Source organism: Streptomyces sp. NPDC057877 (genome assembly GCF_042796855.1).
In the GTDB taxonomy this organism is placed as follows: Bacteria; Actinomycetota; Actinomycetes; order Streptomycetales; family Streptomycetaceae; genus Streptomyces.
In genome coordinates this window covers 57,672-109,954 of record NZ_JBHVMS010000017.1, presented here as the reverse complement: position 1 = coordinate 109,954, position 52,283 = coordinate 57,672, and the positions used below count along the sequence as shown (strand labels likewise).

At 68.3% G+C, this 52,283-nt stretch carries 29 protein-coding genes and 3 pseudogenes; 18 read left to right on the top strand and 14 right to left on the bottom strand.

The genetic code is table 11. The features are described 5' to 3' along the window. Positions 1 to 565 precede the first annotated feature (565 nt). Positions 566 to 2,947, top strand: a complete 2,382-nt coding sequence (locus ACFVQG_RS37350; RefSeq protein WP_383392751.1) for a Helicase associated domain protein — start codon at positions 566 to 568, stop codon at positions 2,945 to 2,947. Between the two features lie 52 nt (positions 2,948 to 2,999). On the opposite strand, the gene ACFVQG_RS37345 is transcribed toward ACFVQG_RS37350, so the two are convergent. The 8 genes from ACFVQG_RS37345 to ACFVQG_RS37310 all read right to left on the bottom strand — a co-directional run bounded on the left by ACFVQG_RS37345 (position 3,000) and on the right by ACFVQG_RS37310 (position 12,513). Next, the gene (locus ACFVQG_RS37345) at positions 3,000 to 3,587 is read right to left on the bottom strand and encodes a DUF6262 family protein (RefSeq protein ID WP_383392748.1); all 588 of its coding nucleotides are present in this window, start codon (positions 3,585 to 3,587) and stop codon (positions 3,000 to 3,002) included. Further along, complete coding sequence (locus ACFVQG_RS37340; protein WP_383392746.1) at positions 3,584 to 6,184, bottom strand: tyrosine-type recombinase/integrase; 2,601 nt, start codon at positions 6,182 to 6,184, stop codon at positions 3,584 to 3,586. Before ACFVQG_RS37340 ends, ACFVQG_RS37345 begins: the two co-directional genes overlap by 4 nt. Beyond that, complete coding sequence (locus ACFVQG_RS37335; protein WP_383392743.1) at positions 6,181 to 7,359, bottom strand: tyrosine-type recombinase/integrase; 1,179 nt, start codon at positions 7,357 to 7,359, stop codon at positions 6,181 to 6,183. Before ACFVQG_RS37335 ends, ACFVQG_RS37340 begins: the two co-directional genes overlap by 4 nt. A 183-nt stretch (positions 7,360 to 7,542) precedes the next feature. Beyond that, positions 7,543 to 8,148 carry a DUF6308 family protein gene (locus tag ACFVQG_RS37330; protein WP_383392741.1) on the bottom strand — a complete coding sequence of 202 codons (606 nt, stop codon included), beginning with the start codon at positions 8,146 to 8,148 and terminating at the stop codon, positions 7,543 to 7,545. Positions 8,149 to 8,348: 200 nt separating this feature from the next. Continuing rightward, entirely contained in the window at positions 8,349 to 10,355 is a 2,007-nt protein-coding gene (locus ACFVQG_RS37325) for a hypothetical protein (protein ID WP_383392738.1), read from the bottom strand. A 36-nt stretch (positions 10,356 to 10,391) separates the two neighbouring features. Next, entirely contained in the window at positions 10,392 to 11,885 is a 1,494-nt protein-coding gene (locus ACFVQG_RS37320; RefSeq protein WP_383392735.1) for a ThiF family adenylyltransferase, read from the bottom strand. Then, on the bottom strand, positions 11,882 to 12,253 hold the full coding sequence (locus ACFVQG_RS37315) for a hypothetical protein (protein ID WP_383392732.1): 372 nt from the start codon (positions 12,251 to 12,253) through the stop codon (positions 11,882 to 11,884). Before ACFVQG_RS37315 ends, ACFVQG_RS37320 begins: the two co-directional genes overlap by 4 nt. After that, positions 12,250 to 12,513: a hypothetical protein gene (locus ACFVQG_RS37310; RefSeq protein ID WP_383392729.1), complete on the bottom strand. Its 264-nt coding sequence runs from the start codon at positions 12,511 to 12,513 to the stop codon at positions 12,250 to 12,252. Before ACFVQG_RS37310 ends, ACFVQG_RS37315 begins: the two co-directional genes overlap by 4 nt. Before the next feature lie 334 nt (positions 12,514 to 12,847). Here ACFVQG_RS37310 and ACFVQG_RS37305 point away from each other — a divergent pair, with 334 nt between their 5' ends. The 8 genes from ACFVQG_RS37305 (at position 12,848) to ACFVQG_RS37270 (ending at position 26,574) form a co-directional block, all read left to right on the top strand. Beyond that, complete coding sequence (locus ACFVQG_RS37305) at positions 12,848 to 13,225, top strand: hypothetical protein (protein WP_383392727.1); 378 nt, start codon at positions 12,848 to 12,850, stop codon at positions 13,223 to 13,225. Between the two features lie 46 nt (positions 13,226 to 13,271). After that, entirely contained in the window at positions 13,272 to 14,417 is a 1,146-nt protein-coding gene (locus ACFVQG_RS37300) for a helix-turn-helix domain-containing protein (protein WP_383392724.1), read from the top strand. Positions 14,418 to 14,526: 109 nt separating this feature from the next. Then, positions 14,527 to 16,746: a hypothetical protein gene (locus tag ACFVQG_RS37295; protein ID WP_383392721.1), complete on the top strand. Its 2,220-nt coding sequence runs from the start codon at positions 14,527 to 14,529 to the stop codon at positions 16,744 to 16,746. A gap of 119 nt (positions 16,747 to 16,865) precedes the next feature. After that, complete coding sequence (locus tag ACFVQG_RS37290; protein WP_383392719.1) at positions 16,866 to 18,755, top strand: Helicase associated domain protein; 1,890 nt, start codon at positions 16,866 to 16,868, stop codon at positions 18,753 to 18,755. A gap of 56 nt (positions 18,756 to 18,811) precedes the next feature. Further along, positions 18,812 to 20,926: a telomere-associated protein Tap gene (tap, locus tag ACFVQG_RS37285; RefSeq protein WP_383392716.1), complete on the top strand. Its 2,115-nt coding sequence runs from the start codon at positions 18,812 to 18,814 to the stop codon at positions 20,924 to 20,926. Positions 20,927 to 20,931: 5 nt separating this feature from the next. Beyond that, complete coding sequence (tpg, locus tag ACFVQG_RS37280) at positions 20,932 to 21,486, top strand: telomere-protecting terminal protein Tpg (RefSeq protein WP_383392713.1); 555 nt, start codon at positions 20,932 to 20,934, stop codon at positions 21,484 to 21,486. Positions 21,487 to 21,561: 75 nt separating this feature from the next. Beyond that, the gene (locus ACFVQG_RS37275; protein WP_383392710.1) at positions 21,562 to 23,889 is read left to right on the top strand and encodes a Helicase associated domain protein; all 2,328 of its coding nucleotides are present in this window, start codon (positions 21,562 to 21,564) and stop codon (positions 23,887 to 23,889) included. 819 nt (positions 23,890 to 24,708) lie between these two features. Further along, positions 24,709 to 26,574, top strand: coding sequence for an ATP-dependent endonuclease (locus ACFVQG_RS37270; protein WP_383392707.1), 1,866 nt, complete (start codon positions 24,709 to 24,711; stop codon positions 26,572 to 26,574). Positions 26,575 to 27,582: 1,008 nt separating this feature from the next. Here the strand turns inward: ACFVQG_RS37270 and ACFVQG_RS37265 are convergent. Continuing rightward, positions 27,583 to 29,007, bottom strand: a complete 1,425-nt coding sequence (locus ACFVQG_RS37265; protein WP_383392704.1) for a hypothetical protein — start codon at positions 29,005 to 29,007, stop codon at positions 27,583 to 27,585. After that, positions 29,001 to 29,609 carry a hypothetical protein gene (locus ACFVQG_RS37260; RefSeq protein WP_383392701.1) on the bottom strand — a complete coding sequence of 203 codons (609 nt, stop codon included), beginning with the start codon at positions 29,607 to 29,609 and terminating at the stop codon, positions 29,001 to 29,003. The genes ACFVQG_RS37265 and ACFVQG_RS37260 overlap by 7 nt, the downstream gene beginning before the upstream one ends. Before the next feature lie 269 nt (positions 29,610 to 29,878). Between ACFVQG_RS37260 and ACFVQG_RS37255 the strand changes: the two genes are divergently transcribed. The 4 genes from ACFVQG_RS37255 (at position 29,879) to ACFVQG_RS37240 (ending at position 35,263) form a co-directional block, all read left to right on the top strand. Continuing rightward, positions 29,879 to 31,183: a DNA-binding protein gene (locus ACFVQG_RS37255; RefSeq protein ID WP_383392699.1), complete on the top strand. Its 1,305-nt coding sequence runs from the start codon at positions 29,879 to 29,881 to the stop codon at positions 31,181 to 31,183. 152 nt (positions 31,184 to 31,335) lie between these two features. Then, a complete protein-coding gene (locus tag ACFVQG_RS37250; protein ID WP_383392696.1) occupies positions 31,336 to 32,094 on the top strand; it encodes a TnsA-like heteromeric transposase endonuclease subunit in 759 nt (252 codons plus the stop codon). Continuing rightward, positions 32,091 to 34,211, top strand: a complete 2,121-nt coding sequence (locus ACFVQG_RS37245; protein WP_383392693.1) for a Mu transposase C-terminal domain-containing protein — start codon at positions 32,091 to 32,093, stop codon at positions 34,209 to 34,211. The genes ACFVQG_RS37250 and ACFVQG_RS37245 overlap by 4 nt, the downstream gene beginning before the upstream one ends. Before the next feature lie 86 nt (positions 34,212 to 34,297). After that, positions 34,298 to 35,263 carry a TniB family NTP-binding protein gene (locus tag ACFVQG_RS37240; protein WP_383392756.1) on the top strand — a complete coding sequence of 322 codons (966 nt, stop codon included), beginning with the start codon at positions 34,298 to 34,300 and terminating at the stop codon, positions 35,261 to 35,263. 839 nt (positions 35,264 to 36,102) lie between these two features. Here the strand turns inward: ACFVQG_RS37240 and ACFVQG_RS37235 are convergent. The 3 genes from ACFVQG_RS37235 to ACFVQG_RS37225 form a co-directional block, all read right to left on the bottom strand. Further along, on the bottom strand, positions 36,103 to 46,755 hold the full coding sequence (locus ACFVQG_RS37235) for a LamG-like jellyroll fold domain-containing protein (protein WP_383392691.1): 10,653 nt from the start codon (positions 46,753 to 46,755) through the stop codon (positions 36,103 to 36,105). A gap of 101 nt (positions 46,756 to 46,856) precedes the next feature. Then, on the bottom strand, positions 46,857 to 47,195 hold the full coding sequence (locus ACFVQG_RS37230; RefSeq protein WP_383392688.1) for a hypothetical protein: 339 nt from the start codon (positions 47,193 to 47,195) through the stop codon (positions 46,857 to 46,859). Then, the gene (locus tag ACFVQG_RS37225) at positions 47,183 to 47,371 is read right to left on the bottom strand and encodes a hypothetical protein (RefSeq protein ID WP_383392686.1); all 189 of its coding nucleotides are present in this window, start codon (positions 47,369 to 47,371) and stop codon (positions 47,183 to 47,185) included. Before ACFVQG_RS37225 ends, ACFVQG_RS37230 begins: the two co-directional genes overlap by 13 nt. A 356-nt stretch (positions 47,372 to 47,727) precedes the next feature. Here ACFVQG_RS37225 and ACFVQG_RS37220 point away from each other — a divergent pair. After that, positions 47,728 to 47,913 (top strand): annotated as a pseudogene (locus ACFVQG_RS37220) (ATP-grasp ribosomal peptide maturase); the annotation flags it as partial. Between the two features lie 90 nt (positions 47,914 to 48,003). On the opposite strand, the gene ACFVQG_RS37215 reads toward ACFVQG_RS37220, so the two are convergent. After that, positions 48,004 to 48,687, bottom strand: coding sequence for a hypothetical protein (locus tag ACFVQG_RS37215; protein ID WP_383392758.1), 684 nt, complete (start codon positions 48,685 to 48,687; stop codon positions 48,004 to 48,006). 42 nt (positions 48,688 to 48,729) lie between these two features. Between ACFVQG_RS37215 and ACFVQG_RS37210 the strand changes: the two genes are divergently transcribed. The 4 genes and pseudogenes from ACFVQG_RS37210 to ACFVQG_RS37195 all read left to right on the top strand — a co-directional run bounded on the left by ACFVQG_RS37210 (position 48,730) and on the right by ACFVQG_RS37195 (position 52,104). Continuing rightward, a complete protein-coding gene (locus ACFVQG_RS37210) occupies positions 48,730 to 49,821 on the top strand; it encodes a hypothetical protein (protein WP_383392683.1) in 1,092 nt (363 codons plus the stop codon). Between the two features lie 11 nt (positions 49,822 to 49,832). Then, positions 49,833 to 50,186 (top strand): annotated as a pseudogene (locus tag ACFVQG_RS37205) (asparagine synthase-related protein); the annotation flags it as partial. Between the two features lie 238 nt (positions 50,187 to 50,424). Continuing rightward, positions 50,425 to 50,682, top strand: a pseudogene (gene tpg / locus ACFVQG_RS37200) (telomere-protecting terminal protein Tpg); the annotation flags it as partial. 390 nt (positions 50,683 to 51,072) lie between these two features. Next, positions 51,073 to 52,104, top strand: a complete 1,032-nt coding sequence (locus ACFVQG_RS37195; RefSeq protein ID WP_383392680.1) for a hypothetical protein — start codon at positions 51,073 to 51,075, stop codon at positions 52,102 to 52,104. The last annotated feature ends 179 nt before the right edge of the window (positions 52,105 to 52,283 follow it).

Genomic DNA, 52,283 nt, shown 5'->3' with positions numbered 1-52,283 from the left:
GGGTTATGCAGCGCTGACGCGCTGCATAAGAAGCAGCTTCGCTGACGCTCCGCCAGGTTCCCCCCGCAAGCGGGGGGAACCGAATTCCGCAAGCGGAATTCTGAGTGCGTGTCAATTCGCGCAGGCGCGAATTGAGGGAATCCCGCAAGCGGGATTCCTGGGGCTGACAGTAAGGGGTGGGTGCATCACGCGCGGGTCTGTGTAGGGCTTGGAGTTCCCAGCTACCACCCCTGAACGGATGTGACGAACCGTCGGCCTGACGGGGTGCCGGCCTCGTTGTAGTGACGGGGGTTCCGCTGCGCTCCACCCTGAACCACTCCCCCACCATCTACCTGTCCCGACATGTTCACCAATGGCCTGTCAGCATACAGGACAACCGACCGTTCGTGGGTGGGATTGAGTCATGCGCCACTCTCGGGAACGAAGTTTCTGTGTGGGTGATGCATCACCAGTTGTGGCTGTGTAGAGTCTGGGATCAGATGCTACACCCCTACCGTCGCGCACCTTGCGCCTGGATTCCATTTGTTATTACGCGCTGCATTCCGCGAAAAGGAGAACACCGGGCATGGCCGTGAAGCTGCGTGATCACCAGACCGAGGCCGTTGCCGCCATTGTGCGCGGTCTTGATGTTCCGCCGGGTGGTATTCCCTGGAATGGTCTTCGTGGGCAGGTGCACGCGGCGTGTGGGACGGGGAAGACCATCATGGCGGCGGCGTCGGCGAGGCGGCTTGTGCCCCGGGGGCGTGTGCTCGTGTTGGTGCCGACGCTGGATCTGCTGGCACAGACGGTGAGGGCGTGGCACGAGGCCGGGCACAAAGGGCCGGCGGTGGCGGTGTGTTCGCTCCAGGACGATCCGGAGCTGTGGTCGTTGAAGGTGCGCTCCACGACGAACCCGATCCAGTTGGCGCTGTGGCACGGGCGGGGGCCGGTGACCATCTACGCCACCTACGCGTCCCTGGGGGTTCTGGCGGAGGCTTTCGAGGGCGCCTACGGTCAGAAGCTTGATCGAGTAGACCTCGCGGTGGTTGATGAGGCCCACAGGACAAGTGGCTCGATGGGTAAGGCCTGGGCGGCCATCCACGATCAGAGCGTCATCCCGGCAGCACGCCGACTGTACCTGACGGCCACACCGAGGATCTGGGAAGAGCGGCTCAACCGGGAGATCGCCGAAGGAGTCCGTGACCCGCTGCCGCGAGAGATGGCAGCGTCCATGGACGACGAGACCGTCTTCGGGCCCGTCCTCTACAAGCTCTCGCTCGCCGCTGCCGTCTCCCGGGGCTTGCTGGCGCGGTATCAGATCATCGTCCTGGAGCTGAAGGACCCGGTCGTCACTCCGGACCGGCTGATGGGTGAGGAGCGGCACACGGAACAAGTGCGCGGTCAGCGACTCGGAGCCTTGCAGGCCGCGCTCCTGCACACGATGGCGCAGCACAACCTGTCGACGTGCATCACCTTCCACCACCGCACCATCGAGGCACAGGCCTACGCGGAAGGACTGGAGCGGGTGGCTGCGAAGCTGCACGCGGATCAGCCCGAGACCTACCCGAAGCGGATCTGGGCCGACTGGCTGTGCGGCGAACACGTCCCTGAGCACCGGCAGGAGGTTCTCGGCTCGTTCGGGACCACGGCGCAGCGCGCCGTGCTCTCCAACTGCCGGGTACTGGGCGAGGGCGTCGACATCCGCGCGGTGGACTCCGTCGCCCTACTGGACCCCAAGGGCGCGCCGCACGACATCGTCCAGGCCATCGGCCGGGCACTTCGCCAAAAGCCCGGACAGGGCAAACTCGCCTCCCTGATCGTGCCGGTCTTCCTCCAGCCCGGAGAAATGCCCGAGGATATGTTCACCTCGGGGTCGTATCGCCCGTTGGTGAAAGTGCTTGAGGGTCTGCGGGCTCATGATGAAGAAGCCGTCGAGCTGCTCGCCATTCCCCAGGAGCCTCAGAAGGATGTCGCCCAACCGTCCGTGAACATCGGCACGCCGCCCGAGGAAGGCGAAGCCGAATCACGGTTGTTGCTCCGTTTCGCCGCCCCCAGGGATCCCGTGATGGTCGCGGACTGGGTCTCCTTCAACGTCATCGACACCGAACGCCAGGACTGGGCCCGCAGCTGGGCGAAACTGAAGACGTACGTCGAGCGGGTCGGGAACGCCCGCGTGCCCTACGGACACCGCGAGGGCGCGACACCACTCGGCCAATGGGTCGCAGAACAACGACGCGCCTACACAGCCGGACAGATGACCGGCCAACGCGCGAGGCGGCTCGAACAGCTCGGCATGGTCTGGTCCCTGGCCGATGAACGCTTCCAGGAAAACCTCGAAGCCGCCAAGGCGTACTACGAGCAGCACTGGACACTCTGCGCACCCCGCTCCGCGAGCATGCTGGACAGGCCGTTGGGGATGTGGCTCGCGAATTTGAGGCGGCCGGGTGCGCTGGACGGACGCCCCGAATGGGAGAGGGCACTGCGCGAGGTCGATGAGGACTGGAACCCGGCGTGGCCGGCCGAATGGCAACGCCACTACGCGGCGCTGCGGGAGCTGGTCGCCGACGAAGAGGGCCAGGCAGACGTCCTTCCTGGCCTCACGGTCCACGGCATGGACATCGGGAAGTGGCTGGCCCGCCAGCGGACGCCGGAGGTCTGGCAGGCCCTTCACGACGGGCAGCGCGAGCGCCTGGAGCAGCTCGGCATCACGCCGCCCGCCCCGGAGCCGGACACGCCCGCGAAACCGTCCACCACGCCCGTGGGGGCCTTCGAGCGGGGCGTGACGGCCCTGGCGCAGTACAAGGCTCGGGAGGGCTCCGTGAGGGTCCCTAGAGGTCATACAGAACGGCTTGAGGATGGCACCGAGGTCCGGCTTGGGGTATGGATCATGAACCAGAAGACCCGCAGGGCGAAGCTCGCTCCCGACAGACTCGCAGTGCTCGCCCACCTCGGCATTGACTGGGTGTGACGGCGAACGAGGAAGTTGCGCCGTTTTCAGCTGGCGTTGCACTGCGGCTGGGTCACGGCGGCGGAGGTGGGGCGGTGAGGTAGGGCGCGAGTTGGGCTTCAAGATCTGCGACGCGTTTGTCCAGGAAGCGGTTGTTCTGACGGGCGCTGGCCAGACGGGCTTGGAGGCGTTGGTTGTCCTGGGTGAGCTGTCGTGCTTGCTGCTTCAGGCTGGTGTTCTCGGTGACGATCCGCTGAAGTGAGCCTTCGGGGAGATCGTGTTCGAGGTCGCGGATCTTGCCGAGGAGTTCTGCGATGTGGGTGCGCTGAGTGAGGATTTCGCGCTGTGTCTGGGCGAGTGCCTCTTCGACATTGAGGGCGCGTTCTCTCCAGGCAGGCTGTGTCGGCTGCGTGTGGTTGCGGCTGTTGGAGAGTTCGGGGTGAGAGCTGTTTGTGCGGGTGGCCTGCTCCACAAGGGCTCTGGCTTGCTGGTTTTGGTAGAGGAAGGTGCGTGAGACGCGGGCGGTACGGGCAAGGGCTGCGACGGTGACAGGGGTATGGTCGCGCGCCATGGTCTCCAGGGCGGTCTGGAGGCGTTGAAGCATTTCGTGGGTGGTTTGGCGGCGGGCCTGTACGGCCGCGTCGGTGCGGGAAGTCTTCATAGCTGCCCTGTGGTGTCGTCGGGGGCTGGCAGTGCTGCGAGGTCTCGGGCGCGGAAAGCGGTGCTCCAGGTGCGGTGGAAGTAGTCCTGTGGGCGTCGCAGGTCGAGGGTGAGGGCTTCGTCGAGGATGCCGAGGGCGGCCAGGGCCTGCTCGAGTCCTTTGATCGCCTGGGCGGTGGGTTCGAAGACGGTGTGGAGGTAGTCGGCGGTGGCGTCGTCGGGGGCGTTCTCGGCGATGGAGCGCCATTGTTCGGCTTTGCGTCGCCAGTAGAGGAGGTCTGCGCCGGAGAGGACGAAGTTGTCGCAGTTCTCGCAGTCGAGTTTCCAGGGGCAGGCTCCGCCGTCGACGACGGGTTGGTAGGTGCAGAACCCTCCGTCGGTGGGAGTGCTGTGGCGGGAGAGGTCCAGGGCCAGGGCGAGGGCTGTGTCGCGGTCCATGGGGGTGGTGTCGCCGGAGAGGAGTTCGCCTGGGTGGGGTGCGCCGGGCCCGGCTACCCAGACGGTGTTCAGGACGTCTTCGAGGTCGCTGTTGGTGATCTTCACGTAGTGCTCGGCCATGCGTTCGGAGAGCTGGCCGAGGTAGCGGCGGATGTGGGTGAGCGTGGCGCCGGCGCGCAGCAGGTTGGTGGCCAGTGTGTGGCGGGCCTGGTGGGCGACGTAGGCGCCGCCGAGGTCGAGGCCGGCGATCCAGGTCTTGAAGCGCTGGTTGAAGTGTCCGTAGGAGATCGGCTGTCGGCCGTTGGGGTTGCGGATGCGGGAGGGGAACAACGCTAAGCCGGGGCGTTCGGCGGCTGTTGGGACGCGGCCGTAGCGTTTTTCGAAGAGCTGGAGTGTCTTGGTGCGGCGGGCATCGAGGCACTGGTAGACGGGCTCGGGGATGCGGATGCCCTCGTTGTAGTTGCCGACCTTGGTCTGGTCGTGCCACAGCATGGCCAGGCCGCGGTAGCGGCCGATGCAGTCCAGCCGCAGTTGGACGACCTCGCTGCAGCGGCGCCCGGTGGCGACGATGGTCTCCCAGATGTCCCGCAGGCCCCGGTCGTTGAGGTCGAGTTCCTCCAGGCGGCGCAGGTTGGTCTTGTCGGTCAGCGCGCGGGCGACGTCGTCGCTGAAGGGGTTGCGGGAGCGCTGTTTGATGCCGGTGCCGCCGTAGGGGATGGCGGTCAGGAAGCCGGTGTCGATGCCGAGGCGTTCGGCGTGGCCGGCGGTGATGGCGCTGTAGAGCAGCTTGCGTCCCCCGTTGAAGACGAACTGGCAGCTCAGGTCGGTGACGGTGGGGGGTCGTCCGTCGACAAGGACCATGCCCAGGGACGGCAGGCCGTGGCGGGCGCGGTGGCGCTGGTCGGCGACGAACCGTTCGGCGTGCTCACGGCGCAGCACGGTGGGGTCGTGGCCGGCGTTGGGGGCATCGGTTTCGAGGAAGACGCCCAGTTCGACAGCGGCGCGGCGCATCTGGTCGAAGGGGCCTCGGGTGCGGGGGCACTGCGGGGTTCGGAGCCACTCGGCGAGATGGTCCCAGAGCAGGTCGCGCAACCACCTCTGCGGTACGGCGGTGATGTCGAAGTGGCTCTGGGCGTTCTTGAAGCGCCGTCCGAAATGATCGGTCTCCAGGAAGCCAGCGTCCTTGGTGTCCGAGGGGCTGTAGTAGACGCAGCGCAGAGCGTTGACGGTCTCCCAGCAGATCTGGCGCACCATGGAGTGGAACTGTTTGCGGGTCAGGCCCTGGTAGCCCTCGCCGTCCAGGTCGGTCAGAGACGTGAATCGTCCGCGCCAGCAGTGGTTGATCAGGTTCTTGATGCCGTTGAGGTCCCAGGTCGAGCGTTGTTCGACTTGCGCGTGGGCGTTCAGGCCCCACTGGATCTCTGCGGCGAGCAGTGGAGGCAGGCCGTACAGGTTGATCAGTCCGGGTTGGGTGACGGGGAGCGCATGTGCGCACCAGGTGCGGAAGACGGCTTCGTCCTTGTAGGTCACCGGCAGGCGTCTGCCGTGCCGTCCCCTGCCGTGGGCTGAGGTATCGACTTCGGCTCCCCCGGGCCGGCCTTGTCCCTGATAGCGGTTCTCGTGCTGACGGCACAGCCCCAGCGAGGAGGAGGCCAGCAGAGGGCACACCGCCTGACAGTTGCCGTATCCCGCCAGCGGGGCTTGTGTGCCCAGCCACTGCTGGAATGCCTTTTCTTCGGCCCGTGCGGTGCCGGCATGGTGTTGCCAGCGTGCGTAGTGCTGGCTGCACAGCCGGAGCGCGGCCGTGGTGGCCGGCCGTTGCGGGCAGATCCGGCAGGGACCGTGATCGATACCCCGGGCAGCAGGGAGCGGCTCGGCGGTGCGCAGGAAGTCAGCTCTGGTCATGCCGGATGCCTGAACCTGAGCCCACAGCTGGTGATGGGATTCGCAGATGACCTGGCTTACCTGACGAGAGCGCCCGCAGCCGTCGATGGAGCATTGCCAGCCATAGACCGGGTGCTGTGGCGGGATCCTGATCAGCGTGTCGCGATAGAGCGGATCGAAAGCGGGGGCATCGATCAGGGCCGTGAGCAGTTCGAGCCGGTCGCGGCCGATGCGGGTGGTATCGGTGCGGCCGGGCAACAGCGTCAGCGGGATCACGGCTGTGTCCCCCACACCTGCTCCAGCGCCGCAGTGAAGACCGGGTCGTGGACGTCGACATGGCCGTAGACCTGCTCGACAGTCGCGGCCGAGGCCCAGCCGCCGGCCTCCCGTGCGATCACCGCGTTGCCCCGTGCGGCGTCCAGCACCGCGGTGGCGAAGCTGTGCCGGAAGGCGTGCGGGACCACCCGGCCGATCTCCACACGGGCGGCGGCCCGGCGCAGCATGCCGCGGGCCGCTGCGGTGGTCCACGGCTGGCTTCGGGAGGGGCCGTGCAGGCTGACCAGGAGCATGCCGTGAACAGGCTGGGCGGGGTACTGGGTGGTGATGTACTCAAAGTAGGTGTGGATCATCGCCGGGCTCACCCGGCGCACCGTCCCGCCGCACACCGTGCCGTCCTGCGAGGTCCAGGGTGTTTTGGTCTTGGCCCGGGCCCGGTTGTGGTTGTCCTCGCGGTGGCAGATGTGCACGTGCGGCCCCCGGCACTGACCGCACGCGGCCTCCTCGCGCAGGTGCAGGTCGACCAGACGCAGCCCGCACAGCTCCCCGATCCGGAAACCGCCGTCGGCCAGCCACGTGACCACCATCCGGTCCCGCGCACACGACACCGCCCCCAGCAGCAGATCCCGGGCGCCTTCCGGCAGCATCTTCGGATGCCGGCGAACCTGCTCCGCCGGAGCCAGAGGGTTCGCGGGCATGCTGTGTAGGACGTGTCCGAGCATCGCCCGGCGCCGGTCCGCCCGCGTGGGCAGCCGTGTTGTCCGCAGCGCCTCGGCCAGCGACAGGTTCACTCCCCGGATGCCCAGGTGGAGGTAGAAGCCCTTCAGGCAGGCTGCTGCGGTCTTCAGTGCGCTGTGTCCGTAGGGGTGCTTGCCTTCCCGCCACGGCAGACCGAACGGCCCCGGGTAATGCGCTCCCAGAGCTGCCATGTAGTGCCGCAGATCCTCAAGCGACACCGACTCCACCGTCAGGCCCGCGAACCGCAGCCACCGGAGATGATCCACCAGCACATACGCGTACGTACGGTCCGTGCCCGCCCGGCAGGTACGCAGGAAGCCGTCCGCCTCCGCCACCAGCGTGCAGTCGGTATCCACGATCGTGTAGCAGACCCGGCCGTCCCCACGGACGATCTCCTGGACCCGTAACTGGCCCACCACCAGCCGACCACCACCCACCCCGCACCAGCCCCTTACAGACCCAGGACCGCCCCGCTGGCAGCACTCCCGACCCCGAGTCCACCCCCCTCCCCCACACCAGCAGACCACTCCACGCGAACGTCACACACACCAGAGCGACGGTTGGTAAAGTCCGTCACCCTCACACGCCAGAACGCCAGAAGGGCACCTTCGCTGCCAATGTCAGCGAGGACAGGCGTGCCCCTCCGCCCGGTGTCCCATCCACACCGCCACGTCGCATACCCGCAGCGCACTCACCGTCTCCGGCACCCCCGCGACCTGGCGCAGCGCGAGCAACTGGCGGTGCAAAGCAGCGTCGTCTTCACGCAGCGCGGTGTGGAGGGCGAGCCAGAATGACGGCGGCCGACCGACGGCGCAGCGGACGACGCGGTCGTAGACAGGGAGCAGCTGCGGGCGCTTCCTGCCTAGGAGCTTGCCCGCGATCACCCATCCGACATCGGGCTGGTCGCAGAGGAGATGCCAGGCCTGGTCCGCCGGCGAGCCGTCGGCCACGACGTCCGCGTCGGCGTCGACCATGTTGATGTCCCTGGGTATGGCGGGCAGCAGACCGGACAGCCGCACGCCGAGAGGGCCCTCCAAAATGTTCAGCGCGACAGGCGCCGGAACGGTCACCGACAAGGTCTGCACCGCGACCAGGTCCTCCGCCGTGATCCGGTCGGCGACCTCCGGCCGGTCTCCCCCACCCGCCAAATGCTCGAACCGACTGCCAGTGAACGCCACCGCGCCGGGCGACAGATCGATACCGAAGTAGCGCCGCAGATCATCCACAACACGCTCTGCACCCAGCAGTACGCGCAGCCGCTTCCCCAACGGGGACAACGCCCCATCAGATACGCCGGACGCTGCGGTAGGAAAGGCCATGAGAACTTTCTCCTGTGTCAAGATCGTGAGCGGGTGAGCGGCGCCAGAAGGTCCTGCCCGAGAAGCATGCGGCAAGCAGGTCGGTGGGCACGCCGGAATACCGACCATCAGCTGGTGGAGGAACTCCGGTGCGGCTGCGGCAGGGCGTTGACGAGTGGCTTGAGGGCACTGTCCAGCAACCCACCATGTCGGGCTGGTGCGTCGGGCTGTGCTCGCAAGACGTGCAGGATGTGGTCACGTACGGCGGTGTTGCGCAAGCTGCCGGACTGCTTGCTGCGCAGGATGTCGAGGAGGCTGGGGCCGGAGGCTTCCTGCAAGGCCTCGATCATCTCCAGTTCTTCGACGTCGACGATCTCCACCGGGTCCGTGTCCGGCCTCGTGAACAGCCCCTTCCTCCGGGCGCGTTCACGGATCACGGTCAGGGTGATGGGGTTGACGGGAAAGCCCTCCGGTAGCACGAGCAGCGGCAGGAAGCGACGGTCGCCGACAGCAGGAGCGCCGGTGAGAGCAGCCTCGTCGCCGCGCAGCGCGGTAATGGTCGCGTCGATCTGGTCGAGTTCCTCGACGAGCTTGTCGATGTCCTCGATCTGTGATTCACCGGGGACGGCAGTGGCGGCTTCGCGGCGCAACTGGGTGGTGGTGACCTCGATGACTATCCAGGTGCCTGGATAGTCGATCGCGGCGTCGGCGATGCGCTGGCCCCGGGCGGTGTAGGCGGCCTTGAGGTCGGCGTCGTCGTAGACACGGCGGGTGGTGCCTTCGTCGTGGGTGATCGTGTGCAGGATCTCGCTGACGTAGACCTCACTGCAGTGGCGCAGGGTCTGTTTGGCCCGGGCGGCCATCTTGCGGTGGCCGGCGGGCTTGGTGCGCCCCGGCGGTGGGAACTCGATGTCGAAGATCGGCAGCCATCCAAAAGCCCGGCTGATCAGGTGGCGGGGATCGAGGATCAGCAGCCGGTCTTCGGGCAGGCGGATCACGGGCCATTGCTGGAAGGGGTCGAAGGACCATTCGGTGCGCTGTTCGGGGCGTTCGCCGTGTACGGCCTCCCGCATGCCGGGCAGGTCGTTGGTGATCAGCGCCAGGACCGCCTCGACGCGCTGCGCGGGCATGGTCAGGCCAGCCAGTTCGCCCGGCTCGATGACGAACCGTCCCATCGTGGTGCGCAGCCACAGGTAGCCGGCTACGGCCGCCAGGTCCTCCAGGCGGGCGCCGGTGCAGTCCTGGTAGGTCTTGCTGAGGTCGACCATTCCCGGCTCGCCGTGGTGTTCGGCGGGCAGTTGCAGCCAGCGCCGCGCGTAGCGGGCGAGGACGCCGGGGACGGACCAGCTGCGGTGGAAGTGCTGGTTGGCAATGAGTTCGCGGCCCAGGGTGCCGGGCCGGTCCGCGATGACGCTCGGGCCGGGATCAGGGTGGCGGCCCATGGTCTGGGTGAGACTGAACAGAGCGCCAACGATGTCGCCGTCGGGGAGGTCGTCCGGCACGGTGTCCGGGGAGACTTCCATGGCCCTGCGTGCCAGCAGCATGAGGGCCTGGGGCACGAGCAGCCTGCGGGTCTCGTCCCGGAGCAGGTTCCGGACACGGCTGCGGACCGGCTCATCCAGCCACTCGCCGGTGAAGTGCACCTCGACGGCCTGCACGGACACGCCGGGCAGCTCCAGGGCGTTGAGCACCTGGGCGCAGAACCGTATGACGCCTTCAAGAGGGATGCGCTCCAGCTGGCGCACGGCGTAGTCGGCGGGCAGCTCGAACCCGAAGATCTCATCGGGAGTGAGATACGCCGCTCCCAGGTCGATCGGCGCGGGAGGCTGGACGGTAGCGGGCACCAGCAGGCCGCTGGGATGCTCGTTCCAGCGAGGCACGAGAGCCGTCGCGGTGGAGCCCTGCAGTACTGGGCGCCCGGCCAAAGGATCGGCCAGGTAGCCGGTACGCAAGGGCGCGGGCTCGGCATCCGTGAACGTCTTGCTCAGCGTTTCGATTTCCTGGGCGAGGCGCTCTGCGGCATTCATCGGTGCTCCCGTCGTGCGTGTAACCGCTGGCCGTGAACTACCGGCTGCCGGTGTCGCGTTGTTGCGGATTTCAGTGTTGGTCTCGCGGGCGGGGCGGGCCAAGCGCATATGCGGGGTTCTCCCGATGCTTCTGGCCGGGTGCTTTCATCGGAGTCGGTGCAGGAGGTCGTCGACGGCGCGCCGGGCGCGGAGCGGCCAGTGGCGTACCGCGCGGGCACGTGCAGCGCGCGCCTGTTCAGCAGCTGGGTGGCGTCCCGTGACGGTGACGGGAGCATCGTCGCCGAGCGTCCGCAGCATGCCGTCGTAGGGGCAGCCCGTCTCGCAGCCGTCCTCGCGGTGGTCGAGGGTGGCGGTGGTCAGGTGGTACAGGTGGGCGCCGGTGTCGGCGATCCCGCCCGGCGCGGTCGTCATCGTGACGAATTGATTCAGCTGCGCCGCCGCGGCGCTGGTGGAGAAGACGAAGACGTTCTCCTTGCGGCGCAGCGGATGGTCGGCGGGCAGGCCGGTGATGTAGGCCGGGTCGTCGAGAGAGCCGTCACGTTCGGCTTGGACGTGGGCAGGGTCGTACTGGCCCAGGCATTCCATGCAGGCTCGGCCGGGGGCGGCGATGTGGGCGCGCCATTCGGCGCCGCGCAGGCGTCCGCCGCGCGCGTCGACCGCGATGCCGCCGTCGACGACGGGGATGAGGTGGGCGTAGGCGAGGAGGTTGAGGACGGCGCGGGGCCAGGGCCGGTCGACGCAGGAGAAGATCACGTCGCAGTCGGCCGCGGCGGCGAACCCTGCCGGCTCGACCACGCTCAGCTCGTACGGCCTCGCCCGGAAGTTGACGGCGGTGGCCGCGCGGCGAGAGGTGCGGGCGGCGAGGCGGGCCTTGGCCCGGTGCAGGCGCACATCGCGGATGGTGGCGTGCAGGAGCCGGTCGAGGTTGAGCTCCTCGACGGTGTCGAAGTCGAACAGGCTCAGGTTCTGGATGCCGGTGCGGGCCAGGGCTTCGACGACGAGCATGCCGACCGAGCCGCATCCGACGACACCGACGTGCAGACGGGCCAGGTCGTCCTGGGTTGTCTGTCCCCAGGCGGAGACGGTGCGCAGTTGCCGGTTCGTGGCCGGCGTCGCGGGGAGGAGGCGGTTGTTGAAGGTGGCCGTCAGGCGGCCGCCGACCACGCGGACGCTCTCCGCCTCGGTGGGGGCGTAGCCGTGGGGGGCCTGCTGCTGCCAGACGCGGGCACCGAATCCGGTATCCGCGCCCGCGAAGGTCAGGCCAACCAGCGGATGGCCGGTGATCACCTGGGTCTGCGCGGCGAAGGACTCCTCGGCCGTGTGGTCGATGGCGTTCAGTCGCTGCCAACCCCGGCCCTTGGGGTGGGCGTGGATGAAGCCGAGCCCGCAGCCCCGCTCGGCCGCGAGGGCGGCGGCGCGCAGGAAGTAGGCGCTGGTGAAGTCCACCGTGCCGTGCACGATCCGCTCACCGTCCTGCGGCAGGACCACCTCGGTGAGCAGGGCGGTGGTGCGGCTGGCGCCGGTGCTCGGACGCCACAGTACGAAAGTGCAGTCCTCCTGCCCGTCCGCACGGCGCAGGTGATCGGTCAGGTGCTGGGCGGTGTCGCTGGTCATGGCGACCGAGAAGCGGGTGATCACGCGGAGGGTCCGTTCGCCAGCTGCGCGAACAGGGTGCGCAGGTGCCGCAGATAGCCGCGGACCGTACGGTCATGTGCCCAGTCGGCGGGCGGCCGGCTCCAGTGTTCCCACTCCTGCCCCAGCGGAGACGTGTGCACCGCGCCGTACGGGTGTCCCAGGCGGGGGGTGATGTGCGGGCCGTGCGGGGCCGACAGCGGCCAGTCCGGCACCAGTTCCAGGCCGATGCGTACCGTCGTCCCGGCCTGCGGGCCGACCTCGACGAGGTAGTCGAAGACGGCGAAGTTGCCGCTCTGCTCCACCGTGTAGCCGGCGCGGCGCAGGCCCGCGAGCATGCCCGCGGGCCCTGCCTCCGGCATCACCGCGGTCATGCGGTCGGGGTTGGGCCGGTGGAGACCGACACGAACGTCTCCCGCTCGTGCACGGTGATCTCTTCCTCCCCGCGGCCGGCGAACGAGTGCTGGTGACGCCCTGTGATCCGGACCAGGTAGTGCGTGCCCGCGTCGATACCGGCCAGGCCCAGGACCGCGTTCGGCGTCGTGCGCTTCGGCACCTCCACCGGCTCGCCGTCCACCGTGACGGTCACCGTCTTGCCGCTGGTCTCCTCGTGCTGGATGTCTGCCGTCGTCATGACGACCACCTCCCCTTCCTCCGGCCCGCCGCAGCGGGCCGGGATATGCGAAAGGCGGGCTCGAAGCCCGCCTACTTGCTCTTCTTCGCGCTGCGCGACGCGCGCTCGTTCACCGTCGTCGACGGGTGCCTACGCACCGTCGACTGCTTCACGAACCGACCCGTGACCGCACTCCGACCACGCTTCCCACCAGACCCACTCGCCTTACTGGCCTTCCCGGGCACGACGCACCTCCTTCAAGAGGGATCCATCTGACCTGCAAAGGCGCTCCACCGTGCGCGGAGTTTCATGCACCTAGCAAGCCAATGAAACTTTTCTTGATCGAGAGAGTAACATGGAAGCGACAGGTGCACGCAAGAGGTTTCTGGGGCTGCCGGTGGACATCGCCTTCGACGACGCGGAGCTCGCCCGCGTCTGCAACAGCGACGCGGCCCGCCGGGCCCGCTTCGGGCCGGAGGCCGCCGCCGCGCTCCACAGACGCCTCGGCCAGATGGCCGCCGCCGATCACCTGGCCGACCTGCATCGCCTCGCGGCCGCCCGGCTACGGCCTGATCCGGCCGACAGCGGCATCAGCCGGGTCGTCTCGCTCGGGGACCACGGCCACCTCGTCGTACGCCCGCGCGACGACCCGCCCGCCGCCCACCGTGACGGCACCCTTGATGAACACTCCGTACGCGCACTGATAGTCACCGCGATCGCCATCACGCGATGACCGCCCCCGCCACCCCCGCCTCCCCGACCTCAGAGAGGCACCACCCGTGACCCCGCCTCCCGCCCCGCCCTTCGCCTACGCGCCCGACTCCGCCCAGCCGCCCGGTGAGACCCTCAAGGAACAACTGGAAGAGCTCGGCATCCCGCAGGCCGACCTCGCCCGGCGTACCGGCCTGTCCACCAAGCACATCAACCAGATCGTCCAGGGCACCGCAGTCCTCACCCCCGAGACCGCGCTTCTCCTCGAGCGCGCCACCGGCATCCCGGCCTCGATGTGGAACCAACTGGAAGCCGCCTGGCGCACCCACGTCACCCGCCAGCAGGAACTCCAGCAGCTCAGCAAGCGCATCGACTGGCTCGACAACTTCTCACTGACCGAGCTCGTCAAGCGCAGCATCCTGCCGAACAAGGACAGGAGCGCGGACAACCTCCAGCGTCTGCTGGCGTTCTTCGGCGTCGCCGACCCAGGCGTCGCCGAAGACCTCTGGCGCAGCTACCGCACCGCTTTCCGCCGCTCCACCATCTTGAAGACCGACGACTACGCCACCGCGGTATGGCTGCGCCAGGCAGAACTCAAGGCCCGCGCCCTGCGCTGCCAGCCGTTCGACCGCGCCGCCCTCACCGCCCTCCTGCCCAGCCTGCGCGCCCTCACCCTTGAAGACCCGGCAACCTGGCCCGGCCGGATCACCCAGTTGTGCGCCCAGGCCGGCGTAGCCGTCGTCTTCCTCCCTGCCCCTCCACTGACCAGCGTCTCCGGCGTAACCCGCTGGCTCACCCCCGACAAAGTGGGAATCGCCCTCAGTGACAGGTTCAAAAAGGACGACCACTTCTGGTTCACCGTCTTCCACGAGATCGGCCACACCCTCCTGCACGGCAAGAGACTGACCTTCCTCGACAACACCGACCGCGCCGACGAACGCACACCCGAAGGCGACCGCAGCGAAGAAGAAGCCGACGCCTTCGCAGCCCAGACCCTCATCCCGCCCGAGCACAACGCCGCCTACCGGCGCCTCGTCCGCAGGCCCATGCCCTTCGACAACATCAAAGCCTTCGCCCGCCAGGCCGGCATCGCCCCCGGCATCGTCGTCGGCCGCCTCCAGCACGACGGCGCCCTGCCCTGGACCCACGGCAACAACCTCAAACGCCCCGTCCGCTTCCCCCACAACGGCCCCGCCGAGGACCAGCCACAGTGACCGACCACCCCCGCAAAGGCACCGTCGCAGCACCGGGCTCCCCCGGCTTCGCCCTTCACACCCTGGGCTGCGCGCATTCCAGGACCTGTGCGCAGCCGTACTCCGCGAAGTGTGGGCACAGTCCGTACACACCTTCGCCGACTCCAACGACGGCGGACGCGACGGCGCCTTCTACGGCACCTGGCAACAGCCACCGGACCCGATCGGCGTCCAGGACGTCCCCGACGGCCCCTTCGTCCTGCAGTGCAAACACACCAAGAAAGCCGACACCACCCTCGCGCCCTCGGATCTCGACGACGAGTTCGCCAAAGTCCAGGCTCTGGTGGAACGGGGCCTGTGCAGCAGCTACGTCCTGCTCACCAACGCACGCGTCAGCGGCAACTCGGAAGCCACCATCCGCCAGCGGCTGCTCGATGCCGGCGTCGCGTACCCGCTGGTCCTCGACGGCCAATGGATCTGCGACACCATCGCCACCCGCCAGCGCCTGCGGACCTTCGTCCCCCGCGTCTACGGACTCGGTGACCTCTCCCAAATCCTCGATGAACGCGCCTACACCCAAGCACAGGCCCTGCTCGGCCACCTGCGAGAAAAACTGGCCACATTCGTTGTCACGGACGCTTACCGCCGTGCTGTCCAGGCCGTAGAGGAGCACGGCTTCGTCCTCCTCCTCGGCGAGCCGGGCGTCGGCAAATCCGTCATCGCAGAGACCCTCGCCATGACAGCCCTCGACCGCTGGGGCTGCCTGCCCGTCCAGGCCCACAAAGCCGACGGTTTTGAGCGCCATTGGAACCCTCTCGAACCGGACCAGTTCTTCTGGATCGACGACGCCTTCGGCAATGTCCGCCACGAGCGACACCTCACCGACGACTGGGCCCGGCACATGCAGAAAGTCATGGCCGCTGTCCATGGCGGAGCAAAAGTCGTCCTCACGTCGCGCGACTACATCTACCGTGACGCCCGCCGCTACTTGAAGGAGTACGCCTACCCCCTCCTGAACGAACAGAGGGTCGTCGTGGACGCCACGCAGTTTTCGCCAGAAGAACGTCGGCAGATCGTCTACAACCACGTCAAGCTCGGTGATCAGCCCCACGAGGTGCGCTCCAGTCTGAAGCCACACCTGCACGACGCTGCTGATACGGACCCCTTCTACCCAGAGGCCGCCCGACGCCTGGGCCTACGAGCCTTCACCAGCCGCCTCCATCTGAACGGCCGCGGAATCGCCGACTTCATGACACGTCCCAGCGATTACCTCCGCGCGACCTACAACGGACTCGGACCCGACGAAAAGACCGCGCTCGCCCTGATTTACCAGGCCGGTGAGTGCCTGCCTTCCCCCTTGGACCTGAACGCGGTCCAGCATGATGTCGTCAACCGCCTGGGGGGAACCATCGCTGGCGTCAGTCAAGCACTCCAAACGCTCACCGACACCTTCCTGACGATCGGCTCCCCGCCCAGCAACGACACCATCACTGGATGGTCCTTCAAACACCCCACGCTCCAAGAGGGCTTCGCCGCGTTCCTGGCTACCGACCCCAACCTCATCGGAATCTTCTTGGCCAGCCAGAACTGGCGCACGATCCTCCCACGAATCGACTGCAGCACCGGCAACCAGACCGGAACTCTACTCAGAGTTCCCCCCTCCCTGTATCCCAACGTGATCGACACTCTTCGGGCCGCTGATCAGGAAACCCGAGAAGATTGGGCCGGGCAAATGGTCTGGCACGAGTTCCTCGCCAGCAGATGCTCCGACGGGTTCCTCACCCTCTACGCACAGGCACAACCCGACGCCGTGATCCGCATGACCCGGTTCACATCGTTCCTGAACGTCGTTGATGAACCCCGAGTCCTCGCCAGACTGCAGCACGCCAACCTCATCGAACCCGCACACCATCAACTCATCGTGGAACGCGTTAAGAAGCTCGCCGTAGAGTCACCAGATGCCGGCTGGACATGGCTCCCGGAATGGAAAGTGCTCCTCTCAGACACTGAACGAAAACAGTTGCTCACCCATGTCAAACAGCAACTCCCCTCCAGGTTCGACGAGATACTTCAAAACTGGAACAGAAACTACAATCCTGACGAGACGGATCCACACACGTATTTCGAGGAACTGGAAATAGAGCTCAAAAGGTACCAAGACGCCTTGCAGATGATGCAGATGCGGCCTCCGCCCTCGAACAGGCCTTTGGAACAGGTGAACGAGGCAATCTTGACCCTCGACGACGAAATAGTCACTCAAGGCCCTCACGTCGGTGCACCTCACGGACACTCCCCGCTCCTGGACGCGCCATACGAGCGAAGCATCTTCGACGACATCGACGACGACTGACGACCGCTCCGCCGTCACCGACACCACGTACATGTTCATCACGAAAAACCCAGGTCAGCCTCGACCCGTACACCTCACCGACCGGTAAAACGGACGAGGCCCACAGGACAAGTGGCTCGATGGGTAAGGCATGGGCGGACATCCACGACCAGACCGTCATCCCGGCGCACCGCCGTCTGTACCTGACGGCGACGCCGCGGATCTGGCAGGAGCGGCCCAACTGGGAGGTCGCCGAAGGGGTGCGGGATCCGCTGCCGGAGGAGATGGCGGCCTCCATGGATGACGAGGCCGTGTTCGGCCCCGTCCTCTACAAGCTCAGCCTTGCGTCGGCCGTGTCCCGCGGCTTGCTGGCGCGGTACCAGATCATCGTGCTGGAGCTCCAGGACCCGGTCGTCACCCCGGAGAAGCTGATGGGTGAGGAGCGGCGCAGCGAGGAAGTGCGGGGGCAGCGGCTGGGAGCCTTGCAGGCCGCGCTGTTGCACACGATGGCGCAGCACAGCCTTCAGACCTGCATCACCTTCCACCATCGGACGATGGAGGCACAGGCGTATGCGGAGGGCCTGGAGCGTGTGGCGGCGAAGCTGCACGCCGATCAGCCGGAGAAGTACCCGGCGAAGATCTGGGCGGACTGGCTGTGCGGGGAGCACGTCCCGGAGCGCCGGCGCGGCGTGTTGGGTGAGTTCGGCTCCACCGCCTGGCGCGCGGTGCTGTCGAATTGTCGTGTCCTGGGTGAGGGTGTCGATATCAGGGCCGTGGACAGTGTGGCCCTGTTGGACCCGAAGGGGGCGCCTCACGACATCGTGCAGGCCATCGGACGTGCTTTGCGGCAGAAGCCGGGGCAGGGGAAATTGGCTTCTTTGATCGTGCCGGTTTTTCTCCAGCCGGGAGAGAAGCCGGAAGACATGTTCACCTCGGCATCGTATCGGCCTTTGGTGAAGGTACTCGAAGGTCTTCGGGCTCATGATGAAGAGGCCGTGGAATTGCTAGCGATTCCGCAGGAGCCGCAGAAGGACGTGGCGCAGCCGTCCGTGAACATCGGCTCTGCGCCCGAGGAAGGCGAGGAAGAATCTCGTCTGTTGCTCCGTTTCGCGGCTCCGCGTGACCCGGTGATGGTCGCGGACTGGGTCAGCTTCAATGTGATCGACACGGAGAAGCAAGACTGGGCGAGGGGCTGGGCGGCGCTGAAGAAGTTCACGGAGCGTGAGCAGCATGCCAGAGTCCCATATGGTCATAAAGAGGGCGCATACCCTCTTGGGTCATGGGTGGCGGAACAGCGACGGGCCTACGGCGCGGGGCAGATGAGCGGCCTGCGCGCCCGGCGGCTGGAGAAGCTGGGCATGGTCTGGTCCCTGGCCGATGAGCGGTTCCAGGAGAACCTGGAGGCCGCGAAGGCGTACTACGACCAGCACTGGACTCTCTGCGCTCCGAGGTCCGCAGTGGCCCTGTCCAGACCGGTAGGACAGTGGTTGAGCAATTTGCGCCGCGCGGGTGCGTTGGACGGCCACCCCGCGTGGGCGACAGCGCTCAAGGAGGTCGACGAGGACTGGAACCCGCCGTGGCCGGCCGACTGGCAGCGGCACTACGCCGCACTGCGCGAGCTGGTGGCCGAGGAAGAGGGCCAGGCGGAAGTCCTGCCTGGCGTCACGGTCCACGGCATGGACATCGGCAAGTGGCTGGCCCGGCAGCGGACGCCGAAGGTCTGGCAGGCCCTGACCGACGGACAGCGCGAACGCCTGGAGCAACTCGGCATCACACCGCTCGCCCCGGCGCCGGAGGAGCCCACAAGGGCTTCCACGACGTTCGAGCGGGGCCTGGCGGCCCTCGCGCAATACAGAGCCCGCACAGGCTCTGTGAAGGTCCCCAGGACCCATGTAGAGCGACTGGGGGACGGGGCCGAGGTCCGGCTTGGAGTGTGGATCATGAACCAGAAAAGCCGCCGCGCGAAGCTCACCACCGACGAGCTCTCTGCACTCGCCGCGCAAGGGCTGGAATGGGCCCTTGAAGGCTAAGGAACGGGATAAGTTTGTGGTTAAGCAATGCCTGCCTGGAGTGAGGGTACAGGGTCATGGCCTCTGAGGAAGAGCTGTTCGCGTCCGTCGACGCACTGCTGAACGAGGAGCCGCAACTGCCGCCTCCGGCGGAGCGCGCCCGGCTGCGTGAAGCCGCCGGCATCACGCAGGCCCGCCTGGCCACCGCGCTGAAGACGACAACCCAGTCGGTGAAAAACTGGGAGAACGGCCGCAGCGAGCCGAAGTCGCCGCGCCTGGACGCATACCAGCGGCTGCTGAACGGGTGGGCGGCGAAGTACCCTGCCCCCGGCGCGGCTCCGGCAGCCTCGGTTGCCGCGACGGCGCCCGCGGCGTCTGCCGAGCCGGCCGCGGCCAGGGTGGAGACGCCAGACGCCCCGCAGGCTCCCGCCGTTCCGGCTGCGGTGCTGGCGCGCCCCGCCGGCACCTCTCGGCTCGCTTCGGCATCGCGGCGTCCGGCCGCGAAGAAGACGGCGCAGCCCGCAGCCGATCCCCGGTTTCCGCACGGTCCGCTCGCGGTGCTGGACGGTGACGGCTGCGCGTACGGCGTGGACGGGATCGTGCTGGACTGCCCGGCGACCACGGTGGTGGAGCTGGTGGAGTGGACGCTGCGCGAGTCCGGCCTCGGAGCGCCGCGCCTGAACCGCTACGGCAAGGACAGCGACCCGCTGATCGTCCTTACCGCCGCGGCTGCCGTGAAGCTCGGACTGCCGGAGCGCCTGGAGGGCCATGAGCAGCGCCGGTCCCTGCGTCTCCCCGAGGATCATGCGGTGGTTAAGCAGGTGGTGAAGGCAAAGTGGCGGCTCACCCAGCGCGGGTTCGGGCCCTGGGCAAGGATCTACCGCAAGGCCCAAGGCCGCGAGCGGCAGTGCGTGCAGCTCGCGATCCTGTCCTGGGACGCCCTCGACGAGCGGTCCTGGCCCGGCGTGAGCCAGATGGAGCCGGCCGACATCGCCCGCGTCCTCGGCGTCTACGCCACCCGCGTCATCACCCCGCGCGGATCCACCGCCGTCTCCGGGCTGGAGCTGATGACCGCGCTGCGCCCGCCCACCCGCGCGATGCGCGACGAAGCGACCGGGAACTGGGTGCCCGGCCACAACCCGGGCTCGCTGGGCACAGAGCCGATGGACCCGGCTCCGCCGGAGGCCACCGCTGAGCACCCCGTCGTCGTAAACAGCGGCTGGACCGGTGGCTTCCTGAACGAGGAGGCGTACCAGTGGGTGCGGCCGGTGGACCTGCTCACCGATGAGGAGTGCACCCTGCCGTACGCGGTCGGACTGGACCTCAACACCGCCTTCCTCGCCGCCGCGGCCCGCCTGGTCGTCGGCCTGTCCGCCCCCGACCACTTCCACGCCCCGGCCTTCAACCCAAAGATCCCCGGGAGCTGGCTGGTCGACCTCTCGCACATCGAGGTGGACCCGCGCCTGCCCTCACCGTTCACACCGGACGGCACCCGGCCCACGGGCCCGGCCTGGTACCAGACACACACCGTCGCCTACGCCCAGGAACTCGGCTACAACGTCACCCCGCTCGAGGCGTACCTGCGGCGCGAGACCGGCGCGTACCTGGACCCGTGGCACGACCGGCTCAAGAACGCCTACGTCGACACCCTCGCCGACCTCGGCGTCACCAAGGACCTGGACGACCGCGCCTTTCTTGCTGCGATGGAGCGGTACAAGGACGCCGACCCGGCGATGGTGGCCGTCCTCGCCGCCATCAAGGCCACCGTCAAGGGCGGCATCGGCAAACTGCGTGAACGCCCCCAGGGCAAGAAGTACCGGGAGGGCGAGCGGTGGCCGGCCCTGCAGCGCCCCACCTGGCGCCCCGACATCCGCGCCGCCGTCATCTCCAAGGCCCGGGTCAACATGCACCGCAAGATGCGCAACATGGCCACGATGACGGGTCTGTACCCGCTCGCCGTGCTGTCCGACTGCGTCGTCTACCCCTCACCGGGCGACAGCCCGCTCGACTTCCTGCCCTACGCCGCCTCCGGCAAGCCCCAGCCCGGTGCCTTCCGCCTCGGGCCCACACCTGGCCTGGCGAAGCTGGAGGGCGTTCAGTCGATGCTGTGGGCGGTCGACCTCATGGAACAGGGCCTCAACCCGGCCCGTCACATCAAGGGCGGCGACGCTGTCCTGGACGAAGGCGAGTAGGCGCTGTGGGAGAGATCGACGACGCCATCGAACGCGCCGACCGGGAAGCCTTCACCCGCCAGCCACCCAAGACCCTCCAGGCCCGCATCAACTTCCTGATCAAGCAACTCAAGACCACCAAAGCCGTCGCGGCGGAGATCGGGGTCAGCCAGCGGTCGGTGGAGCGCTACCGCAAGGGCGAACGTAAGCACCCGCCGAAGGGCATCGCCGCGAGGATCGACGATGCCGTGCGGCGGCGCTGGCAGCCCCAGGTCCGCAAACGCCGGCGCAAGCAGGCCGCCACGACCGGGATCACGGTCGAGACCCGCGCCCGGTTCGGCTACACCGCGCCGATCGGCACGACAGACGACGGACGCTTCCGCCGCCTCACCGTCCGCCTCCCCGCGCACTACGCGCAACGCCTGTTCGACGCCCGCGACGCCGGAGCCAGCGACCAGCAGATGCGCCAGATCATCGCCGAAGGCTTCAAGGACATCTACTTCCAAGACAGCGGAAACCGCGCCATGGGACTCTCCGACGTCACCCTCAACGACATCGACTACCTCGACCTCGACTACTGACCTGGCCCCGGCTCGCAGGCCCAGCACCTGCTCGGGTGAGCCGAAGCACGATAGCTGTCACACGCGACGGGATGGGTGGGGAAGCGGTTGCTGGCCTCGGGTGCCTTTCGGGTGGCTCCCCTACAGGGTGAGATGACGCTGTCGTTCCTGGGGCGGATCGCGGACAGGTACGGGCTGACGGTGCGGAGTCTGCTGTCGTCGGTCACCGAAGTGGCCGGCCAGCAGAGCGTCGTCGGGGCTCTGCAGGGCGACAGCGAGGTGTTCTTGAACGCCGCGGCCCGGGACCGGGTCGCGGCGCTGTGCCGTGTGCCGCAGGTGGACATACGCCGTGCGCTGCCGGCCTGGACGCGGGAGGAGCCGCTGGGCCCCTCGACGGAGAGGCCGGCGGCGCGGCTCCACAACGGGGTGGAGACGGTTGCTGCCTGGGGTCCGGCGTGCCCGGGCTGTGTGGCTGCGCGAACCGGTCGCGTTGCACCAGCCCGCGTGTACCTGGCGGCGCACCAGCGAGTCTGCCCTCGCCACCGGTGCTGGCTGATGAGCGTGCCCGGCAGCGGGGGCCGTGTTGTGGGGCTGGCCGGGTGCCCGGAGGTGGTCCAGGCGCAGGCCGATCACCGCAGGCTGCTGCGCCGCTCCCCCGTCGCTGCTTCGGCGTTCGAGGTTGCTGAGGCGGTCACCGCCTCGTGGTGGGCGCAGAAGTGGCCCGAGGAGCGCCTGTGGGCGATGCGGCTGGAGGCGGCCATGCCCGCGGGCGAGGATCCGCAGCGGTGGCGGATCCTCGCGCGGGATCTGGTCACCTACCCCGAGACCGTCGCCCTCGCCACGCTTCTGGCCAGCCGGGCCTGGCGGCTCCGTGTCGCGGCTGACGGTGGTGGTCACCTCCCTTACCGGTTGGCTGATGTGCCCTGCGTGCCCAGCGAGCTGGGTCATCGCCTGCGGCGTCCGTGGCTCACCGAGCGTCTGGCCGCCTGCACTCACGGACCGCTGTTTGCCTGGACGTACCAGTGCATCCGTACCAAGGGCGGCAGTGGAGACGCCGAACAGCGGCTGTGGCAGGTCCCCTTGGCACTCCGGCCCCGGCCTCTCGCCGACGTTCTCGCGGGCTACCAGCGTCGACAGACTGCAGGCACAGAGGGTCTGCCAGCTCAGAAACGGCTGCGGGGCCACAGCGTGCACGCCGACGGGGCCTTCGCCGCCGGCCTGGCCCACGCGCGCACCTACGCCGCCCAGCACGGCCACCTCGCCATTCGCCGCGACACGCGAGTCGGTTCCTTCTCCCTGGGGAAATGGGTGCACAACCAGCAGGCCCACGCCCTGGCCCTGCCCGAAGAAAAGGCCGCCGCCCTGAAGGAGGTGGATCCGTGGTGGAACATCCCCTGGTCGGTGAAGTGGCAGCGCTCCTACTACCGCGCCCGCGACCACGTCAGGCGCCACGGCCCCCTCAATGCCGCCGACGGCTTCCCCGACACCCACGTGCTGACCGGGGAGTGGCTATACCTGCAGTGCACCGACTACGGCTCACTCCACCCCGAACAGCGCCGCCTGCTGACCAAGATCGGCATCACCGCCGAAACAGGCCGAGCCGCCCAACCGCCAGCTCCCCGCACCGAGCCCGATCTTCTGGACACCGCACTCGCACAAGCCCGCGCCTACGCCGCCGAACACGGCCATATCGCCGCGCCCGCCAGCACCGTCCTCGACGGGTTCCCGCTGGGGAAGTGGCTGGCCTGGCAACGACGACGCGCCCGCCAGGGCCGCCTCTCCCCCACCCGGGCCGAAGCCCTGACCATGATCGATCCGTGGTGGAACCCGCCCTGGCCCCTGCAATGGCAGCAGGCCTACCACCGACTCCGCACGGCAGCCACAGGTGCCGACGGCCTACCGACCACGAACCTCCCCCGAAGCCTTTGCCACTGGGCCCGTGTCCAGCAGGCTTCCTGGGAGCATCTCCACCCCGGCCAGCAGGACCTCCTGACCACCCTCGGCATCACACCCCACACTCCTGTAGGCGAACGACCCGCCCCGGCCACACGCTCCTACCCCGCCAGCCCCGGACTCCACCACGCACACGCCTACGCCGCCCAGCACGGCCACCTCACCCCCGACAAGCACACCCGACAAGCCGGCTTCCCCCTCGGCCAATGGCTGTGCCAGCAACGCCGCAAAGCCCGCGCCGGCACCCTCTCCACCACCACCGCAACCGCCCTCACCAGCCTGGACCCGTGGTGGAACCCACCCTGGCCCTACACCTGGCACCGCACCTGGCAGCAATACCGCACCACGATCAGGGGCAACGAGCCCCTCCCCGACACACTCCTACGGTGGGCCAACGCCCAACGTAGTCAATGGAGCACTCTCCACCCCGGCCAACAACAACTGCTCACTGACACCGGCGTCACTGGATGAGATCGGGTGTCCAACAAGCCGGTCAGCGACCATGCGTGACGAACCATCAACTCATGACGTGAGCTGCATCACACATTTTTGAGCACGGCGTGCCCATGCCCTGCCCTCGCGTTAAGGGCATGACCTGCAGGAATGCAAGTTGCCCGCCTCCACGAGTTCCCACCAGTCTTGACGGCGTGCCGCGGCGCCCGGCACGCCTCAACATCACGTCAAGCTGGAGGGGAAAACCCCTGTACTCAACACCATCGGCAGCCTCCTGCCCACGCTCCTCGGATGCCTCGGACTCATCGCGCTCGCCTCGAACGCAACCGCTCCCTGCGGCACCCGCGCCAAGAAAGCCGCCACCACGGTCCCCGACCACCTGCGCGCTATCACCAACCACGCTCGCGCCATCGTCGCGGCCATCACCAATCGCAGCGGCCTGAACGGCGACCAGGACTGAGCAACCACACCCGAGCACCAGTTCCATCCTCAGGCAGTCACACCATCGCCGTTCCCGGAAAGGCCGCCTGAGGATGGACTGCTCCACGCCCCCAGAGGCTTCTGGGCGCGACGTTTCGCCTCGATTCCCGGGCCGCACCGCCGCCAAAGGCATCAGACCAGCCCTCCCATCACGGCCGGAGACGCTCCCGTCGGCCGGGATGGGATCTTCGGTCGCTCTCCTACGTTGACGCGCCCTCTGCAACGTTGGGATCCCAGCTCTCCCATGCCTCACCAGACGCTAGAGTTTTCCCACCTCGTCCCGAAGTGGTGTGTTTCAACGGCACGTTGACGGCTGCTGGCCACCCGCGTGTCCGTGCCGTACAGCAAGGGAGCATTGTGCGACTCGTCGAACTCAGCGTCACCAACTTCCGCTCGCTGGGCGACGTCCAGGGCATCCCGATCCACAAACAGACCATCCTGACGGGGCACAACGACTGCGGGAAGACAGCGACTCTGGACGCCATCGCTTTCCTGCTCGGCGAGCGCCCTCTCGCGGACAGTGACATCTCTCAGTTTGCCGAGAGTGAACCCGCGCGCGCTGCCCTGCCACCGGACGAGGACGCCGCGGAGCCGATCGCGGTGACGGTGGAAGGCCGGTTCGACCTGTCCGACGCCGAGAAGAAGGCCCTGGGTCTCCCCTCTTCCATCCAGGTGCGCCGTCGGCACGTGGAAGGCGAAGGCGTCTCACTTGAGTGGCTGGCGCAGGTGCCGCAGAACCCCGCGCTACGGAACATCTCCTCCCTGAAGGCGTCCGAGCTCCGCAGCCTCGCCTCCGATGTAGGCGTCAAGTTGCGTGAGGGCCAGCCGAACGTCAAAGCGAGCTGGACCGAGGTTCTCGAGGAGCATGCGGCCTCAGCCCCGACGGTTGCCGGTTGGGCGCAGGCGCCCGAGCACATCGTCAGCGCCCTGCCTCAGCTCCTCTATTTCCGGGGCGATGCTGCGGAGACTCCCGACACCGTGGTCCGCAGCATCCTGACGGCGAAGTTGCGCGAGTACACCCTGCGCGAGGAGACCCGGCAGAAGATCACCGATCTGGAAACCGATTTTTCCGGCCTGCTCAAGGACGATGCCGCCCGCCTGCAGAAATTGGTCGAGGAACGATGCGGCTTCGACTCCTTCTCGCTGGAGCCGACCGTGCAGTTCCGGCCGACTGTCAGTGGCGTCTCAGTGACCGCTGCGGCACCGGGTCAGCGGGCCGTGTCACTGGCCGCGGCCGGGGCCGGCCGGTCCCGCCGGATTTCGCTGGCGCTCTGGGAGGCCAGCCAGCAGCTTCTGTCGGAAGCAGCGGAGGACGGCGTCACAGGCGGTGTGATCATCGCTTATGACGAGCCCGACACGCACCTGGACTATGAGCACCAGCGTCGCATCATGGACATGATCAAGGTGTCGGCGTCCGCCGCTCAGTCCACCGTGATCGTTGCCACCCATTCCCTGAACCTGATCGACGGTGTCGACATCCAGGACATCGTGCATCTCAATAGCAGGGACGGACGAGCCTACGTACAGTCGCTCGGCGCAGAGGACACCGACGAGGACACCCGGCGCTTTCTGTCGAACATGGCGGTTTCCCTGGGCTTCCGCAACAGTGTCCTCCTACACGAACGGTGTTTCGTCGGTGTCGAGGGCCCCACCGAGTACGCGGCTCTGCCGGCACTGTTCAAGCTGGCGTTCGGCTACCCGATCCAGTCCGCGGGCATCGCACTGTGGGACTGCGGCGGCAACGACGGCGCCCTCAACTTCGCCAAATTCCTCAAGAAGCACAAGCGCACCGTCGTGTTCCTGGTCGACGGCGACTCTATCCGCGACAAGGAAAAGGAGTTCAGCCTCAATCGTTTGGAGAAGTACGGTTTCGCCGAGAAAGACTGCCTCTTCCTCGGAGACCCGAACGAACTGGAGGACGTCTTCAGCGACGATCAGTGGGCCGACACCATGAACGCCGAATGGCCTCGCAAGGACGAGCAGCAGTGGACACCCAAGGATGTCGCAGACCTGCGCAGCAGCGGCAAGTTCAGCAAGTCGCTTCACAGCCTGCTGTACCAGCACTCCGAGCAGGCTCCGCGTAAGAAGGAGAGCATGGTCGTCGAGTTGACTCGCCAGCTGCGCAAGCCCTCCGACGTCCCGCCCGCGCTAGTGAAGTCGTTCGAGGATGCAATCAAGGTAGCCCGTGAAGCCGGACTGGCCTACTGGCCCGAGGAAAGCTGAGTCAGGCGCAGTGCACGGCGGGCTCGCATCCGGCTCAGACGCTGCTCTCGGGTGGGCTCCTCCCATGAGTGCACACCCACAGACGACGCCCAGCGCCGACCATGCCGGCTCTTCTCCTCACCGCACCACCGGCATCCAGACGGCGCAGGGGGGCCTGAATGGCGAACACGGACAGCCATAGCATGCACCTCAGTACTCTCCGCTCGTTGTGCCGGTGACCTACTCAAAGAGTCCCACGCAGCACTGACAATCGGCAGAGCGGGAGCAGAGCCCCAGCAAGCTGGTACCGCCCGGAAACAACCAGGCCCCCGCGCGACGCCTCCAGACCGTATGCCGCAGACCGAACACCGCTCCCCTGCGAGATCAGTAGTCGATGTCGGTGAACTCGACCTCAAGCTGTTCAGCACGGTTCCCGTGGTCCTTGAAGGACACCTCCTGGATACCCTCAGCAATGACCTCATATGTGATCTGAGCAGCGTTGCCCCCGCTGGGCGTCGAATGGGCGCCGGGCGTACTCGGCCGACAGGCGGACGGTGATGCGGCGCAGACGTCCGTCGTCGGTGGTGCCGACGGACGTGATGCAGCCGAAGCGAGCGCGGGCCTCCCCGGTGCTCCCGTTACGGGTCACAGCCTGCTTGCGGCGCCGGTCGCGGACGCGGTGCTGCCAACGGAGCTCGAACCGCCACGTCGACACGGCCAGCGATGGCCCTGGACGGCTGTTTGCGCTCACCGATGCGGTAGCGCTCCACAGACCGCTGAGTGATCCCGAGTTTCTGGGCCACGGCATCGGTCGTCTTCAGCGGCTTCAGCAGGAAGTCCGATCCGCCCTATTGAGGGTCTTGGGCGGCTCGTGGGTGAAGACACGGCCGCCGGCCGATCAACGCAGGGCGGTGAGGTGGCCTCGCCTTGTGTCTGACGGTCAGCTTCCCGGAGGAGCTTCGGTGCCGTTGCCTGCCCTCACCGGGTTCTGCCATTGCCCACAGCGCTGCTGGCGGCCCCGCGCATGTCCTATACGTCGTCGAAGCTGGGCTGACTCCATGGCTGGTCGGGGGGTGGGCCTTGGGCGCCGAGGAGCTGGGTGATCTTCTCGGCTTCGTCGCTTGAGAGATCAGAGAGCAAGCGTGTCGTTGTGCCGAGGAGGGCGTCCAGCGGTACCTGGGTACGTGCGCCGCGGGCACTGGCGATTCCGGTGCCGAACAGACACTGGAGCGTCTCGCCGGAAGGGATGCGGGCATCGGCTTCGATGACTCCCTCGGCCTGTCCCAGCGCGTCGCTGATGCCGTCGAGTTGGGCGTCGTGGGAGATGTCGTCTCCGGGGCCGCCGTATCCGACGTGGCGGTCCGTGACGACCATGCGAAGAGAGGTCAACGGGATGCCGAAGCGGTCAGCCCTGTTCCTCACCTCGTCGAGGCGGGGCAGATCGTGCTCCTGTCCCTGCGGGAGCTGGCGCCGGGACTGGGCAACGAGCACATGGAAACGCGGGGTCTGCAGGATCAGCTGGCCGGCCTTCACCGCCCAGCGCCACGGGCTGATGTCCGCGTCAGCCATGCCGGGCACGATCATGCAGACGCGGCTGGTCCAGAGCTGGATCGCCTCACGCATCAGGTGCTGAAGGTTGCCGGTGCCGGCGGCCGGGGTGCGCAGCAGGATAGGGAGGCTGATCATGCGGACGACCCGGTTCCAGAATGCGGAGTCGGTGATGTCCTCGGATTCCAGCAGGTACATCAGGGCCGTCTCGTCGAGATGGCCGACGCCTCGCTGGGGCGCTGGGAAGCTGGCGAGCGTGGATCCGCCGCCCTGCCAGAGCGCGGCAAGGAAGGTTGACATCCGGTCGGCGACGTCGGTGGTCATCCGTGCGGTGAGGGCGTTGACGGCGTCGCGGGTGGGAACGCGTTCTCCCGCACGGGCGGCCTCGGCTCCCTGAACGACCGTGTTCAGGAACTCCTCGGTCGCCGCTTTGTCGAGGGTGCCGCGGCCGCCTTCGAGAACGGAGCGGGACACCAGACGGGGGATGCCGGGAGAGTCGTCGGCCGGTTGGAGTGCGCCGAGTGCGGAAGCGTCGAGGAGCAGCGCGGTGCTGCTGCCGGGCAGCGGGGGAAGATCTCCTTGCTGCCGTTCGGTGGGCAGTTGACCGAGCGCCAGGAGCACCGGCCGGTCGGCACGGGGAAGGCGCTGCAGGTCGTCCTCGAGCTCGCGCTGGTCGGATGTGGTGCGCAGGTAGATGAACCGGCGCGGTGTGCGGGGTCTGCCGGGCCATTCGAGGACCATGTCGGGGACATGGGTGTGGTTGAAGAACTCGGTCTTGGTGACGGTGGCACCGGGGTCCATGCGGCGCAGGTGCCGGGCGACGATGTCTTTGACCCGGGTGAACATCATTCGGTCGTCGGGCTCGTCCATGGCCTGGGAGATCGACTGTTCGACGAGGTTCACCACGAGCCCTCTCTGCGGGTGAGTTCGGCGGCGACGATGGCTGCCCAGTCCTTGAGCGGCAGAAGGGTTTCCTGCTTGTCCGAGAGCACGATCAGCCACAGACGTGCGGCGACCGACTGGGCGAGGTCAACGTCCAGGAGTTTTCGGGCTTCCTCGGTGTCGCTGGTGCCGAAAACGCGGCTGCTGTGATGAAGGACCGCGGTCTCCACCTGGCCTGGTGAGTTGAGGGTGGACCAGGAGTTAGCGCGGAAGGGTGCCCAGGTGATCCACATGAAGTGATCGCTGAGGTGGTGCTGGGCCTGGGCGGCTACGTAGCACTTGGCGAGGAACTCGTCGAACTGGGTTCCCTGATCGCTGGGTTGCGCATAATTCTTGACCTCCGCACAGAACATGTCGTTCTGGTAGGGGTCACCACGCATGGCGCCACCCAGATCGAAGGAGAACGTCCGGCCTCCGTACGGCCAGGACAGTGTCAGCCGACGGCCGCAGGACTCCGAGTCCGTGTTCGCGTACGCGCCGAAGATACGCATCGTGCCCTCGAGCCACTGCTTGGCTCTGCGGGCCCCCGAGAAGCCCTTCACCTGAGCATCTTCGCCAACCACCACAGGCGTAGCTTAGTGCGATCAGATCATCACGGTGCGCTTGAACGGGCCAATCCGCCGCCACACCGACGCCTGCAGTCCCTGAAAGGGAGACTCATGGCCCGGGGAAGTAGACCGCCCGAGGCCCGGCCGGCTGCTGCGAAATCCCCCGCCCGGAGCGGTGAACACGAGACCGTGGTGGAGTGACTCATCTTCCCGGCCTATTGCGGACAGCTCCCCTGCAGGGGGAGACGACCTCGTCGCTGATCTGCCGCATCGCCAGCCGATATGGGATGGAAGCGAAGGTGCTGCGGGCCTGCTGGAAGTGGCGCAACTACCCGCCTGGGCACGAGGGCGGAGGCACACGGGCCGACGCCGAGGTGCTGCTGAACGCAGCCGGACGCCAGCTCCTGGCAGGCGTATGCGGCGTCGAGGAAGACGTGCTGGCACGAGCGTTGCCGTCCTGGGCAGAAGGGGACACCAAGCTGCGCGTCGAGGACGGCGATCCGGTGGGGCTGTGGCGGACCGGTGGCGCGGTGGCCGGTCCCGTGGCGTTCGACTGCCGGCTGTGCACGGCCCGGCGCACGGGGGCGGCTGTCCGGGCGGTGCGGTACGCGCCGCCGTGGGAGCGGGCATGTGTTCGGCATGAGCGGTGGCTGCTGGACGCGGACGCCAACCAGCCGCTGGAGCACCTCGACCTGCGTGGCCTGCCGGAGGTAGTGGCGGCGCAGCGGCGGTGGGCCTCGGTGGCGCGGCGGGCGGTACGCGCCGGGGCCGAGCCGGAGCGGGTGTTCGCGCTGGCGCAGGCGGTGGCGGCCCGGTGGTGGGAGCAGGCCCTGCAGTGGGAGCGGGAGACGATCTGGCCGCGGCGCCTGCACCAGGTCGCGGGCGGGGATGCAGGTGGTGATCTGGAGCGGTGGCGGATCGTGGGGCGGGACGCGGTCGTCTTCCCGGAGGTGGTGGCGGTGGCCGACACACTGCTGGACCCGGCCATGGCCGAGCTGGTGTGGGCCGACAGCGGTGCCGGGCGGCCGCGGGCGCTTCCCGCCGACGGAACGTTCTGCCGTGGGCTCGGCGAGCGGGTCGGCCGGCCGTGGCTGGGGCCACTGGCGGCGACCGACTACGGCGGCCCGCTGACCTCCTGGATGGGCAGCGTCATCCGCCTTCGCCGCGGCGCCGGCGGCCCGCCCGGGTACGACAACGACCCGTGGTGGCTGCGCCGGGAACACCAGGCCGCGACCATGGCCAGCCAGCTGCGGGTGCTGGGCAAGGAGAAGAAGGCGCCCGGTTCGGGGACGATGTGGCGGGCTGCGGTACCCGCCGAGCAGCGCAGGCTGATCACCAGCACTGTCGACAGCGCCCAGGAGCAGCTGCTGCAGCTGCGCGGGGTGCAGACCGGTCCGACTGCCGACGTCGCCCGGCGGCTGCTGCGCGGGCTCGGTCACAGCGCGGGCCTGATCGAGAACGCCTGGAAACGGACCGCGGTGGCGGCGGTCAACGCCGGGGTGCCCCTGGAGGAGGTCGCCGGGTGGGTGGACATGCCCGTCGAGGTGCTCCGCAAGATGCTGACCGCGGGCGGGCAGGAGAGCGGCGGCTGAGCCCGCGCGCCGGGGGCGAGTCGGCTGTTAGCTGATACTGCACTGGTTCGTGGCAGAAACACTGAAAACAGCGGTCCGGGCGGGCGGGAGCGGCTTGGCTGGCGTGGGTGATCAGTACAGGAGCAGCCCGGGGCCGGGCAGGGCGAGCGGCCGTGTACCAGGTAGGCGGGTTCGAGGCGGTCTTCCTCGACCCGGTGGGGCAGGCGGTGCAGCAGCGGTGGGCGGATGCCGCCATGACCGTGGCGTTCGAGGACCTGCCGCCGGTGTCGGCGTTCCCGGCTGTGCCGGGGCGGCGCTGGGGGCCGGGCCTGTGGTGGTCGGCGACCACCGGGCGGCACGTGGCCGCAGGGTCGAACGCGATGCGCGCCCAGCTGATGGTCCTGGACCGCGACCCGGACGTGACGGGCCTGGCGGGGCGGCCGGTACGGCTGCTGTGGCGTGATCCCCGCGGGCAGGTGCACTCCTGGGTGCCGCAGCTTTTCGCCCGCCGTGCCGACGGCACCGCGCTGCTCGCCGACTGCCCCGGCCACCCCGACGCGGGCGGTGAACGGGCGCTGAAGGCCGCCGAGGCGGTGGCGCAGGCGTGCGCAGACATCGGCTGGACCTACCGTCGCATCCCACCGCTCGACGACGTCCTGGCCGCCAACCTCAAATGGCTGGCCGGATACCGCCATCCTCGCAACGCCGGCCGCCCGGGGCTGATAACGGCGGTTGTCGAGGCGTTCACGCGGCCGCGGCCGCTGATCGAGGGCGCAGAAGCAATCGGCGACCCGGTCGAGGTCCTTCCCTGTGTCTTCCATGCCCTGTGGCACGGACACCTGACGGCCGGCCTGGCCACGCCACTGCACGAACGCGTCCTCGTCGGCCCGCGGGGCTGGAACGGCGCGGGCACGGCAGGAGGTGCCCGGTGAGCGCGCGGCGCAATGCCCGGCCGGCCGTGAAGGTCGGAGGTCGCGTCCGGTTCCATGGTGTGACGTGGCAGGTCGTCGCCCTTTCGGGGCAGGAGATTCGCCTTGTCGGCCCGGACGGCGGGGGTGAGGCCGTGCTCGCCGGGCACCTGTTCGCCGACCCCGGCTTAACCGTCGTAGGCGCCGACGCACCGCAAGCAGCCCCGCAGTGGGGATTGTTCGAAACCGCCCCCGCCGCAGCGCGCGAGAAGGCGCTGGCCTGGCGGCGGCACGTGCGGGAAGTCGAGTGCGGGCTTGCCGGCGGGCCCGGCAGCGAAGGAGCGGTCCGGCCGCAGTACGACCCGCAGCGGCACACTCTGGCCGAGCGGGAACAGGCCAAGGCCGAGGAGCTGACCGCGCTCGGCTTCGGCCGGGTGTCGCGCACCACGGTGCAGCGCATGCGCCTGGCCTACCGCAAGCAAGGCCTGTGGGGACTCCTCGACCACCGCACCACCCGCGTCTCCAGCCCCACCGGGCGGGCCGACGAGCGGGTCGTCGCCGCCGTCCGCGAGGCACTGCGCCGGCGCCGCGGGCGCTCCAAGGGCACCATCAACGGCCTGTTCCCGCTGATCAACCAGATCCTTCAGGACCGGCACGGGCCCGGTACGGTGCCGGCGCCGTCGCAGGCCACGCTGTACCGGCTCGTCACCGCCCTGGCCCGGCCCGGTGAACTGCCCACCGGGCCCGTGAGGCAAGTACCGGCGAGCGTCGACGGGCGGGCCTTCACCCCCGCCACCGCGCTGCGGCCCGGCGAGCAGGTCCAGATCGATACCACCCGCCTGGACGTCCTGGCCCTCTTCGACGACGGACGCCTGGCCCGGCCCGAGCTCACCATCGCCGTCGACGTCGCCACCCGCGCCATCCTCGCCGCCGTGTTGTGTCCGAGCGCTACCAAGGCCGTCGATGCGGCCCTGCTGCTCGCGGAGATGGCCGTCCCGCACCCCGCCCGCCCCACCTGGCCGAACATCCTGCGCATGGACCGCGCCCCCGCACTCCCCCACCGGCGGCTGACGACGCTGGACGAGCGCCTGGCCGAGGCTGCGGCCCGGCCCGTCGTCCTGCCCGAGACGATCGTCGTCGACCGCGGCAAAATCTTTGTCTCCGCCGCGTTCACCGCTGCCTGCGAGCACCTCGGCATCAGCGTCCAGCCCGCCCCGCCCCACGCCCCTACCGCGAAGGGCATCGTCGAGCGGACCTTCGGCACCATCAACGCCCTGTTCTGCCAGCATCTGCCCGGCTACACCGGATCCGACGTCACCCGCCGCGGCCCCGACACCGAGAAGGACGCCTGCTACAGCGTCCCCCAACTGCAGGACCTGCTTGATGAGTGGCTGGTGCACTACCACCACCGGCCCCACGAAGGCCTGCGCCACCCGATGATGCCCCGCAAAGCCCTCACACCGAACCAGATGTGGGCCGCGCTCGTCGCCGTCACGGGACACGTCCCGGTCCCGCTCACCGGCCGCGACTACCTCGAACTGCTGCCCGTGCGCTGGCAGGCCATCACCCCCGCCGGCATCCGCATCCACCACCGCACCTACGACGCGGACCTCCTCGCCCCCTACCGCGGCCAGGCCTCCCCCGTCGCCGGCCGCGGCGGGAAATGGGAGATCCACTACAACCCCCACGACGTCCGCCAGATCTGGATCCGCCTGCCCGACGGGCTGCTGACCGAGATCCCCTGGATCCACCGCGACCACGTCCACCAGCCGTTCAACGACCACACCTGGCAGCACATCCGCACCCACGCCCAGCACAGCAACCACGACGACAGTCAGCAGCATGAAGCCGGCCTGGCCGACGCCCTCGACCAGCTCATGCGCCGCGTCCACAGCGGCCACGCCACCACCACCGAGCAAGCCCTCCTCGCCCGCGCCACCACGCTGCCCATTCCCACCGCCCGGCACCCCCACCACGGCACTGGCACCGGCACCGCCACCGGCGAACCAGCGCAGTACGACGAGGACGACAGCATCGACGACCTCGACGGCCTCGACGACCTCCCCAACGACGACGCCCATCCCGCCGCGGCCACCGGATTCGGCCTCTACGACGCACACGAGGAAGCCGACAAGTGGTGAACACCCGCCCCCACCCCGCAGCGCACCAACCGCCCAGCGCACCCTCCGACGCGGGCAGCGACAACACGGCCGAGCCGTCCTGGCCCCTGACCACCTGGCAGGGCTGGCAGCGCTTCGCCACCACCACCCCGCCCGCCCCACCCCACCCCGAAGACCCACCCCGCAGCCTTGAGGAGCGCCTCGCCTACCACTCCGCGTTCGTCACCATCCGCACCCCCGCCATCAGCCAGCTCGCCACCCAGGTCCGCACCCTGATGATCCTCGGCCGCCACCAGCAGACCACCGCCCGGCCCTCCCTCATCGTCACCGGACCCGCCGCAGCAGGGAAAACCACCGCCCTGCTCAACGTCGGCCGCACCTGCCACCTCGCCCACACCCGCAAAAACCCCGCACCACCCGGATCAGCACACGCCGCGGCACCCGTGGCGTATGTCCTCGTCCCGCCGGGCGCCACCGCGAAAACCCTCGTCACCGAGTTCGCCCGCTACCTCGGCATCCCCGTGGCCACCCGCATGACCCAGACCCAGATCACCGACGCCGTCTGCCACACCTACACCCAAGCCGGCGTCCAACTCGTCCTCATCGACGAGATCCACCGCCTCAACCCCCGCACCACCACCGGCGCCCAAGCCGCCGACCTGTTGAAAGACCTCACCGAACGCCTGGCCGCCACCTTCGTCTACGCCGGCATCAACGTCACCGACACCCCCCTGTTCACCGGCACCCGCGGCGCCCAACTCGCCGGACGCGCCACCCTCATCACCTGCGGGCCCCTCCCCGCCCGCCACGGCACCCGCCAACCCTTCCGCGACGTCATCACCGACATCGAAAACGCCCTCGACCTCCACCGGCACAAACCCGGCACCCTCCCCCGGCACGCCCCCTACCTCCACCAGCGCACCGCCGGCCGCATCGGCTCCCTCACCCGACTCATCCGCCAAGCCGCCATCACCGCCATCTGCGACGGCACCGAACGCATCACCAAAGCCGCCCTCGACGCCGTACGACTCGACCACCTCGCCGAAACCCACCACCGCCCCCGCACCCGCTAACCCCCACCCCACCAGCACAAACAGCCCTGACCAGTACAAACACCCGCCGAACCATTACACGCTAGAGCTACCCACAACAAACCCGGTCCCGCTCAGCACACAAGACATAACCCCAGATCACACACCCCACCCACCCCGACCCCACCGCCCACCCGACTTCTCAGCAAACCCACAACACCCCAGCCCAGCCGCCACCGCGTACACCAACAAACCCCCCTCCGAGCGTTATCAAGCACAGCCCGCTGGGCATCCGTTACCGACAACGGCGGGATCTTCGGTCCACGACGATTCACACCAAACCAACGACGAACCTCTGACTCACGTCACTAGTCCCTCATAGAGGCTCTATCCCACCAATGGGCTCGAATACGGGGTCACCCTCAAACACAGGTACATCGAGCTCTGCCCTCAACGCCCTCCACATAAAATCTGTGAATTGCATTGGAAACACGAACCACTGTCCCATGTCCAGCAGAACGGACCACTCGCCATCTGCATCATGCGGAGGCATCAAGAAGACACAGTTCCCGGATACCGATCGAGCGACAGCAACGCACCCGGCAGGCTCCGGAAAAACTGAGTACGGATACCTTTCTGGATTATTTCGCGACAGCTCGGAGTACGCGTAGGCGGCTTGCTCCCAGAGAATCTCGAGTCGTAGCCCCTCGTCATTCTGCCCGGCCCTCGGGTGAAAAATATACCACTGATCGTTCACGCAGCCGGGGCCATAAGCGCTGACAAATTTTTTATAGTCGTCTGGAAGAGTTATCTCGAAGCGCCGCTCCAATGCACGCCAGTCCCTTTCAACATCTCCATTTACTGACGACTGTCCCAAAATTTCATGGAACCGACGATTTTCCACTGGATGACCTCGCTGAACAAGTATATCCGCCAGATGGTCGATTATAGACGGTGCAGTCCAACTGGAACCCACCATCTCCCACGGCGCGCATCGCCAGCTCCGTAGGTATCGCCTTATTCTTCCCATTATACACGGGAATTACTCCGTATATAACACGCTGCCCTCCCTTCACTGCCCCGGTGATCTCGTCTTCCAGCATTCGCATATGCGGAGAGTTTGCGGGCGTTTGATAACCGGCCACGAAATTCCGCAGAGTATCTCTGGCTCCACCCATCTGATTCCCGATTAGGTGAAGGGCAGCACGGTTACTGGCTGGAAGGTCCAAGTAACCAGCAGGCTTCCATTTTGGATCCAGTCGCCATGGCCTCAGATCATACGCGTCTATGTATGCGATCGCCCCTGTAGCCCGACAGTCCTCGGGACCTTCCCCGAACCGCGTCATGGGGGCGTAATAGAAGGAGGGATCAGTGGATGGAAAGTCGCGAGAGCACGAGTTTTTGGTTCGTTTGGAATTTGGGTTTGCTCCAGACGTTCCAAAGCCCAGATCGGGATCTTCGTACATCTCCGGGAACATCTCCTGGAGATCCTCAAGAATGATCTGGTCTTGCGGCGCATACGTGGTCTCGCCGCCTGACAGGAACAGCTCGGCAAGGTTCTTTTTATCGACGAGCACCGCCCGGTCCAGCGCCCGTTGCTGAATGTGAGCGATATCGACACGCGGCTTCGGGGCAGGGCGCGTCGGTGCCGGTACAGGGCTCTTGCCGCGGTTCGGGTTCTGGGGAGGCGAGGGCTTCGGTGGTTTGGTCGTGCCCGTGCGGGGAGTGCCGCTAGGGCGGCCCGTACCGGTGGGGCGGGTGGTGCCTGGGCTGCGGTAGGTGGGTGTCGAGCACCCGTACGTGCAACCGCGGCGTGTGGTCCCTGTGCTGCGGGTGGTGGAACGGGTAGTGCTCCTCGTGGAGTGGCGTGTCTCCAGGCGGCGCATCTCGGCGGCGTTCTTGCGGGCCTGGTTGCGGCTGTTCACGGTGTTTCTGGTGCCGGACGAGCCCGCTCTGGTGTTCCCCCGGTGCCTGCCCTTCGGGGCGGTGCCGTGCGGGGTGGAGGTCCGTGCCCTGGGCTGGCCGACGATTCTGGAGCCGTACACGCTACCGCCGCCGCAGGCGCATACATGACCTGTTGGGTCGGTACCGTTGAGTGGGTCCGAGTTGGCGTAGCCGTACCGGTTGGCCTGGGCGGAGGGGCTGGGGTCCAGGAGCCAGGTGTCGCGGGAGGCGAAGGCGCCGGTGCCGGGCTGGTACCAGCGGGCGGCCATGTTCACGTCGCCCGACTCCGGGTCGGTCCAGCCGGACTGGTAGCCGACGGCCGGGGTGGTGCCGTCGGTGGCGGTCACCGTGCCGAAGGGGTCATACGCCGTGGAACTGGTGACTGTCCTGCCGTCGATGGACAGGCCCGCCACCAGGTCCGTGTGCTGGTCGGTCACCGACCACTGGGCGGTGGTGCCGTCGGTGCTGGCCAGCAGGGAGCCGTCCGGGGTGCGGCTGTAGTTTGTGGTGCCGTCGCCCAGGAGGTTGTTGGAACCGCCGTCGTAGCGGAACGTCGTCGTGCCGTTGGCCGCTACTCGGTCCAGGGAGTCGTATGTGTACGTCGACGTGCCGTCCGTCACCTTGCGTTCGAAGGCGTCGAAGGTGAGGGAGCGGGTGCTCGTCGCCTTCTCGACGGTGGCCAGGGTGCCGCGCGCGGTGTAGGCGTAGGTGGAGGTGCCGTCCGACAGCAGGCGGTTGCGGGCGTCGTAGGTTGCCGTGGCGGCGCCCGCCCTGGTGCGGTTGCCGGAGGCGTCCCAGGCGTAGGTGGTGGTCTGGTCGTCCTTCGTCCAGTACGTCATGCGGCCGGCCTGGTCGTAGCCGTAGACGTGTTCCGCGGCGCCCGCTGTGCCTGAGGTCTGCTTCCAGGTCAGGCGGTCTTCGAGGTCGTAGGCATAGGTGGTCGAGGCGATCTGTGTCGCCTCGTCGGGGGTGGTGACGATGTCGTCGGTGAGGCGGCCCAGGCTGTCGTAGCCGAACGATCGGCGGGCCGATTCGACCCAGTCCGGGGAGCCGGGCGGCTGGATGGCGTACTGCTCCATCAGCGGGCGGCCCGCCGCGTCCCACTCGTACCAGATGTCCGCGCCGGTCATCTCGTTCCACAGCCACTCCAGGCGGCCTGCCGGGTCGTAGCCGTAGACGGTGGTGTTCTTCGCGTCCGTCCGTTCGGTCATGTGGCCGTCGGCGTCGTAGGTGTAGCCGACCGAGCCTGCGGGGCCGGAGGCGGTGAGGAGTTGGCCGCGGTCGTTGTAGGTGTAGGTGTTCGCGGCGGCGGGGTCGGCGGAACCCGCGGATGTCATGCGGTCGGCCAGGTCGTAGGTGAAGGTGCGGTCGGTGGTGGCCGCTTCGGCTCCCGTGCCGGTTTCGCGGGTCAGGCGGCCCAGGGCGTCGTAGGTGCGCTCGCGCTTGACGCCGCCGGGGAGCAGTTCGGTGACAGGCTGCCCGGCCTTGTCGTAGACGGTCGTCCAGGTCCGGTCCGTCGCGTTGGGGTGGGCGGTGGTGGACGGTTCGATCGTGGACTGCGGCAGGCCCCAGCTGGTGAAGGTGTAGAGCGTGCTGTTGCCGCGGCCGTCTGTCAGGCGTGTGCGGTTGCCTGCCGCGTCGTAGCCGAACGTCGTCGTGATCGAGTCCGTTTCGGAGACGGGTTCCACCTGCTTGGTCATCCGGCCGAGCGCGTCGTAGGTGTAGGTCGTACGGGCCTGGGTCTGGGGGGAGATGACCGCTGTGAGGTTGCCGTCGGCGTCGAACTCCGCCCTCGTGGTGCGCAGTGCCGTGGTGCCGGTGCCGTAGTCGGTGGTGGCGGTGGCGTTGTCCAGGGCGTCGTACGTCGTAGTGGTCCGGCGGTTGGTGGGGTCGGTGATCTCCGTCCGGCGGCCGAGGCCGTCGTAGGCGAAGCGCGTGGTGCCCGCCGAGTCGGTCAGGGACATCACATCGCCCGCGGGGTTGTACGTGGCGGAGTTCGTTCGGCCGGCGGGTGTGGTCGATCTGATCTGGTTGTCTGCGTCGTCCCAGGTGTACCGGCTGGTGAGGTATTGGAGGGCCGGGCGGCGTTCCACCACGGTCGCGGTGAGCTGGCGGCCCAGTTCGTCGTACGTCGCCTCGCTGCGGGCGCCGGTCGGGTCGGTGGCCGACAGTTGCAGGCCGGTGGGCGTCCAGGTGTAGCGGGTGACGCCGCCGCCGTCCGCGCTGGTGGCCGCGAGGAGGTCCGGGTCGCTGTTCTGCCAGGCTGAGACCGCGGCGGCGGCGTCGGCGACGGGGTCGGTCTGGCTGGTCAGCTGGCCCAACTGGTCGTACCCGTAGTGGGTGACGCGGCCCAGCGGGTCGGTGGCTGTGGCGGGGAGGCCTTGGGTGTTGTAGCTGGTGCGGGTGGTCGCCGTCAGGGGTGCCGCGACGCCCGGAGGGGTGTAGTCCGGCAGCGTCATCGCGGTCGCGCGGCCGAGGCGGTCCACCTCGACGCGGGTGACCTTGCCGCGGGCGTCCTTGGTCTCGGTGGCTTCGCCGAAGGTGTTGTAGCCGGTCCAGGTCGCGGGCCGGAGCGTCGTGGCTGCCTCGCCGTTCTCCTCCGCCTGGACCTCCGGAGCGGTCTCCTGGACCAGGCGGCCCAGGGCGTCGTAGCGGTAGGTGGTGGTGTACGCGGACGGGATGGCACCCGTCGCGTTGCCGCGCGGCGTGACTGTGGTCAGCGGGAGGCCGCGCTTGTCGTAGGTGTGGGTGGTGGTGTGGGTGGTGGTTCCGTCGGTGACTGCCTGCTGGGTGAGGTTGCCCGCCGGGTCGTAGTCGGCGGTCGTGGTCAGCTTCTTGGTGCCGGAGATCGACTGGGTCTCTTCCGTGATCCGGTCGTCGCCGTCGTAGGTGAAGGTGCTGACGCGGTTGAGGCCCGCCGGGTCGAGGACGCTGGTCTTCGTGCGGCCCAGGGCGTCGACGGTGAACGTCTCGGTGGTTGTGCCGCCGCCGGTCACCTGCTGGGTGAGGTTGCCTGCCGCATCGTAGGTGAGGGACTCCAGGACGATGTCGTGGCGGGTTCCGTCGGCCTGGGTGACCTGCTTGGCGGTCGTGCTGGCGGGCAGGCCGTCGTCGAAGTAGGTGTAGGTGGTCGTGGCGCCCATGGCGTCCGTGGTCGAGGCGAGGCGGCCTGCCGGGTCGTAGGCGTTGGAGACCACGGTCAGGTCGCGGACGCTGCCTGACGGGTCGCCGGTCCAGTCGTCCAGAACCGTGGTGGCGTGCTCGCCGCGGGCTGTGTAGGTGTAGGTGAAGTGCGTGCCCGCTGGGTCGGTCAGGCCGGTGACGCGGCCGAACGCGTCGTGCTCGAAGAGGGTGGTGTGCTGCTCGGCGTCGGTGACGCTGTCGTTTCGGCCGTGTGCGTCGTAGTGGTAGGTGGTGGTGCGCGCGGTGTCGCCGCCGGTGGTGTCCTTGGTGGTCTCGGAGAGCAGGTTGCCGTCGTCGTCGTAGGCGCGGGTGACCTGGGCGGTGTGGCTGGTGCCGGTGATCTCGTTCTTCACGGCGGCGCCGGTCTCGGTGACGATCCGCGAGGCCTTGTCGTAGGCGTAGGTGGTCGTGACACCGGTGGGGTGGGTGTCGGAGATCTGGGTTTCGGACGTCCTGCGGCCCAGCCCGTCGTAGGTGTAGCGGGTGATCAGGCCGGAAGGTGAGGTCACTTCGGCGAGATCGCCGTTGGTGAAGTAGCGGTAGGAGGTCGTGCCGCCCTCCGGCGCGGTCTCCTTCAGGACCAGACCGGCCGGGGTGGTGCCGCCGTCGAACGCGGTTTCCGTGCCGGTGGTGTAGGTGGTGGTGGCCGTGCTGCCGTCCGCGCGGGTGGTGCTGGTGGGCAGGCCGAGGCTGTTGTACGTGTACGCGGTGCGGTAGCGGGTGTCGTTGCGGTCGGTGGAGCGCGGGTCCCGGTAGGTCAAGGGCTTGTCGTTGCGCGGGTCGAGCGGATCGCTGGCGCTCAGGTGGTACGAGGCGAAGCTCGTCCAGCACGAGTCGGCGTCGCGGCAGGTGGTGGTGGACACGGCGTTGCCGCGTGCGTCGTGACCGGTGACCGTGGCGTGACCGTTGGGGTCGGTGACCGTGTGCAGGTTGCCCGCCGAGTCGTAGGCGTAGGAGGTGACCGCGCCCGTGGTGTCCTTCCGGGTGAGCGCGCGCTGGCCGCGCAGGGTGTCGTAGCTGGTGCTGCGGGTCTTTTGCTGCGGGTCGGTCACCGTCACCGTCGCCGTCAGGCCGGATCCCGCCGACTCCGCCTGGGCGCGGTAGTGGGAGGCGACCTGGTCGGCGGTGAGGCCGGTGCGGTAGAGGGCGACCTCGTCGATGTCGCCGTTGAAGTAGTAGGTGGCGGCGGGCAAGCCCATCCAGCTGGACGTTCCGTAGCCGCCGCCCACGTAGGCGTGGGTACCGGCCTGTTCGGTTCGGGTACCGGTGAGGGAGCCGACCTTGACTCCGTCCAGGTACAGGGTCTGGGTGGTGCCGGAGCCGGACAGCACCACGTGGTGCCACTCGTTGTCCGTCACCTTCTGTGGCGACACGATCGGGGTGGCCCCGGATGCGCCGGTCAGGTAGAACTCACCGCGCAGTTTGCCGTCGCCGTCGATGTTGAGGACGGGGCGCCAGGACGTCGGGGTCTGACCGAGGGGCGCGTTCTGGAAGCTCATCAGCACACCGGAGGCCGTGCTCGTGCGGAACCACATCTCCGCCGACAGGTCGGTGGCGCCGGAGACGATGGAGGGGGGCATCTCCACGTGGCCGCCGGAGGTGAGGTGGACGGCACGGTTGTCGCCGGTACCGAAGACGCCGGGTTTGTCGAGCGTCGACTGGTACACGGAGCCTGCTTCGCGGCGGAAGGTGGCGTTCATGCCGGTGCCGCCGGTCTCGCTGTGCACAGCGGTGCCTTCGCTCTCGCCCAGGCGCCAGTACGCGGCGGGCGCGTCCGCTACGGTCACGCCCTGGTACTGGTCGCCCGTCCCGGTGACGAGGGCTTTGCGGGCCTGGAAGTGCCGGTTGGGTGTGTCCGTGCCGCCGGCGACGTTCGTCCAGGGAACGTAGGTCCAGATCTGCTCGCCGCTGGTGCTGGTGGTCTTGGTGAAGGTCACCAGCGGTTTGTCGTAGAAGGCGACCTCGTCGATCTGGCCGGTGAAGTCGCGGTAACCGGACGCCTGTCCGTCCCAGCCGGTGGAGGAGTAGCCGCCGCCGATGAACACGTGGGCGTGGCGGGTGGTGTCGACGCCCGTGCGGGTGGAGCCCTGGTACTCGCCGTCCACGAAGAGTGCCTGGATGCCCTCGTTTCCGGTCAGGATCACGTGGTGCCACTTGTTGTCGGTCACCGTCTCCTTGGACAGGAGGCTGGAGGCGCTGGGAGTGAGCTTTCCGCGCAGCTTGCCGTCGGAGTCGATGACCAGCACGGGCCGCCATCCGGCCGGGGTGTCTCCGAACGCGGTGTTCTGGTGGGTGACCAGGACGCCTCCGGGTTCGCTGGTCTTGAACCACAGTTCGGTCGACAGGGAGGTGCCCGTACCCAGCGACTCCGTGGGCACCTCGATGGCCCCCTCGCCGGTGAAGGTGGCGGCGGTGTCGTCACCGTCGGCGAAGACGCCCGCACTGCCCGGCCGTACGCCCGACAGATAGCTCCCGGCCAGTCCTTCGCCGAGCGGGCTGGCCGCCACGGCACCGCCCCGCTCGCCCAGTCGCCAGTAGCCGGTGGGGCCGCTGCGCTGGATCGTGTCCGCGTAGGAGGAGGACGCGGTCGAGTAGGAGGGCGCGGACACCTTCCAGGTGCCGCCGTCGGCGTCGGTGTGCTCGGTGAGCCGCCCGCTTGCCGGGTCGTAGGTGGCGGTGGCGTGGACCCGGCCCGACGGCAGGGTCACCTTCGTCATCTGGCCGATCGCGGACCTCGACGCGTAGTGCTCGGCCACGGTCCTGGCGTCCAGCGGGTGATGGTAGACGGCGACCTCGTCCAGCTCGCCCTTGAAGTGGTAGGTGCCGCCTGGCAGGCCGCCCGTCCAGCCGGTGCTGCCGAAGCCCGCGCCGAGGTAGGCGTAGCCACGGTACTGCTCGGCCAGGGCGCCGGAGAGCGAGCCGACTGGTGCACCGTCCAGGTAGAGGGTCTGGGCGCTGGCTCCGCTGGTCAGAACGACGTGGTGCCACTGGCCGTCCGTCACCGGTTGCGGCGACACGATCGGGGTGGCCGCGGAGACACCGGAGAGGTAGAACTGGCCGCGCAGTTTGCCGTCGCTGCCGATGTTCAGCAGCGACCGCCATGAGGTCGGCTTCTCGCCCAGTTCGGCGTTCTGGGAGGCGAGGATGACGGCGGACGGTGTCGTCGTCTTGAACCACAGCTCGACGGCCGGGAAGGCAGCGCCCTTCAGGGTCCCTTCGGGTAGCTCGACCACCGAGTCCGTGCCGTCGAACCCCGCTGAGGTGTCCGTGGTGCCGCCGATGGCGGAGGGCGTGCCGAGTTGGACGCCGCGGTGGACGGCGTCGTTGAGCCCGGTGTGCGAGACCGCCTCGCTGGTGGCCGTGGCGCCCTCGCGCTCACCGAGGCGCCAGTAGGAGGTGGGCGCGGCGTCCAGGACGCCACTGCGGTAGGCGGAGCCGTCGCCGTGCTCGTAGACCGTGCACTGGGTGGCCGACGAAGGCGGGCACACCTTGGTCAGCCGGTCACCGCTGTAGGTGTAGTTCCATGTCAGGCTCGGGGTGTTGGCGTCGACCGCGCTGGTCGTCACCGAGGTGACGTGATTGCCCGTCCAGTTGAAGGTCAGGGAGCGGCCGGACAGTTCGTCGGTGACCTTCTTCACCGGGCCGCCGTCCTCCGTCTCGTGCCGGACCGCCTGGGTGCGGCCTGCGGAGTCACGGATCTGGGCGAGGACACCGGTGTACATGAAGTAGTACGTCGTCCCGGACCGCTCGCGCAGGGCCCAGCCCTCCCCCTCCTGGCGGACCAGGGTGAGGGAGCCGCCCGGCGGGCCCACGTAACTGCCGCCGGGGTTGCGGCCGAACCGTACCTGCGAGCCGTCCGCCAGGGTGGCCAGCGCGGTCGACGTGTCGGGTTCCTCGCGCAGGTGCATGTCCCACGGGGTGGACCAGCCCGCGCCGAACATCCCGTCCCGGCGGGGGTCCAGGGAGTTGTAGGTGCGGGTGACGGACAGCTCCGGGCCCACCGTGGAGATTGCCGCGTCGGTGGCCGCGGTGACGTAGTTGCCCGCCCTGCTGCCGATCTCCATGCCGTCGTCGGCGCCACCGAGGTGGGCGGTGACGGTGGGCTGCGGGACCTGCGTGGTCAGCAGGGCCGCACCGGGCTGGGCTGAGCTGTCGGCACCGTCGTACACGTACGCGTACCAGGCGTACGTCTTGCCCCACTGGAGCCAGCCAGACGGCACGGACCACTGCTGAGAGGAGGTACGGGTGCCCTTCTGGCAGCTCTTGCGGACGTTGCTGCCTTCGACCTCGCACACCTCGAAGGTGTATTCCAGCACGGACTTCGGGTAGTGGTCGGAGTCCGTGCCCTTCGCCCACAGCGTGGGCGTCAAGGTGTCGGCGGTCACCCCACTGGCCGGGGATTCCGCGGTCAGTTGCGGCGGGATGTTGACAGCCGAGAACTTCACGGCCGCGCCCGGCACTCCCTCGGTGGCGAACTGGGTCACCCCGTAGTCGGTCATCGTCCACAGCACGGTGTAGGTGGCCGGTTCCAGCGGTGCGATCTTCGCGTCCACCGTCACTGATTCACCTGGCGAGACGTCCTGCGGCATGTTCGTGTACGCGATTTTGGAGCTGTCGGTGATCTTGTTACCGGCGGAGTCGTACAGGAAGTAGCGCAGCTTGTAGTTGCCGTCCTTCGGCCAGGTCTGCTGTCCCTGGTTGGTGACGGTGACCTTCTGGATGCCCGGGCTGGTAGCGGTCACAGGGGCGGTGAAGTCGCCGAGCTGGTATGTAGCGCCGTACTTGGTCCAGGTCACGTCGAGGCTGGGCTTGCCGTTGGTGTAGTCATCGGAGCCGAACTGCTTCCAGCCCCGGGAGTCAGTGGTGGACGCCTTCACCGCGAGGCCGTAGTTCTTCTTACGGCCGTGCGTCCAGTCATCGACGAGCTTGCGACCGGCCGAGCCGAGCTTGATGCTCTCCCAAGCCGGGCCGCACGACCACGATGTGCTTCCTTCCGGCCGCCAGCCATGGGCGAAACTCTTCGACGCCAGCGACGCGCCCGTCGACGGCCCCGGATATGTCGACGTCGTCGACTCCGACCAGTTCGAAGTGATCGGATGGACGGTGACCGGGCGTGCGGTGCACGAGTACGACCAGGTGTTGTACAGGGCGAGATCCGCGTTCAGCACCCAGGCGTTCTTCAGCGTGGTCTCCAGTCCGGAGAAGCGCAGGAACGCCGCGGCCTTGTGGCCGCCGCCGTCGTAGGTGCCGACCTTCAGCACCGTGTCCGTGGAGAAGTTCGTGTTGTACGGGTACTGGACGTAGGTCCCGGACGTCGCGTCGACGGACTTCACCGAGGGGTCGACGCGGACGGGGAAGACCCGCTCGGGAGCGCCGAGCCACTCCTCGTCGAGCCTGACGACCAGGACCTGACGGCTTTCCTCCTCGTCCAGGCTGTAGGTGACCCCGGAGGAGATCGTGCCCTGGTTGGAGTCCGGTGCGCGGTTGGAGTCCTCCATCCAGCCCGGCGGTGTCCAGGCGTGCACGGTGCCGTCGCCGTCGGTGAACACCACGCCGCCGTGGTCGTCGAGACGCGCCGTCAGTCCCTCCAGGGCCAGTGGAAATCTCCACTCGGTGGGCGCGTCCGCGTCCTTGAGGACCAAGGTCTCCTTGACCGAGTCACCGCCCGCGAGGAACTCCAGGTCGGCGTGGGGACGCACGCCCTCGTACGTCACGGCGCTGCCGTCGGCCAGCCCGGCGGCAGCCTGAGCGTCCGCGACGCCATAGCCCACGGCCAGTTGCTCGCCGACCTGGATGCGCATCACCGGGTCGGCGTCGGCGCTCCCGGCGAACTCAATCGGGGCCGCGCTCGAGGCGGTCACCCAACCCTCGTCGTCCCCGCTCATCGCGCTCAGTCCCGGGACGTCGTCTGGGACGAGGGTGGTGTCGATGGACTCCCAGCCGCCGTCCTTGGCGCGGAAGTTGACCGGCTCGGTGTAGTGGCGGGTGGTGTAGGTGCCGTCCGGATTCAGATAGGTACGCTGCCGCTCCTCGCGCTTGCCCGTCAGCTCCTTGCTGTGCGTGACGTCGAAGCCCCGCGCCTCTGGAGTCTCCGGGACGGGCACCTCCTGCGCAGCCCCGGGGGGCGGCAGCTCGGGTGTGCTGGGCAGCCGGGCAAGTCCCGACTCGCCGTCGGGCGGCAACTCCCCCGCGCCCTCGAGGGCTCCAGTGCGACCGCCCTTGGCAGATGCGTCGGTCGACGTGGCTGATGCCTTGTGGCTACGCCCTGCCGCCGAGCCCCAGCGCTGATCCGGGGCGTCTCCTGTCGAAGCGGCGGATTGACCGACCGCCAAAACGACTTGCTCGGTGCCGGCCAGTACGGCAAGCACTGTCGCAACGGCAACGACGAACGAACGTGCTCGACGCACGAAGCCCCCCACACTTGAAGCCAGCGGCGGGGAATTCTTATGTGATCTTCATATGGGCACACAAGACCTTCACGGGTTGCACGCCGCGCAAGTGACGCAGCTCACGGGAACTTTGTCGACAAAGAGTTTCTATCGGGCAGCTCTTCGCGTTGCAGCGCACGCTCGACCGCGGTGGCGTCCCGCCCAGCGGGTGCCGCCCTGGCGGTCTCACCCATGAACCCGCCGGGCGCCGCCGGAAGCGGTCGGCCTGAGAGGGGCGCGGCCGTCGCCTTGCTCAACGCGCTCGGCACCCACCCTGGCCTCGGTACCGGCCCGGAGCGCCCGGTGCCGGGCAGGGCATCCACCAGCTCGTCCAGCAGGTGAGAAGAGATGCTGGCGACCTCTTCGAGTGCGGCGGGAACCGCCTCGGTGACCAGTTCCAGGCCGGTCAGATCACGCACCGTGGCCAGGACAGGGTGAAGTCGGTGCGCTGCGTGGTGCGCTCGCGCACCAGTCCGGCCTCCTTCAGGCGGGCCAGTGCGTGGCCGAGGTGGCGGTGGGCATGGCCGTCCTCGGCGCGACGATCGCGGAAGTCGCCCAGCACGCTGTGGTGGAATCCGGGATCGTCCAGCTCCATGGCCATGGCGTATGGGGAGTCGATGCGGCAGCGGACCGACTCGGCGGCCGCCCGAACAGGAACTGCAGCACACAGACGGTGGCAAGCTAAGCGGGCGAGAGTCCCGGAGCCCGTCCCTGGGGTACCAGTCCGCGAAGTCCTCGTCGCGTCCCAGCCCGTCCAGCCGACCCCGTACCCATATCGCCGTCGTGCCGCCCTGGTTGCTCGCCCGCGCGACCCGCGCGGTCAGAGGCGGAACGTGCTCACCAGAACGGGGGTGCAGGGGCAACGGGCACCTCGACAGCCGCAACGGTCGGCGGATGGGGTCGTTGGCTCGGGCCCCCGTCCACGGCCAGGTCAGGGAAGGTAGGTCTGCTGTGGAGAAGGCTCTCCTCGCCTACCTGGATCACTTCGGGCTGGTCTCGGGGCGCTTCGATCTCGCCGTGGACAAGACCGGCGGCCTGTGGTGGCTGGAGCTGAACCCGAACGGGCAGTGGGGCTGGCTGGAGGAGTCCACCGGCCTTGCGATGTCCGCCGCCTTCGCTGAACTGCTGATGCAAGGAGTCGCCCCCGGATGGGACGTCAGGTTCGAGGCTGTGACTTCGCACCGTCCCTTGCTTCCGTCCCGCTCCTGGCCCTTCATGTCAACCACCTCAAGGAGACTCCGGCGGGCGGTCGTTGTCGAAGATGACCCCGTGCTCGCCCATGCTCACAGGGACATTGACCCACTGGGCCTTGCCGTCGACGGACGAGGCGTACTGGCAGCGGTGACCGGTGTCTTGGCCGTATGCGACGAGTTCGAAGTCCGGCACCTTTCCGCAGCGTAGGTGCTTGCTGACCCCGTTGTACTCCTTCCAGAACTCGCCGTAGACAGACTTCGCCGTCAGCACGGCCTGGCCCGCATTAGTGATTTCGTACGGCTTCAAGTCACCGGCCGGCTCGTCGAAACGGACAGACCAGGGGACCTTCACGCCGTTGTAGGTGACCGTGCACCGTGTGGTCACACCCGGCTCCTCACTCACCTTGTCGCCCTCGCACGTGGCGCTGGTCTTCCCCGGTATCCCGGCCATGGCCACGGTATGTTTACGCATCGTCCACAGCACCCGTTCGGTGAACGCGGCGTCGTCGGTGGGTTCCGGCGGCAGAGCGCCGAGCAGCGTCTTCACCGTCAGGAGTCCAGGCTCAGCCGAGGTGATCGCGATGGGAAGTTCCTTGCCGCTCGTCGGCGGCGCAGTGTCCGCAGGGCGGGAAGCGTTGTCATGCGATCCTGACCCGACGCAGCCTGCGGTGACGAGAGCGATCACGGCTATGCCCAGGAGAGTGCTACCAATGCGCATGCAGCCCAACTCTAGCTAGACGCGCGGCCGGTCGAGTTGACGTTGTCGGCCGATCTGCGGACCGGTTCGGGACCGTGGGAATGGCGCGGCGAGGAAGAGGGGTGGGGCCGTGGTGCGGACCGTGTCCGACCGCTGGACCACCCGGCACTTCAGGCGCGGGCGGTCACCGATGGCACTCGCACGCTGCTCGTCGTACGGGAGAGGGCCGCTGGCCGCCCCTCGCTGCTGCGCTCGATCTCCCCGGCTCGTGTGGACACCGCGGTGTACGGCCGTGCGGTGAAGGAGTGCCAGGACTTCCCGCTGCAGGGCATCTGGATCGAGATCGGCCCGGACGGGCTCCGCCTGACGACCGGGCTCGGCGGGGTGTGCCCGCTGTACCTGTCGTACGACGACGGGCGGCTGACCGGGTCGTGGCAGCTGATGGATCTCTCGGACCGCCTCGGTGCGGACCGGCTTCAGGAGAGGGAGGTGATGCGGCTGCTGATCGGCTTCCCCCGCTACGGCCACGACACGCTGTTCACCACGGTCAAGCGGCTCTCGGAGCGCTCCACCGCGTACGCGGATGCCGGGGGGCTGCGTCTGGTGTACCCGGCGGCGGCCGAGCACACCCAGCCTGGCGAGCTCGCCGACCAGGTCGGTGAGGCCGAACTCGTCGCCGCCTTCGAGGCCCTGACGGACCACGTGTTCGCCAAGCGGCCCGTCGCGCCGGAGCAGACGGCGGCCCAGATGTCCGGGGGCATGGACTCCACCAACCTCGCCATCTCCCTCGCCCTCGCGCACCCGGGAGCGATCACGCCGTGCGCGATGCTCATCGGCGGCGAGGCGGGACCCCAGCAGCAGGCGCGGCGGCGGGCGGTCATCGAGCAGACCGGGTTCGCCGCCGATGTGACAGTGCGGGCCGCTGACCATCCGGTGCTGTCCCCAGGCGGTCTGCGCCGCGCCCGGGCGGAGGCGGTCAGCCCGCTGGACGAGCCGCACCTGGAGGCCGCCGACGTGCTCGCCCAGGCCCTGCGCGCCCGGGGCATCCACACGGTGGCGGCCGGGTTCGGCGGCGACGAGGTCGCCGGTATCCGCCGCACCACAGGCTCGCCCGTACGGACGCCCGTTGCGCCGTCCTGGTGCGCGACCTGCTGAGCGAGGTGGACATGGGGATCTCCCCGGCGACCGTGGCGCCGGAGACCGCGCTGATCGCCCTGGAGGTCGCCACTCCGCTCATGGCCCGGCGCGGGCTGTGGGTCGTCGCCCCGTTCACCGACGCGGACATGGTCCGCTTCGGACGCCGCCTGCCCGCTGCGTGGAAGACGGACAAGCACCTGCTGCACCGGCGGCTCGCCGCCCGCAGTCTGCCCGAGGAGGTGGTGAACCCGCCGCTGCGGGAGAACTTCGGCCATCTGTTGAGCACCGCCGTCCACCGTTACGCCACCGGGCTGCTGCGCGGCTGGGGCAAGGAACTCCACCTCAGCGAGCAGGGCTACCTCGATCCGGTGGTCCTCGCCGCGAGCGTCGAGCGGGCCGTCCTCAGTCCCGAGGACGCGGCGCCGCTGCGTACGGGCTGTACCTCGTCACTGCCCTGGAGCTGGCCCTGCGGGCGCTGTAGACGCCTTCTGCACCGGCGGGGCGACTTCGGCGCAATCGGCCCCTCACGCCCCGCCAGCCCCGCAAGGATGGGGCGGGTGACCGACTCCTCACCCGCCCCGGAACCCTCCGCCGCCCCGGCGCAGCAGGTCGGCTACTGCGCCGAGGGCACGTTTCGGCTACACCGCACCCATCGGCACCACCGACGACGGACGCTTCCGCCGCCTCACCGTCCACCTGCCCCCCACCTACGCACAGCGCCTCTTCGACGCCCGCGACGCCGGAGCCAGCGACCAGCAGATGCGCCAGATCATCGCCGAAGGATTCAAAGACATCTACTTCCAAGACGGCGGAGCCCGCGCCATGGGACTCTCCGACGTCACCCTCAACGACATCGACTACCTCGACCTCGACTACTGACCCGGCAGCGACCGGGAGACCGGACCTGCTCGTGTGACTGAGCGCTTCAGTTGGCGAGTGGGCGCGAGAGTTGGCGAGCTGAGCACGATGGCCTAGGCGGCTGGTGTGCTGGGAAAAAGTGGTTGGCACTTCGCCGACCGGTTGGTGCAACCCGTGCGACACGTCGCTGGACCATTTAGCTCGCCAATCCGGCCTGCCTGATTCCGCCCGTGTTCACTGGGCGGGACTGCCCTGTTGCCCTGGCTCGTCCTCCGCTGCGGCTTCGCAGTAGTTATCGGACGACGAGTTGGACAAGCCACCGCGGCCAGCTCTGGAACGACCGTGCCGCCAGGGCTGTCGGCGCGCCGTGCTTGGATGCGGCGTTGCCCCTATGGGCGGGAGGAAGAGGACATGACGCGCACGACACCACCGCGGCCGCTGGACATCACTGCAGCGTTTCCGGAGCTGGCCGGCCTGGCCAGGATGACCACCCGTCTGCACCCGACGCCTGGAACACCGACCGTCCACGCCAGTTCGGTGGGCGGGCCGCTGCTGTGGCCGGCAGACGATCCCTGGCCAGAGGATGAGCCGGGCTACCCGCCGGTTATGCCCGTGCAGAGTCTGGCAGACGTCCACCAGGTGCGGGCTTTGCTGACCCAAGCGTGGGCGCGACCGCGCGGCCCGCGGGAGAACCTGTTGTCCGCGCAGGAGAGCGAGACGGTGGAGCGATTGCATGCGGGGCATGACCCGGCGCTGCTGCCCACGGGCCCGCAGCCGCTGATCCCGCTCGTGCAGCTCTACGCGCGCGATGTGCCCGCGCTGGCCTTCCCGGAAGGCACGGATCTGCTGCAGGTGCTGTGGGCACCGGGCTTTGGCATCGAGGGGTGCTCGGCCAACGTGCAACTGCGATGGCGCCGGGCCTCGGACGTTCAGGAGGTCCTGCGCACTCCTCCCGAGCCCGCATATGTCGAGTGCGACGACCACGTACCGGAGCCATGCCTGCTCCAGCCTGAATCAGTGCAGGAGTTCCCGCCTGGCCATCTGCTGGAGCAGGCCCTGGAAGAGCGCGTGTACGACTGGTGTGCACAACAGTCCGTGAGCTACCAGAGTGATCTGTCCGTTGCCCCCGGCTGGAAGGCGGGTGGGTGGCCGGCTCCCTTCACCTTCCGCGACCCGGCCGAGTCCGACGAGGATGAGGAACGGAAGTGCGGCGAGTGCGGCGGGCCTCTGGAGGCACTGCTCACTATCGACAGCAGCGAGTGGGATGGGGGCAGTGGCAGCTGGCGTCCGGTCGAGGCGGCCTTGGACACGGCGAAGCTCGTTGGGGATCCCTACCGGAGTCTGCTCAATCCCACCATGATGACCATCGGACGGGGCTACACCCTGCAGGTCTACAGCTGCGTCAGCACGCCCTCACACCTGCCGCGCACGATCATGCAGTAGCCCAGGCCGAGCACTCCGAGTGGCGACTCGCACCGTGATGAGGACCCGTACGCTCAACTCGCCAACTGAAGCGCTCAGTCACACCCGGTCATGAGCCGAAGCACGGTAGGCGTTAGCGAGGCAGCTTGTTGTCACCAAGTCAGCCGGACAGAGCGCTTTGGTTCGGTTACCGGTGCCCG

Bases quoted from the DNA above. Each gene is read 5' to 3' on its own strand.
- ACFVQG_RS37350 (WP_383392751.1), top strand. From the start codon at position 566: ATGGCCGTGAAGCTGCGTGATCACCAGACCGAGGCCGTTGCCGCCATT.
- ACFVQG_RS37345 (WP_383392748.1), bottom strand. From the start codon at position 3,587: ATGAAGACTTCCCGCACCGACGCGGCCGTACAGGCCCGCCGCCAAACC.
- ACFVQG_RS37325 (WP_383392738.1), bottom strand. From the start codon at position 10,355: ATGCGCTTGGCCCGCCCCGCCCGCGAGACCAACACTGAAATCCGCAAC.
- ACFVQG_RS37315 (WP_383392732.1), bottom strand. From the start codon at position 12,253: ATGACCGCGGTGATGCCGGAGGCAGGGCCCGCGGGCATGCTCGCGGGC.
- ACFVQG_RS37310 (WP_383392729.1), bottom strand. From the start codon at position 12,513: ATGACGACGGCAGACATCCAGCACGAGGAGACCAGCGGCAAGACGGTG.
- ACFVQG_RS37305 (WP_383392727.1), top strand. From the start codon at position 12,848: ATGGAAGCGACAGGTGCACGCAAGAGGTTTCTGGGGCTGCCGGTGGAC.
- ACFVQG_RS37290 (WP_383392719.1), top strand. From the start codon at position 16,866: ATGGGTAAGGCATGGGCGGACATCCACGACCAGACCGTCATCCCGGCG.
- tap (WP_383392716.1), top strand. From the start codon at position 18,812: ATGGCCTCTGAGGAAGAGCTGTTCGCGTCCGTCGACGCACTGCTGAAC.
- ACFVQG_RS37255 (WP_383392699.1), top strand. From the start codon at position 29,879: ATGGAAGCGAAGGTGCTGCGGGCCTGCTGGAAGTGGCGCAACTACCCG.
- ACFVQG_RS37225 (WP_383392686.1), bottom strand. From the start codon at position 47,371: ATGGAGCTGGACGATCCCGGATTCCACCACAGCGTGCTGGGCGACTTC.
- ACFVQG_RS37215 (WP_383392758.1), bottom strand. From the start codon at position 48,687: ATGCGCATTGGTAGCACTCTCCTGGGCATAGCCGTGATCGCTCTCGTC.
- ACFVQG_RS37195 (WP_383392680.1), top strand. From the start codon at position 51,073: ATGACGCGCACGACACCACCGCGGCCGCTGGACATCACTGCAGCGTTT.